The organism is Vibrio harveyi (assembly GCF_030060435.1).
GTDB classification, from domain to species: domain Bacteria; phylum Pseudomonadota; class Gammaproteobacteria; order Enterobacterales; family Vibrionaceae; genus Vibrio; species Vibrio harveyi.
The window spans coordinates 3,402,616-3,460,286 of the sequence record NZ_CP125875.1; the positions used below are offsets into that span (position 1 = coordinate 3,402,616).

The 57,671-nt window shown below is 46.0% G+C and carries 55 protein-coding genes (1 of these 55 running past the window's edge); 41 read left to right on the forward strand and 14 right to left on the reverse strand.

What is annotated here, in order from left to right:
* Nucleotides 1-40: 40 nt before the first annotated feature.
* The gene (locus QMY49_RS16105; protein ID WP_017190933.1) at nucleotides 41-520 is read right to left on the reverse strand and encodes a TIGR02444 family protein; all 480 of its coding nucleotides are present in this window, start codon (nucleotides 518-520) and stop codon (nucleotides 41-43) included.
* The gene (locus QMY49_RS16110) at nucleotides 517-2,436 is read right to left on the reverse strand and encodes an ABC transporter ATP-binding protein (RefSeq protein WP_009702946.1); all 1,920 of its coding nucleotides are present in this window, start codon (nucleotides 2,434-2,436) and stop codon (nucleotides 517-519) included. The genes QMY49_RS16105 and QMY49_RS16110 overlap by 4 nt, the downstream gene beginning before the upstream one ends.
* A 177-nt stretch (nucleotides 2,437-2,613) precedes the next feature.
* Here QMY49_RS16110 and kefG point away from each other — a divergent pair, with 177 nt between their 5' ends.
* From kefG to QMY49_RS16135, 5 genes are all read left to right on the forward strand, one after another.
* A complete protein-coding gene (gene kefG, locus QMY49_RS16115) occupies nucleotides 2,614-3,201 on the forward strand; it encodes a glutathione-regulated potassium-efflux system ancillary protein KefG (RefSeq protein WP_005451460.1) in 588 nt (195 codons plus the stop codon).
* Nucleotides 3,185-4,981 (forward strand): glutathione-regulated potassium-efflux system protein KefB, encoded by a 1,797-nt coding sequence (gene kefB, locus QMY49_RS16120; protein WP_005451461.1) that lies wholly within the window; start codon nucleotides 3,185-3,187, stop codon nucleotides 4,979-4,981. Before kefG ends, kefB begins: the two co-directional genes overlap by 17 nt.
* Before the next feature lie 35 nt (nucleotides 4,982-5,016).
* Nucleotides 5,017-5,217 carry a YheV family putative zinc ribbon protein gene (locus tag QMY49_RS16125; RefSeq protein ID WP_005432753.1) on the forward strand — a complete coding sequence of 67 codons (201 nt, stop codon included), beginning with the start codon at nucleotides 5,017-5,019 and terminating at the stop codon, nucleotides 5,215-5,217.
* Nucleotides 5,218-5,305: 88 nt separating this feature from the next.
* A complete protein-coding gene (gene slyD / locus QMY49_RS16130; protein WP_005432768.1) occupies nucleotides 5,306-5,881 on the forward strand; it encodes a peptidylprolyl isomerase in 576 nt (191 codons plus the stop codon).
* Between the two features lie 130 nt (nucleotides 5,882-6,011).
* On the forward strand, nucleotides 6,012-6,953 hold the full coding sequence (locus tag QMY49_RS16135; protein ID WP_283312341.1) for an isoaspartyl peptidase/L-asparaginase family protein: 942 nt from the start codon (nucleotides 6,012-6,014) through the stop codon (nucleotides 6,951-6,953).
* A 94-nt stretch (nucleotides 6,954-7,047) separates the two neighbouring features.
* On the opposite strand, the gene QMY49_RS16140 is transcribed toward QMY49_RS16135, so the two are convergent.
* Nucleotides 7,048-7,275 carry a SlyX family protein gene (locus QMY49_RS16140; RefSeq protein WP_005451463.1) on the reverse strand — a complete coding sequence of 76 codons (228 nt, stop codon included), beginning with the start codon at nucleotides 7,273-7,275 and terminating at the stop codon, nucleotides 7,048-7,050.
* Nucleotides 7,272-8,258 (reverse strand): WD40 repeat domain-containing protein, encoded by a 987-nt coding sequence (locus QMY49_RS16145; protein ID WP_005451464.1) that lies wholly within the window; start codon nucleotides 8,256-8,258, stop codon nucleotides 7,272-7,274. Before QMY49_RS16145 ends, QMY49_RS16140 begins: the two co-directional genes overlap by 4 nt.
* A 128-nt stretch (nucleotides 8,259-8,386) precedes the next feature.
* Here QMY49_RS16145 and fkpA point away from each other — a divergent pair, with 128 nt between their 5' ends.
* The 12 genes from fkpA to QMY49_RS16205 all read left to right on the forward strand — a co-directional run bounded on the left by fkpA (nucleotide 8,387) and on the right by QMY49_RS16205 (nucleotide 18,329).
* Nucleotides 8,387-9,169, forward strand: a complete 783-nt coding sequence (gene fkpA / locus QMY49_RS16150) for an FKBP-type peptidyl-prolyl cis-trans isomerase (RefSeq protein ID WP_005451465.1) — start codon at nucleotides 8,387-8,389, stop codon at nucleotides 9,167-9,169.
* A gap of 144 nt (nucleotides 9,170-9,313) precedes the next feature.
* The gene (locus tag QMY49_RS16155; RefSeq protein WP_005438378.1) at nucleotides 9,314-10,030 is read left to right on the forward strand and encodes a helix-turn-helix transcriptional regulator; all 717 of its coding nucleotides are present in this window, start codon (nucleotides 9,314-9,316) and stop codon (nucleotides 10,028-10,030) included.
* A 2-nt stretch (nucleotides 10,031-10,032) separates the two neighbouring features.
* Nucleotides 10,033-10,428 carry a sulfurtransferase complex subunit TusD gene (tusD, locus tag QMY49_RS16160; RefSeq protein ID WP_005438379.1) on the forward strand — a complete coding sequence of 132 codons (396 nt, stop codon included), beginning with the start codon at nucleotides 10,033-10,035 and terminating at the stop codon, nucleotides 10,426-10,428.
* The gene (gene tusC, locus QMY49_RS16165; protein ID WP_005451467.1) at nucleotides 10,425-10,781 is read left to right on the forward strand and encodes a sulfurtransferase complex subunit TusC; all 357 of its coding nucleotides are present in this window, start codon (nucleotides 10,425-10,427) and stop codon (nucleotides 10,779-10,781) included. Before tusD ends, tusC begins: the two co-directional genes overlap by 4 nt.
* Nucleotides 10,782-10,788: 7 nt before the next feature.
* A complete protein-coding gene (tusB, locus tag QMY49_RS16170) occupies nucleotides 10,789-11,064 on the forward strand; it encodes a sulfurtransferase complex subunit TusB (protein ID WP_005438388.1) in 276 nt (91 codons plus the stop codon).
* Between the two features lie 178 nt (nucleotides 11,065-11,242).
* Complete coding sequence (gene rpsL, locus QMY49_RS16175) at nucleotides 11,243-11,617, forward strand: 30S ribosomal protein S12 (protein ID WP_004399892.1); 375 nt, start codon at nucleotides 11,243-11,245, stop codon at nucleotides 11,615-11,617.
* Nucleotides 11,618-11,717: 100 nt separating this feature from the next.
* A complete protein-coding gene (gene rpsG / locus QMY49_RS16180; RefSeq protein ID WP_005438390.1) occupies nucleotides 11,718-12,188 on the forward strand; it encodes a 30S ribosomal protein S7 in 471 nt (156 codons plus the stop codon).
* Nucleotides 12,189-12,326: 138 nt separating this feature from the next.
* Nucleotides 12,327-14,426, forward strand: a complete 2,100-nt coding sequence (gene fusA / locus QMY49_RS16185; RefSeq protein ID WP_005451470.1) for an elongation factor G — start codon at nucleotides 12,327-12,329, stop codon at nucleotides 14,424-14,426.
* A 155-nt stretch (nucleotides 14,427-14,581) separates the two neighbouring features.
* Complete coding sequence (gene tuf, locus QMY49_RS16190) at nucleotides 14,582-15,766, forward strand: elongation factor Tu (protein WP_005438393.1); 1,185 nt, start codon at nucleotides 14,582-14,584, stop codon at nucleotides 15,764-15,766.
* A 336-nt stretch (nucleotides 15,767-16,102) separates the two neighbouring features.
* Complete coding sequence (locus QMY49_RS16195) at nucleotides 16,103-16,291, forward strand: (2Fe-2S)-binding protein (RefSeq protein WP_005451472.1); 189 nt, start codon at nucleotides 16,103-16,105, stop codon at nucleotides 16,289-16,291.
* A gap of 74 nt (nucleotides 16,292-16,365) precedes the next feature.
* Nucleotides 16,366-16,842 (forward strand): bacterioferritin, encoded by a 477-nt coding sequence (gene bfr / locus QMY49_RS16200; protein WP_005381359.1) that lies wholly within the window; start codon nucleotides 16,366-16,368, stop codon nucleotides 16,840-16,842.
* A gap of 209 nt (nucleotides 16,843-17,051) precedes the next feature.
* The gene (locus QMY49_RS16205) at nucleotides 17,052-18,329 is read left to right on the forward strand and encodes a malic enzyme-like NAD(P)-binding protein (RefSeq protein ID WP_005451474.1); all 1,278 of its coding nucleotides are present in this window, start codon (nucleotides 17,052-17,054) and stop codon (nucleotides 18,327-18,329) included.
* Between the two features lie 110 nt (nucleotides 18,330-18,439).
* Here QMY49_RS16205 and metJ read toward each other — a convergent pair whose 3' ends face one another.
* Complete coding sequence (metJ, locus tag QMY49_RS16210; RefSeq protein ID WP_005432736.1) at nucleotides 18,440-18,760, reverse strand: met regulon transcriptional regulator MetJ; 321 nt, start codon at nucleotides 18,758-18,760, stop codon at nucleotides 18,440-18,442.
* A 229-nt stretch (nucleotides 18,761-18,989) separates the two neighbouring features.
* Here metJ and QMY49_RS16215 point away from each other — a divergent pair, with 229 nt between their 5' ends.
* From QMY49_RS16215 to metF, 3 genes are all read left to right on the forward strand, one after another.
* Complete coding sequence (locus tag QMY49_RS16215; protein WP_050932719.1) at nucleotides 18,990-20,150, forward strand: O-succinylhomoserine (thiol)-lyase; 1,161 nt, start codon at nucleotides 18,990-18,992, stop codon at nucleotides 20,148-20,150.
* Between the two features lie 17 nt (nucleotides 20,151-20,167).
* Nucleotides 20,168-22,576 carry a bifunctional aspartate kinase/homoserine dehydrogenase II gene (locus QMY49_RS16220; protein WP_283312344.1) on the forward strand — a complete coding sequence of 803 codons (2,409 nt, stop codon included), beginning with the start codon at nucleotides 20,168-20,170 and terminating at the stop codon, nucleotides 22,574-22,576.
* 272 nt (nucleotides 22,577-22,848) lie between these two features.
* The gene (gene metF / locus QMY49_RS16225; RefSeq protein WP_005432740.1) at nucleotides 22,849-23,751 is read left to right on the forward strand and encodes a methylenetetrahydrofolate reductase; all 903 of its coding nucleotides are present in this window, start codon (nucleotides 22,849-22,851) and stop codon (nucleotides 23,749-23,751) included.
* Nucleotides 23,752-23,821: 70 nt separating this feature from the next.
* Here metF and QMY49_RS16230 read toward each other — a convergent pair whose 3' ends face one another.
* The 3 genes from QMY49_RS16230 to argE form a co-directional block, all read right to left on the reverse strand.
* A complete protein-coding gene (locus QMY49_RS16230; protein WP_005451477.1) occupies nucleotides 23,822-24,361 on the reverse strand; it encodes a PadR family transcriptional regulator in 540 nt (179 codons plus the stop codon).
* A 438-nt stretch (nucleotides 24,362-24,799) separates the two neighbouring features.
* The gene (ppc, locus tag QMY49_RS16235) at nucleotides 24,800-27,433 is read right to left on the reverse strand and encodes a phosphoenolpyruvate carboxylase (RefSeq protein WP_005451479.1); all 2,634 of its coding nucleotides are present in this window, start codon (nucleotides 27,431-27,433) and stop codon (nucleotides 24,800-24,802) included.
* A gap of 278 nt (nucleotides 27,434-27,711) precedes the next feature.
* The gene (gene argE, locus QMY49_RS16240) at nucleotides 27,712-28,848 is read right to left on the reverse strand and encodes an acetylornithine deacetylase (RefSeq protein ID WP_009697556.1); all 1,137 of its coding nucleotides are present in this window, start codon (nucleotides 28,846-28,848) and stop codon (nucleotides 27,712-27,714) included.
* A gap of 144 nt (nucleotides 28,849-28,992) precedes the next feature.
* On the opposite strand from argE, the gene argC reads away from it, so the two are divergent.
* The 4 genes from argC to argH all read left to right on the forward strand — a co-directional run bounded on the left by argC (nucleotide 28,993) and on the right by argH (nucleotide 34,240).
* The gene (gene argC / locus QMY49_RS16245; RefSeq protein ID WP_009697557.1) at nucleotides 28,993-29,997 is read left to right on the forward strand and encodes an N-acetyl-gamma-glutamyl-phosphate reductase; all 1,005 of its coding nucleotides are present in this window, start codon (nucleotides 28,993-28,995) and stop codon (nucleotides 29,995-29,997) included.
* A gap of 21 nt (nucleotides 29,998-30,018) precedes the next feature.
* Nucleotides 30,019-30,810: an acetylglutamate kinase gene (argB, locus tag QMY49_RS16250; RefSeq protein ID WP_039842514.1), complete on the forward strand. Its 792-nt coding sequence runs from the start codon at nucleotides 30,019-30,021 to the stop codon at nucleotides 30,808-30,810.
* Nucleotides 30,811-30,900: 90 nt separating this feature from the next.
* Nucleotides 30,901-32,115: an argininosuccinate synthase gene (locus QMY49_RS16255; protein WP_061065413.1), complete on the forward strand. Its 1,215-nt coding sequence runs from the start codon at nucleotides 30,901-30,903 to the stop codon at nucleotides 32,113-32,115.
* A 250-nt stretch (nucleotides 32,116-32,365) separates the two neighbouring features.
* Entirely contained in the window at nucleotides 32,366-34,240 is a 1,875-nt protein-coding gene (gene argH / locus QMY49_RS16260; RefSeq protein ID WP_005432701.1) for an argininosuccinate lyase, read from the forward strand.
* A gap of 154 nt (nucleotides 34,241-34,394) precedes the next feature.
* Here argH and QMY49_RS16265 read toward each other — a convergent pair whose 3' ends face one another.
* The 3 genes from QMY49_RS16265 to QMY49_RS16275 form a co-directional block, all read right to left on the reverse strand.
* Complete coding sequence (locus tag QMY49_RS16265; RefSeq protein ID WP_026000384.1) at nucleotides 34,395-34,676, reverse strand: DUF3624 domain-containing protein; 282 nt, start codon at nucleotides 34,674-34,676, stop codon at nucleotides 34,395-34,397.
* A 386-nt stretch (nucleotides 34,677-35,062) separates the two neighbouring features.
* Nucleotides 35,063-36,535 carry a dihydrolipoyl dehydrogenase gene (locus QMY49_RS16270; RefSeq protein ID WP_050902269.1) on the reverse strand — a complete coding sequence of 491 codons (1,473 nt, stop codon included), beginning with the start codon at nucleotides 36,533-36,535 and terminating at the stop codon, nucleotides 35,063-35,065.
* Between the two features lie 217 nt (nucleotides 36,536-36,752).
* On the reverse strand, nucleotides 36,753-37,481 hold the full coding sequence (locus QMY49_RS16275; protein WP_005451494.1) for a redoxin family protein: 729 nt from the start codon (nucleotides 37,479-37,481) through the stop codon (nucleotides 36,753-36,755).
* 174 nt (nucleotides 37,482-37,655) lie between these two features.
* Here QMY49_RS16275 and oxyR point away from each other — a divergent pair, with 174 nt between their 5' ends.
* Complete coding sequence (oxyR, locus tag QMY49_RS16280; protein ID WP_005451495.1) at nucleotides 37,656-38,564, forward strand: DNA-binding transcriptional regulator OxyR; 909 nt, start codon at nucleotides 37,656-37,658, stop codon at nucleotides 38,562-38,564.
* A 66-nt stretch (nucleotides 38,565-38,630) separates the two neighbouring features.
* Here the strand turns inward: oxyR and QMY49_RS16285 are convergent, their stop codons facing one another.
* Nucleotides 38,631-41,201, reverse strand: a complete 2,571-nt coding sequence (locus tag QMY49_RS16285) for a penicillin-binding protein 1A (RefSeq protein WP_283312350.1) — start codon at nucleotides 41,199-41,201, stop codon at nucleotides 38,631-38,633.
* Nucleotides 41,202-41,379: 178 nt separating this feature from the next.
* On the opposite strand from QMY49_RS16285, the gene pilM reads away from it, so the two are divergent.
* The 13 genes from pilM (at nucleotide 41,380) to rplI (ending at nucleotide 52,547) form a co-directional block, all read left to right on the forward strand.
* Nucleotides 41,380-42,396, forward strand: coding sequence for a type IV pilus assembly protein PilM (gene pilM / locus QMY49_RS16290; RefSeq protein WP_026138410.1), 1,017 nt, complete (start codon nucleotides 41,380-41,382; stop codon nucleotides 42,394-42,396).
* The gene (locus QMY49_RS16295) at nucleotides 42,380-42,955 is read left to right on the forward strand and encodes a PilN domain-containing protein (RefSeq protein WP_005451499.1); all 576 of its coding nucleotides are present in this window, start codon (nucleotides 42,380-42,382) and stop codon (nucleotides 42,953-42,955) included. Before pilM ends, QMY49_RS16295 begins: the two co-directional genes overlap by 17 nt.
* Nucleotides 42,948-43,541 (forward strand): type IV pilus inner membrane component PilO, encoded by a 594-nt coding sequence (locus tag QMY49_RS16300; RefSeq protein ID WP_005451500.1) that lies wholly within the window; start codon nucleotides 42,948-42,950, stop codon nucleotides 43,539-43,541. The genes QMY49_RS16295 and QMY49_RS16300 overlap by 8 nt, the downstream gene beginning before the upstream one ends.
* Nucleotides 43,531-44,046 carry a pilus assembly protein PilP gene (locus QMY49_RS16305; RefSeq protein ID WP_005451501.1) on the forward strand — a complete coding sequence of 172 codons (516 nt, stop codon included), beginning with the start codon at nucleotides 43,531-43,533 and terminating at the stop codon, nucleotides 44,044-44,046. The genes QMY49_RS16300 and QMY49_RS16305 overlap by 11 nt, the downstream gene beginning before the upstream one ends.
* Before the next feature lie 34 nt (nucleotides 44,047-44,080).
* On the forward strand, nucleotides 44,081-45,832 hold the full coding sequence (locus QMY49_RS16310) for a type IV pilus secretin PilQ (RefSeq protein ID WP_005451505.1): 1,752 nt from the start codon (nucleotides 44,081-44,083) through the stop codon (nucleotides 45,830-45,832).
* 189 nt (nucleotides 45,833-46,021) lie between these two features.
* Nucleotides 46,022-46,540 carry a shikimate kinase AroK gene (gene aroK, locus QMY49_RS16315; protein ID WP_005451507.1) on the forward strand — a complete coding sequence of 173 codons (519 nt, stop codon included), beginning with the start codon at nucleotides 46,022-46,024 and terminating at the stop codon, nucleotides 46,538-46,540.
* A gap of 31 nt (nucleotides 46,541-46,571) precedes the next feature.
* Entirely contained in the window at nucleotides 46,572-47,672 is a 1,101-nt protein-coding gene (aroB, locus tag QMY49_RS16320) for a 3-dehydroquinate synthase (protein WP_009697563.1), read from the forward strand.
* Between the two features lie 53 nt (nucleotides 47,673-47,725).
* The gene (locus QMY49_RS16325; protein ID WP_283312354.1) at nucleotides 47,726-49,228 is read left to right on the forward strand and encodes an AAA family ATPase; all 1,503 of its coding nucleotides are present in this window, start codon (nucleotides 47,726-47,728) and stop codon (nucleotides 49,226-49,228) included.
* A gap of 69 nt (nucleotides 49,229-49,297) precedes the next feature.
* Nucleotides 49,298-50,137, forward strand: coding sequence for a Dam family site-specific DNA-(adenine-N6)-methyltransferase (locus QMY49_RS16330; protein ID WP_005451513.1), 840 nt, complete (start codon nucleotides 49,298-49,300; stop codon nucleotides 50,135-50,137).
* Nucleotides 50,138-50,236: 99 nt separating this feature from the next.
* Nucleotides 50,237-50,908 carry a ribulose-phosphate 3-epimerase gene (gene rpe / locus QMY49_RS16335; protein ID WP_005451514.1) on the forward strand — a complete coding sequence of 224 codons (672 nt, stop codon included), beginning with the start codon at nucleotides 50,237-50,239 and terminating at the stop codon, nucleotides 50,906-50,908.
* A 257-nt stretch (nucleotides 50,909-51,165) separates the two neighbouring features.
* Nucleotides 51,166-51,546, forward strand: coding sequence for a 30S ribosomal protein S6 (gene rpsF / locus QMY49_RS16340; protein ID WP_283312357.1), 381 nt, complete (start codon nucleotides 51,166-51,168; stop codon nucleotides 51,544-51,546).
* Between the two features lie 288 nt (nucleotides 51,547-51,834).
* Complete coding sequence (gene rpsR, locus QMY49_RS16345) at nucleotides 51,835-52,062, forward strand: 30S ribosomal protein S18 (RefSeq protein ID WP_000090472.1); 228 nt, start codon at nucleotides 51,835-51,837, stop codon at nucleotides 52,060-52,062.
* A 32-nt stretch (nucleotides 52,063-52,094) separates the two neighbouring features.
* Nucleotides 52,095-52,547, forward strand: coding sequence for a 50S ribosomal protein L9 (rplI, locus tag QMY49_RS16350; protein WP_005451518.1), 453 nt, complete (start codon nucleotides 52,095-52,097; stop codon nucleotides 52,545-52,547).
* A 78-nt stretch (nucleotides 52,548-52,625) separates the two neighbouring features.
* Here the strand turns inward: rplI and QMY49_RS16355 are convergent, their stop codons facing one another.
* Entirely contained in the window at nucleotides 52,626-53,390 is a 765-nt protein-coding gene (locus tag QMY49_RS16355) for a DUF481 domain-containing protein (RefSeq protein WP_009697565.1), read from the reverse strand.
* Between the two features lie 320 nt (nucleotides 53,391-53,710).
* Between QMY49_RS16355 and QMY49_RS16360 the strand changes: the two genes are divergently transcribed.
* Genes QMY49_RS16360 through QMY49_RS16370 form a run of 3 tightly spaced genes read left to right on the forward strand, consistent with a single transcriptional unit; the run spans nucleotide 53,711 to nucleotide 57,401 of the window.
* A complete protein-coding gene (locus QMY49_RS16360) occupies nucleotides 53,711-55,111 on the forward strand; it encodes a replicative DNA helicase (protein WP_005451521.1) in 1,401 nt (466 codons plus the stop codon).
* Nucleotides 55,112-55,124: 13 nt separating this feature from the next.
* Nucleotides 55,125-56,201, forward strand: a complete 1,077-nt coding sequence (gene alr / locus QMY49_RS16365; RefSeq protein WP_005451522.1) for an alanine racemase — start codon at nucleotides 55,125-55,127, stop codon at nucleotides 56,199-56,201.
* Nucleotides 56,202-56,204: 3 nt separating this feature from the next.
* A complete protein-coding gene (locus QMY49_RS16370) occupies nucleotides 56,205-57,401 on the forward strand; it encodes a BamA/TamA family outer membrane protein (protein ID WP_005451523.1) in 1,197 nt (398 codons plus the stop codon).
* A 51-nt stretch (nucleotides 57,402-57,452) separates the two neighbouring features.
* Here the strand turns inward: QMY49_RS16370 and QMY49_RS16375 are convergent, their stop codons facing one another.
* A protein-coding gene (locus QMY49_RS16375; protein ID WP_283312359.1) for a secondary thiamine-phosphate synthase enzyme YjbQ crosses the window boundary here: on the reverse strand, nucleotides 57,453-57,671 show its 3' portion. Its footprint extends 201 nt past the window's final position; only the last 219 of its 420 coding nucleotides appear in the window; the start codon falls outside the window, past its right edge — the gene reads right to left on this strand; the stop codon is at nucleotides 57,453-57,455.

Here is a 57,671-nt window from a genome sequence, read left to right on the forward strand (position 1 = left end):
TATAGCTTTAGTATAGATATTTTACTGGTTTATGACTGATTTATGGATATTGAATGTTTGGAACTGGAATGGAGAATGCCTGTTGCAGATGCTCTCCACCTAACTGGCGACAGTATCTCAGCGTCAGTGGTTCGCCATCATTCTTGACTAATCTGAGTGAGTTGACGCAGTCGACGAGGTCGGACTGTTGCTGTTTTTCGAGCTGCAATTCGAACTGTAATGCTTCGCGATAAAGCGCGTCATTAACTTGTGATTTGAGGTGGCGACGAAGTTCACGGTAAGAGTGGAGCAGAGTTTCGCTTCGACCAAGACAGCCTTGAACTAAATGCCAATCTTGTTCTTGGAAAATCACCTGCTGCTCATCGAGCCATCTGAGCAGCAGTAATAGGTTCACGTTGCCGTGGTAGTTGTTTTGCAATGATAAGCACGCTTCCTTCACTTCTCGCACACCATAAAATTGCAGACTGAACTGCCAAAGGTGTTCTAGGGTAAGAGTGTATTCTGCGTGCTCGTTTGTCATTGATTAAACTCTAGTTCCATCTGCTCGAGTGTTTCTTGGGCAGACATCCATTCCATTTCTACTTCTTCAAGATCTGCTTTGCTAGAAGCTTGAAGCGCCAACACTTCGTTAAGTTTAGCCTTGTTTTCGGCTTCATACAGCGAGTTATCCGCTAATTGCTCTTCTGCTTTCGCTAGAGCTTCACCTAACTTATCCATTTTGTTTTCTAACTGTGTCAGCGTTTTGCGAATTGGTGCGGTCTGCTTACGAAATTCTGCTTCGCGTCGCTTTTGCTCTTTTTTCGCCGCTGCACTGTTGGCGTTATCTTTAACTGGCTGAGCCGCTTGTGCTTCTTTACGCTCGGCTTTTTGTTGCTCGGTCAACCACTTGTAGTAATCGTTCAAGTCACCGTCGAATGGTGCGACTTGGCGATCGTGCACAAGGTACAAATCATCTGTGGTTGCACGCAATAGGTAGCGATCGTGCGAAACAATCACCATCGCACCTTCGAATGTTTGCAGTGCCATGGTCAGTGCTTGGCGCATGTCCAAGTCCAAGTGGTTGGTCGGTTCATCGAGTAGCAATAGGTTCGGTTTCTGCCACACAATTAATGCCAATACCAAACGTGCTTTCTCACCACCTGAAAACGGTGCGACTTTCTCAAGCGCTTTATCACCTTGGAAACCAAAGCTACCTAGATAATCACGTAGCTGCTGCTCGGTTTGATCTGGTGCGATTTGCATCATGTGCTGCAGCGGTGTTTCTTCTGGGTGCAGTGTTTCTAGTTGGTGCTGAGCGAAGTAACCGATCTTCACGCCTTGTGAATAAGTGAGATCGCCGCCTTGCGCTTTGAGCTCACCAGACAGCAATTTGATCAAGGTTGATTTACCCGCGCCGTTACGACCAAGTAGACCAATACGGCTGCCCGGCACTAAGTTAAGGCGGATCTTCTCTAAGATCAGGTTGTCACCGTAGCCTGCCGATACTTCATCCATCATCATGATTGGGTTTGGTAGGGCTGCAGGATCGCGGAACTGGAAACTAAATGGGTTATCGAACTGCGCTGGCAGTACCTTCTCCATACGCTCCAGCGCTTTAATACGGCTTTGTGCTTGGCGCGCTTTGGATGCTTTGTAACGGAAGCGGTCAATGTAGCTTTGCATGTGCGACATCTGTTTCTGTTGCTTCTCGAACATCGCCTGTTGCAGCACCATCTTTTGTGCGCGTTGGTTTTCGAATGACGAGTAGTTACCTGTGTATTCGTTCAACTGCTGGTTCTCGATGTGAATGATGCGACCAACGATCGGGTCCAAGAAGTCACGGTCGTGCGAGATCAGAATCAGCGTACCAGGGTAGTTTTGTAGCCAGCGCTCTAGCCACATTACCGCGTCCAAATCCAAGTGGTTGGTTGGTTCGTCGAGTAACAGTAGATCAGAACGACACAATAGCGCTTGAGCCAAGTTAAGGCGCATACGCCAACCACCCGAGAACTGAGTCAGGTTCCAACTCATTTGCTCTTGGCTAAAGCCCAGACCATCAAGCAGTTCGGCAGCACGTGCGCGAATGCTGTAACCGCCAATGGTTTCAATTTTGCCGTGGATCTCCGCAACTAGGGTGCCGTTGTCTTTCTCTTCGGCGATCGCCAGTTGAGCTTCAAGATCGCGGAACTCACGATCACCATCAATCACGTATTCCAGTGCACTACGGTCGAGTGCTGGCGTTTCCTGTGCAACCCAAGCCAATTCCCAATGTTGAGGTTGGCTAAATGAGCCTGCATCAATCGACAGTTCATCTTTTAGTAGGGCAAACAGAGTTGATTTACCACAGCCATTTTTACCAACCAGACCCACTTTGTCGCCTGGGTGAATGGTTGCAGATGCTTGGTCTAAAAGAGGTTTACCGCCACGCAGTAACTGAATATCAGAGAAGGTAATCATAGAGTTTTAATTCACTTTGCGCAGTGCGCGTTTCTTGGTCGTTGATCTCGCGGTGAATAGTAGGGGTATTGGCGGGAAAAGTCGATCTCTGCGCTTTAATTGCATTATGCTATACAAAAAAGTATAACAAACTGATAACGATAATTTTCCCTGAGAAATCAACACAAGGACGACCATTTGGCTGTTGCTACGCCCATTCCTCCGAGGGTTCTGGTTATTTATGCTCACCCAGAACCGCAAAACTCCATTGCCAACCAAGTGATGATTAAAAAAATCGAATCACTGGGTCATGTCACCGTGCACGATCTTTATGGCGCGTACCCTGATTTCTTTATTGATGTGAACTACGAACACGATCTACTGATGTCGCATGATGTGATCGTTTTTCATCATCCTCTCTATATGTATTCCTGTCCTGCACTGTTGAAAGAATGGATGGATCGTGTGTTGGGCAAAGGCTTTGCGTTCGGTGATGGTAGCGCATTAGCGGGTAAGTACTGGCGCAGTGTGATCACTACTGGCGGTAAAGAGGATGCGTTCAGCCCGATGGGTTACAACAAATACCCACTTGAGCAAATTCTACAACCGTTTGAACTGACTGCCGCTTTATGTCAGATGCATTGGATTGAGCCTTTAGTGCTGTACTGGTCGCGCAATGTATCGGACATCGAACGTTATCAGCATGCTGAACAATATCGTCAATGGCTGAACAACCCTCTGAGAGAGTGGGATGAGCAAGGAGGTTACCATGGCGATAACCAGTGAGTTTCTTCAAAGTAGTGTGGTATTCCTTTCTGCTGCCGTTATTGCAGTGCCGATTGCCCAGCGACTTGGTCTGGGCTCTGTACTTGGCTACCTGATTGCAGGCGTTCTAATTGGTCCTTGGGGGCTGGGGTTAATCAGTGATGTGGACGCGATTCTCCACTTCGCCGAACTCGGGGTGGTGTTGCTGCTGTTCTTAATTGGTTTGGAACTCAACCCTAAAAAGTTATGGCAGATGCGCGGACCAATCCTCGGTCTGGGTGGCGCTCAAGTTATTGTTACCACGGCGGTGATAGGCAGCATCGTCAGCCTGTTTGGATTGAGCATGCAAGTGAGCTTAGTGATCGGTATGGGCTTGGCACTCTCGTCCACCGCGATTGCACTAAAAGTGATCGAAGAACAGGGGCAAGCCGGCACGGAAACCGGACAATCTGGTTTTGCTGTGTTGCTGTTCCAAGATATTGCCGTCATCCCGATGCTCGCCATGCTGCCATTACTCGCCGGTGGTCAAAGCGGTGGTGATTGGTTAGATGCTATTTGGGTATTAGGCAGTGTGGCTGCGTTATTAGTTGGCGGTCATTTCCTCTTACGTCCTTTGTTCCGTTTTGTGGTGATGAGTGGTGTGCGAGAACTCTTCACCGTTGCCGCCCTCCTAGTCGTACTTGGCATTTCTGTTGCGATGCAAAAGCTGGGGCTGTCGATGGCACTCGGTACTTTCTTAGCGGGTGTGTTACTGGCAGAAAGTGAATACCGTCATGAACTAGAAATCGCGATTGAACCGTTTAAAGGTCTGCTGCTTGGCTTGTTCTTTATTGCTGTGGGTATGGCAGTGAATCTTGGTTTATTAGCCTTGCAACCGTTCGCAATTATTGGTGCCGTGATTGCTCTTGTGGTGGTCAAAGGTTTGGTTCTGTATGTCTTGGCTCGCACTGCTCGAGTCCGTGCGAAATCGCGCAGTCGTATGGCGGCGATTTTGAGCCAAGGTGGTGAGTTTGCGTTTGTGATTTTTACCGCTGCAAGTCAAGAAGGAATCTTAACCAAAGAGCAAGTTGCCTTCCTGTTGGTGGTGGTGAGCTTGTCGATGGTGACCACGCCGCTGTTGCTCATGGGACAGAAGAAGTGGTTTGCGCACACGCTTAACCAAGAAGAAGAGAGCGTGACGACCAATGTGGTGGATCGTCGACCACGAGTGATCATCGCAGGCTTTGGTCGTTTTGGTCAGATTGTTGGACGCCTGATGTACGCCAACAAGATCAAAGTAACGGTACTAGAAAGTGATGCGAGCCAAATCCACTTGCTGCGTAAATACGGTTATAAGGTGTTTTATGGTGATGCGACTCAGATTGATTTGTTACGCGCCGCGGGAGCGGATAAAGCAGAAGCCTTAGTGATCTGTACCGACTCACCAGATGAGGTGATGGCGATTGTCGACATTTGCCGTGCGCACTTTCCGAAGTTGAAGATCCTTGCCCGTGCTCGCAGCCGCGTAGAAGCCTACCAGTTAATGAACCATGGCGTGCAAAATTACTCGCGAGAAACCTTTTTGGGTGCTTTAGATCTAGGTCGCCAAGCGCTCGTAGAGTTAGGTATGCATCCGTATCAAGCAAAGCGGGCAGAAGCACATTTTCGCAAGCTAGATAATGCTATGCTCAAAGACTTGTTACCTCAGCACAATGAGGACAAAGAACTCGCTCAACGCTCGAAAGAAGCACGTAAAGAACTAGAAGAAATCTTCGGTCGTGAAATGGAAAGCGACCAACAGTCGCCAAATCATTGGAAGTAGTACCCGCACAGCATCAAGCGGGAAAAGGAACAAAAGTGAAAGCCAAGAAACGTTTTATCGCGGGTGCAAGCTGCCCGCAATGCAGTCAGCAAGATACTCTGCGCTGGTGGATTGATAACAACATTGAGCTGGTTGAGTGTGTCGACTGCGATTATACCGAGCAGCGTAAACCGCAATCTGTAGAAAAAAATAAACACTCAGAACAAGAAATGATCGGGATTTTTAAGCCTGAGTAATTGAACTTCGTTAATTGATCCCCATAATACTATCATCTCGGTACTTAACCCCATTCTGGTTAGGTCAATTAATCTCCCTGGAGTTAGTATGAAAATTGAAAAGAACGTTGTTGCAAGCCTTGCATACAAAGTAATGTTGGAAGACGGTGTTGTTGTTGATCAATCAACTTCTGAAGCACCTCTTGATTACCTTCACGGTCACAACAACCTAATCACTGGTCTTGAGAAAGAACTAGAAGGTAAAGTGGCTGGCGACAAGTTCTCAGTAACAGTAGCTCCTGAAGATGCGTACGGCGACCACAACGATGCACTAGTGCAACGTGTTCCTGCAGACGTATTCCAAGGCGTTGACCAAATCGAAGTTGGCATGCGTTTTCTAGCAGATACTGACCAAGGTCCAATCCCTGTAGAAGTAACTGAAGTAGACGGCGACGAAGTTGTTGTAGACGGCAACCACATGCTAGCTGGTCAAACACTAACTTTCGAAGTAGAAGTTATGGCTACTCGTGAAGCGACAGCTGAAGAGATCGAACACGGTCACATCCACCAAGGTGGCGGCTGCTGTGGCGGTCACGACCACGATCACGAAGGCGGCTGCTGTGGTGGCGAAGAAAAAGCTGACGACCACGAATGTTGTGGCGGCGGCGGTTGCGGTTCTCACTAATCGCACGCTCTTCACTAGATAACGCTATCTAGTAAAGCTTTAAAAAGCGCAAGTTGAGGTTTCAACTTGCGCTTTTTGTTTATCTGGGGTGTAGTGCCAATCATACAAGGAATAACAGTTGGACAAAGCGATGACGAAACCTTTCTCGATTGCCATTCATGGCGGTGCAGGCACTATCTTGCGTGAACAGATGAGTGACGAACTGCAACAATCCATCTTGGCGGATTTAGAAGCTGCGGTAAAAGCGGGGCATCAAATCCTAGCAACAGGTGGTGAAGCCATAGATGCGGTCGTGGCGGCAGTGAAAGTGCTGGAAGACTCTCCTAATTTTAATGCGGGTAAAGGCTCAGTACTGACCCATAACGAGATGGTCGAAATGGATGCCTCTGTGATGGATGGTCGACATCAAGACGCAGGGGCAGTCGCTGGGGTGCGTCATATCAGAAACCCCATTGAACTCGCTCGTGACGTGATGCGAAACAGCAACCATGTATTGTTGGTGGGCGAGGGCGCAGAGAAGTTTGCTTTTGAACAAGGTCATGAGTACACCGAGCAGGATTACTTCTTTACCGATCGCCGCTATGAGCAGTTGCAGTCTATGCGTGAGAAAGGACTGTTTGCTCTGTCGGAATCTCGTTACCCAGATGATCGTAAGCACGGTACGGTTGGTGCGGTGGCATTGGACCGACAAGGCAACTTAGCCGCTGCGACCAGTACTGGTGGCGTGACCAACAAGAAATACGGACGAGTGGGAGATTCTGCTCTGATTGGTTGCGGCACGGTGGCAGAGAATGGCGTTGTGGCGGTTTCCACTACGGGTGTCGGTGAGTTCTTTATTCGTAAACGTGTTGCGGAAGACGTTGCAGCACGCATGCGTTATTTGCAAGAAGACGTTCATACGGCGTGCGAACACATTATTCAGGGTGATTTAAAAGCAATGGGCGGCGAAGGTGGTTTGATTGCAATTGATGCTAAAGGTGAGCTGCACTTTGCGATGAACAGTTCTGGCATGTACCGAGCTGGCATCAATACGCAAGACGAGCTGACCGTTAAAATCTACGCAGACGAATAATTTCGTCCCGCTCATTCCTAAGCAACATTTTTAAGTTGCGAATACAACAAAGCCCAGAACACGTTCTGGGCTTTATGCTATTTGAACCTGCATTTTAATAATGCGGTGGTGGGGTTTCTTCTGACGGATCGGCTAAATTCGACGAGTCCATATTTTTCACTTTACCTACCACATATTTCATCTGATCGAGCATCTTGGTAATTTGCAGTTGTTGCTGCGACAAGGCGCCGTTCAGATCTTCAATAGTCTGTTCTTGGAACGCAAGCTGACATTCTAAGTCATTGATGCGTGCTTCCAATTGCTGAATGATTTTATCTGTCATGATCCGTTCTCTAGCTGCCAAGCTTGGGCAATGCCCGCAGAAGTGGCAGTAATTACACGTTGCTTGGAATCAAAGGCTGCATCATACACGACCGCGCGGGGAGGGCGAGTATCTTTTTTCGGCTCAACTTCAAATCCATCGACGCGTTTGCCGGTCTGGGTATCCCACACCATCACACGACCTGAAGGTGTGCCAGTTACTAACAAGCTGCCATCATCGGAGAAGCGCGCCGTCGAAAAGATTAACTGACGAGACCAACTGCTCAGTTGCGTGACTTCTTCACCCGTCTCTAAATTCCAGATGATGGCTTGGTTGCCACCGTCTGAGGTCATGGCCAGTTTGCCATCTCTCTGTAAAGCGACTCTGACTACGCGTTGGTCGTGCTCAAAGGTACGCAATACCAGCCCTGTTTCGGTATCCCACAGATACGCTTTGTAGTCGTTGCCACCTGTGAGAGCGAAGCGACCGTTGGGCGAGATAGCGACAGAATTGACTTTTTCTTGGTGCGCAAGGAACTCTAGCCGACGACCAGTGACTAAGTTGACGTAAATCGCTTTACCGTTGGACAGTCCAAGTAATACCTGTTCACCGTTACTGGTGATATCAACGTCTCGAATCAGCGCGTCATCGATAGACCACAGCCCTTCAGCTTGAGTCCATCCGAGATCCCACACAGCGAAGTTCATTTGGCTTGCTGTGACTGCATAACGACCATTGTCTGAAATGCGAATATGGGAGACCACGTTGGCGGCTTGATCGAGTTCACCCAGCTTTGCGAGTTGTTTGTTTTGCTCCAAATCCCAAAGAACCAATTGGTGCTCTTTGGAGTACAGCAGCGCAAATCGACCATCTCGGCTGAGCGCAAAGCTGGTGGAACCTTGTGGTTCGAGTGACCAACGTTGAACATCACGATCGGTAAAAAAGCATCCATTTAACGTGGTGATGACAATTAAATATAGGAATAAATGAGAAATTCTTTGCATCACATCTAATAATCCGGTTTGTGTCTTAAGACATATAGCTAGTATATTGGTATAACGATTGTCTTCACTAGTCTCATAGAAGATTTGTGCACAACAACCAGTGGCTAAGCCATTATTGGGAGAATTTAATGAAATCAGTTTTAAAAGTGTCGCTACTTGCTGCAACAGTAATGCTAGCGGTAGGTTGTCAAAAAGAAGAAACAAAACCAGAAGCAGCACCTCAAGCAGAACAAGTTCAAGCAGAGACTGGTAAAGCAGTTCACTTTAAAACAGACGATGACAAAGCGGCTTACGCGATCGGTGTTTCATTTGCTAACTACCTAAGCACTAGCATTGAAAAACCAAGCGAAATTGGCATCAACCTAAACAAAGACCTAGTTCTTAAAGGTATCGAAGACGTATTTAAAGATAAAGCAGCGCTAAACGAAGAAGAAACTCGTGCCGCTCTAGAATCTCTAGACAAGCGTGTTGCAGAAACTATGCAAAAGCAAGCGGCTGAGAAAGCAGCTGAAGCGAAGAAAGCTGGTGATGACTTCCGTGCGGAATTCGAGAAGCAAGAAGGCGTAGTGAAGACAGAATCTGGTCTTCTATACAAAGTTGAAACACCGGCTGAAGGCGAGAAGCCAAAAGACACCGACACAGTTCAAGTACACTACAAAGGTACTCTGATCGACGGTACTCAATTCGACAGCTCTTACGATCGTGGCGAACCAGCAACGTTCCCACTAAACCGCGTAATCCCAGGTTGGACTGAAGGTGTTCAGCTAATGCCTGTAGGTTCTAAGTTCAAATTCGTTATCCCGCCAGAGCTAGCATACGGTGACCAAGACACACCGAGCATTCCTGCTAACTCAACGCTAGTATTCGAAGTTGAGCTACTAAAAATTGAGAACGACAACGCTGCTCAATAATTATCCTTAGCGATAACTCGATGAAAAAAGGTCCGTTTTACGGGCCTTTTTTGTTCTAGGTCACTAGTTGGTGAGTTTGCTAGGTTGCCTTTCAAATTTTCTGATAAACTTACACCAATTTGTTGATTTTTCGCTCGAAGGCTTATGACAACTACAGAAACAATAAATGCGGAAATGTTGCTCGAAATGGAATCTGTCAACGTGATGCCATTTACCGAGCACGATAAAATCATCTTGAGATCTTACGAAGCGGTCGTTGACGGCATTGCCAGTCTTATTGGTCCGTTCTGTGAGATCGTTCTTCACTCACTGGAAGACCTCAATACCTCTGCAATCAAAATCGCTAACGGTGAGAACACCGGTCGTCAGGTAGGTTCTCCTATCACTGACTTAGCACTTAAGATGCTGAAAGACATCGAAGGTTCTGAGCGTAACTTCTCACGTTCGTACTTCACCCGCGCTAAAGGCGGCGTATTAATGAAGTCGATCACCGTTGCTATTCGTAACGGCGAAAACCGTGTGATTGGTTTGCTTTGTATCAACGTCAACCTTGATGCGCCTTTCTCTCAAGTGCTGCAATCTTTCATGCCAACGCAAGAAGCGAAAGAAGCGGCGTCATCCGTTAACTTCGCAAGTGATGTTGAAGAACTCGTAGACCAAACGGTTGAGCGTACGATTGAAGAGATCAACGCCGACAAATCCGTCTCGAACAACACCAAAAACCGTCAGATAGTGATGGAACTGTACGACAAAGGTATTTTCGATATCAAAGACGCTATCAACCGTGTCGCAGATCGCCTGAATATCTCTAAACACACCGTTTACCTATACATTCGTCAGCGTAAGACTGAGGACGAATAAGCGTGAGTGGATTAACTTACACGCTGGTAGTGAACGGGCCGGTTTACGGCAGTCAATCGGCGCGCAGCGCATATCAATTCGCACAAGCGGTAATTGAACAAGGACATACTCTGGTGAGTGTGTTCTTTTACCAAGATGGCGTCACTAATGGTACGGCTTTGAGCGTGCCTGCCAACGACGAGTTTGACCTAACCAAAGCATGGCAATCACTCGCACAGCAACACGATGTTCGTCTGGAAACCTGCGTAGCAGCCGCTTTGCGTCGCGGCATCATCAGCGAAGATGAGGCGAATCAACATGGTCTTGAGCAGAACAACCTAGCGACAGGGTTCGAGCAAGCCGGTTTGGGGAGCTTAGCCGAAGCCATGTTAACGCAAGATAGAGTGGTGCAGTTTTGAGTCAGTTAACTTACCTATTTCGTAGCGCGCCTCATGGTAACAATGCAGGGCGTGAAGGTGTGGATGCGCTGTTAGCAGCGTCTGCGTACTGTGAAGACATCACCGTTCTATTTGTTGGGGATGGTGTGTATCAGTTACTGCTTGGACAAGAGCCTAAAGGCATCTTAAGCAAAGACTACGCTCCAATGTTGAAGTTGTTCGACTTGTACGACATTGAGCAAGTGTTTGTTTGTGCCGATTCGCTTGCCGAGCGTGGCTTGGCTCAAGCCGATTTAGTCATTGATGCAGAGGCGCTAAATACAGAGCAACTAAAAGCTCAACTGCAACAAGCGGGCAAACTGCTGTCATTCTGAGGAAGCCATGTTACATATCATCAAATCCGTAGCTGCATTAGACGATGCAATGGCACTGTACAGTGAGCAAGATGATGTCTTGTTGATTGAAGATGCCGTGTACGCTGCGAACCCTCAGCATAAGGCGTTCAGCAAGGTAAAAGGTCCATCAGTGTTTGCGCTACAAAGCGATATTGAAGCCCGCGGCATGAGCAATCGTATCAGCCCATCTATTGAGGTGATTGGCTATGCTGGCTTTGTTGAACTAACAGCAAAACAAGCCAAATCTCTGACTTGGGATTAACCCTTCTTTCCTGTCGATTGAGCTTTACGGATTAATTGCCCTAATTGAACAAAAAAGATCCGTATATTTCTTGACACACCTCTCACTGCTGCATAGAATTTTGCGTCCCTAACTGCCAACCGCTGTTAGGGATAGATTTTTCACAAAGCTTACTTTCAAGTAAATCAGGAGCTAGTTAATGGCAACTATTAACCAGTTGGTACGTAAGCCACGTGCAAAGCAAGTTGTTAAAAGCAACGTGCCTGCACTAGAAGCGTGCCCACAAAAACGTGGTGTATGTACTCGTGTTTACACTACTACACCTAAAAAACCTAACTCAGCACTTCGTAAAGTTTGTCGTGTACGTCTGACAAACGGCTTCGAAGTTACATCGTACATCGGCGGTGAAGGTCACAACCTTCAAGAGCACAGTGTTGTACTAATCCGTGGCGGTCGTGTAAAAGACCTTCCGGGTGTACGTTACCACACTGTTCGCGGTGCACTTGACTGTGCTGGCGTTAACGACCGTAAACAAGGTCGTTCTAAGTACGGTGTGAAGCGTCCTAAGTCTTAATGGATTCCGTTAAGTAAGGCCAAACACTAAATTATTTTTAATTTTTTGAAAAAACTGAAAAGTTTTGGATAAAACCTGAAGAAGACAACGGAGAAAATCCATGCCACGTCGTCGCGTCATTGGTCAGCGTAAGATCCTTCCAGATCCAAAGTTCAAATCTGAACTGCTGGCAAAATTCGTTAACATCCTAATGGTTGACGGTAAAAAATCTACTGCAGAAAAAATCGTTTACACTGCACTAGATTCTATGGCTGAAAAGTCTGGTAAAGACCACTTAGCTATTTTTGAAGAAGCTCTTGAAAATGTTCGCCCAGCGGTAGAAGTTAAATCTCGCCGTGTAGGTGGTTCAACTTACCAAGTACCTGTAGAAGTACGTCCGGTTCGCCGTAACGCACTTGCTATGCGTTGGTTGGTTGAAGCTGCGCGTAAGCGTGGTGAAAAATCTATGGCTCAACGCCTAGCTGCTGAAATGCTAGACGCGTCTGAGAACAAAGGTACTGCGGTTAAGAAACGTGAAGACGTTCACCGCATGGCTGACGCAAACAAAGCGTTCGCTCATTACCGTTGGTAATACCTTTTCAGTGCTGCAAGGTTCCTTGCAGCACTTCTTTAGTTCCTATGCCTATGCTAGGAACTATTGCTATATCTAGGGGATAGCATTTTTTAGTTATAGCAATAGTCCCTATCTCTAAGTTAAGAGGATTCAATCGTGGCTCGCAAAACTCCTATTGAGCGCTACCGTAACATCGGTATCTGTGCTCACGTAGATGCAGGTAAAACAACCACTACTGAACGTATTCTGTTCTACACTGGTCTGTCTCATAAAATCGGTGAAGTTCACGATGGCGCAGCAACCATGGACTGGATGGAGCAGGAGCAAGAACGTGGTATCACAATCACGTCTGCGGCGACTACTACCTTCTGGCGTGGTATGGAAGCACAATTCCAAGAGCACCGCGTTAACATCATCGACACCCCTGGACACGTTGACTTTACTATCGAAGTAGAGCGTTCTCTACGCGTACTTGATGGTGCAGTTGTTGTGTTCTGTGGTTCATCTGGTGTTGAACCTCAGTCTGAAACTGTATGGCGTCAAGCTGACAAGTACCACGTTCCACGTATGGTATTTGTAAACAAGATGGACCGTGCAGGCGCTGACTTCCTACGCGTTGTGGACCAAATTAAAAACCGTCTTGGTGCGAATCCTGTTCCAATCCAACTAAACGTTGGTGCAGAGGATGATTTCCGTGGTGTTATCGACCTTATCAAGATGAAGATGATCAACTGGAATGAAGCCGACCAAGGTATGTCGTTCACATACGACGAAATTCCAGCTGACATGCAAGAGCTTGCAGAAGAATGGCGCAACAACCTAGTTGAAGCGGCAGCAGAAGCAACTGAAGAGCTAATGGACAAGTACCTTGAAGAAGGTGAACTGTCTGAAGCAGAGATCAAACAAGCTCTACGTACTCGTACACTAAACAACGAAATCGTACTGGCTACTTGTGGTAGTGCGTTCAAAAACAAAGGTGTTCAAGCAGTACTAGACGCAGTGATCGAGTTCTTGCCATCGCCAATCGACGTACCTGCAATTAAAGGTATCGACGAAAGAGAGAACGAAGTTGAGCGTCACGCAGACGACAACGAACCGTTCTCAGCACTAGCATTCAAGATCGCGACTGACCCATTCGTGGGCACGCTAACTTTCATGCGCGTTTACTCAGGTGTTGTGAACTCAGGTGATGCTGTTTACAACTCAGTAAAAGACAAGAAAGAGCGTTTCGGTCGTATCGTTCAGATGCATGCGAACAAGCGTGAAGAAGTAAAAGAAGTTCGCGCTGGTGATATCGCAGCTGCTATCGGTCTGAAAGACGTTACAACAGGTGACACACTATGTGACCAGAACCACAAAGTGATTCTAGAACGCATGGAATTCCCTGAACCTGTAATTCAGATCGCTGTAGAACCTCGTTCTAAAGCAGACCAAGAGAAAATGGGTATCGCGCTAGGTAAACTGGCAGCGGAAGACCCATCATTCCGCGTGGAAACGGATGACGAAACAGGTCAAACTCTGATCTCTGGTATGGGTGAGCTTCACCTAGATATCATCGTTGACCGTATGAAGCGTGAATTCAGCGTTGACTGTAACGTTGGTAAACCTCAGGTTGCTTACCGTGAAACCATTCGTGGTAAAGCGGAAGTAGAAGGCAAGTTCGTTCGTCAATCTGGCGGTCGCGGTCAATACGGTCACGTATGGATCAAACTTGAACCTTCAGAGCCTGGTGAAGGTTTCGTATTCGTAGACGAGATTGTGGGTGGTGTGGTTCCTAAGGAATACATCAGCTCGGTATCGAAAGGTATCGAAGAACAAATGAATAGTGGTGTTCTAGCGGGTTACCCTGTTCTAGATATTAAAGCAACACTATTTGACGGTTCTTACCACGATGTTGACTCAAGCGAGATGGCGTTCAAGATCGCTGGCTCGATGGCATTCAAGAAAGGTGCACTAGAAGCACAACCTGTGATTCTAGAACCAATGATGAATGTTGAAGTAACTACGCCGGAAGATTGGATGGGTGACGTTGTTGGTGACCTAAACCGCCGCCGCGGTATGATCGAAGGTATGGATGAAGGTGTGGCTGGTCTTAAGATCATTCGTGCTCAAGTTCCACTATCTGAGATGTTTGGTTACGCAACTGACCTACGTTCTGCAACTCAAGGCCGTGCGTCTTACTCTATGGAGTTTAACGAGTACGCTGAAGTACCGAAAAACTTCGCAGATAAAATCATTGCAGACCGTGGTTACTAATTAAAACGCTTTGAGCTGAAAAAAAGTCCAGCTTTTTTTAAAGATCAATGCGTCCAAATATTGCGCTAACAGGCGTTGGCGCATAAAATAACAATTTCTGGCGCGTCGAGATCAATAATGATCACGGCGAATCATAACTAGGAAGGAACACGATTGTGTCTAAAGAAAAATTTGAACGTGTAAAACCGCACGTAAACGTTGGTACTATCGGCCACGTTGACCACGGTAAAACTACTCTAACTGCAGCTATCTGTACAACACTTGCTAAAGTATACGGCGGTGCTGCTCGTGACTTCGCATCTATCGATAACGCTCCAGAAGAGCGTGAGCGCGGTATCACAATCGCTACTTCTCACGTAGAGTACGACACTCCAACTCGTCACTACGCACACGTAGACTGTCCAGGACACGCGGATTATGTTAAAAACATGATCACTGGTGCTGCACAGATGGACGGTGGTATCCTAGTTGTTGCTGCGACAGATGGTCCAATGCCACAAACTCGTGAGCACATCCTACTAGGCCGTCAGGTTGGTATCCCATACATCATCGTATTCATGAACAAATGTGACATGGTTGACGATGAAGAGCTACTAGAACTAGTAGAAATGGAAGTTCGTGAACTTCTATCTGAGTACGACTTCCCAGGTGATGACCTACCAGTTATCCAAGGTTCTGCTCTAGGCGCACTAAACGGCGAAGAGCAATGGGAAGCTAAGATTGTTGAACTAGCAGAAGCGCTAGATTCATACATCCCTGAGCCAGAGCGTGCAGTAGATATGCCATTCCTAATGCCTATCGAAGACGTATTCTCAATCCAAGGTCGTGGTACAGTAGTAACTGGTCGTATCGAACGTGGTATCCTAAACGTAGGTGACGAAGTTGCTATCGTTGGTATCAAAGACACTACTACTACTACATGTACTGGTGTTGAAATGTTCCGTAAGCTTCTTGACGAAGGTCGTGCTGGTGAGAACGTTGGTGCACTTCTACGTGGTACTAAGCGTGATGAAGTTGAACGTGGTCAAGTACTAGCTAAGCCTGGTTCAATCACTCCACACACTAAGTTCGAGTCAGAAGTATACGTACTTTCTAAAGATGAAGGTGGTCGTCACACTCCATTCTTCAAAGGCTACCGTCCACAGTTCTACTTCCGTACAACTGACGTAACTGGTGACATCTCTCTACCAGAAGGCGTAGAAATGGTAATGCCAGGCGACAACATCCAAATGCAAGTTGAGCTAATCGCTCCAATCGCTATGGACGAAGGTCTACGTTTCGCTATCCGTGAAGGTGGCCGTACTGTAGGTGCTGGTGTTGTTGCTAAGATCTTCGACTAATTCTTACTGAATTAATCGTAATCTTGCACTCTTCTTCTTTTTGAAGAAAGCGCTAGAAAAAGGGAAGCTGAGGCTTCCCTTTTTTATATCTACAATTCTTCTTTTCAATATGGTTATAAGCCCATCACTCTTAGTCATGCTTTTTGTTTTTTAAAAACATGATCTTAGCTCTGCTCGATTTTCTCTTCTTTTTAGCTATCCGCTAAGTCACTGAAAAATGCCAAAGCGGTCCAGACCGTTATAACAAAACGTTCTGTAATTCATCTTAATACAACTGGTAACAAGAACGATTCTTGTTTATATTTCATTCCAAAGTGAAATTTAAAGGTTTTGAATATGTACGTTTGTCTTTGCCATGGTGTCTCTGACAAGAAAATTAGGAAGTTGGCGATAGATGAAGGCGTAACAGACATAAAAGGAATTAAACGATGTACTGCTTTGGGCAGCCAATGTGGTAAGTGCATTAAACAAGCCAAAGAGATTTTAGCGGAAACAGAATACCTAACACTGAAACAAGCTAGCTAATTATTAGCTAAGCCTTTTTGACACCTTCTCATTTGCTTCTACATTTAAATGAAGCCAAAGAGGAGGGCTTTGTCATGAAAGGCGATCCAATCATAATCCAACATCTCAATAAAGTGCTCGGCAACGAGCTCGTCGCTATCAATCAATATTTTCTGCATGCTCGTATGTACAAGGACTGGGGCTTAAAACACCTCGCCGACAAGGAGTACCACGAGTCGATCGATGAAATGAAGCACGCTGATCATCTAATCGAACGTATCCTGTTTCTAGAAGGCTTACCTAATTTGCAAGATCTCGGTAAATTGATGATCGGGGAAGATACCAAAGAAATGCTTGAGTGCGATTTGAAGCTCGAAATGGCAGCAATCCCAGATCTAAAAGATGCGATCGCTTATGCGGAGGATATCCGTGATTATGTATCACGCGACCTCTTCCAAGATATTCTTGAAGACGAAGAAGAGCACGTCGATTGGCTTGAAACGCAACTGGGCTTGATCGAAATGTCTGGTATCGAAAACTACCTACAAGCGCAATACGTTGATGAAGAGTGAGATTATATTTCGCTGTTTTCTCGCTGAAAGAAAGTGATTAAAAGTGCACCTGATCTGTCTATCAGGTGCCAATCATAGATATCTGGTCTAATCTCTTACATTATTACCTTTTTTAAGGATATCGCTCGCAATCTTGCCTATGAAGATTGACTTCTATCCTTTAGAATTTATTCCCCCTTACCGAAAAAATAACAAAAGAGAAACGATCCATGTCTGAAGACAATCGCCAAGAAGTCACCCCAGAAGAAGAACGCCGCCAACAAGCATTGGACTACCATGCGTACCCAACCCCAGGAAAAATCGCAGTAGAGCTGACTAAGCCAGCTGAAACTGCTAACGATCTTGCTCTGGCATACAGCCCTGGTGTTGCAGAGCCTGTACGCGAAATCGCACAAAATGCTGACAATGTGTACAAATACACGGCGAAAGGCAACATGGTTGCGGTTATCTCTAACGGCACGGCTATTCTTGGTCTTGGTAACCTTGGTCCGCTAGCTTCTAAACCAGTAATGGAAGGTAAAGCGCTGTTGTTCAAACGCTTTGCTGGTCTAGATTCAATTGATATCGAAGTGAAACACCGCACGATCGACGAATTTGTCGACACAGTAGCAAACATTGCAGATACTTTCGGTGGTATTAACCTAGAAGATATCAAAGCGCCTGATTGTTTTGAGATTGAAAAGCGCCTTATCGAACGCTGTGATGTACCTGTATTCCACGATGACCAACACGGCACTGCAATCGTAACGGCTGCGGGTATGCTGAACGCAATTGAGCTGCAAGGTAAGAAGCTAGAAGAATCAACCATCGTTTGTCTTGGTGCTGGTGCTGCGGCAGTGGCATGTATGGAGCTGTTGATCAAATGTGGCGCAATGCGTGAGAAGATCTACATGCTGGATCGTAAAGGGGTGATCCATACACGTCGTGACGACCTAAACGAATACAAACAGTTATTCGCAAACAACACAGATAAGCGTACGCTGGAAGACGTGATTGAAGGTGCGGATCTGTTCTTGGGTGTATCAGGTCCAAATTTACTACCTGCAGAAGCATTGAAGCTGATGGCAGATAAGCCTGTTGTGTTCGCATGTTCAAACCCAGATCCAGAAATCAAACCAGAATTGGCTCATGAAGTGCGTGATGACTTGATCATGGGCACTGGTCGTAGCGACTACCCGAACCAAGTAAACAACGTTCTGTGTTTCCCATTCATCTTCCGTGGTGCATTGGATGTTCGTGCGAGTGAAATTAATGATGAAATGAAGCTTGCGGCAGTCGATGCGATTCGTGAATTGGCAAAAGAGCCAGTACCAGAAGCTGTATTGAAGGCAGCTGGCGTAGACAAGCTAGAGTTTGGCTCTGATTACATCATTCCAAAACCAATGGATCCACGTCTACTACCACGCGTAGCAAAAGCGGTTGCTCAAGCTGCGGTTGATTCAGGTGTAGCGCGTATTGAGATGCCAGAAAACTACATGGCGGAGTAAGCCAAAGTCATTTCTGACAGCAAAGAAAAGGGACGCGATGGCGTCCCTTTTTAGTTTGGTCTGAAACTGTCCCCGGTGCAGCCTCATCGTGTTGACGAATTTGTAAGCAATTATTCTTCGTCAAACGCTTCGAATTCGATGCCCATTGCCGTCATCAGCGCTTTTGCTTCTGTAGGAATATCATCTGGGCGGTCTTTACGAAGGTCTTCATCAGTTGGCAGTGGTTGCCCTGTGTAAGCATGTAGGAATGCTTCACATAGTAGCTCACTGTTAGTCGCATGGCGTAAGTTATTGATCTGGCGGCGAGTTCGCTCATCAGTCAGCACTTTTAAAACTTTTAGCGGGATAGAGACGGTAATCTTTTTTACTTGTTCGCTTTTTTTACCGTGCTCAGCATACGGGCTAATGTATTCGCCATTCCAGTCAGCCATTGCGCACCTTCATTAATGTAATAAGTTAGAAAAATAAATATAGGTGCTGATTTTAGCTGCATTTACCGCCATAAGCAAAGACATATGGACGTCTAGAAGTGTTGACGTCTTATTTTTAGACAAGTAAAGTGAGGTTAATAGTTAGGGAAGAGTGTTAATCAATTGAGCAATACAAGCTAGATATAGCGCATTCCCATTTAGATGTCACCACCCGTGAAAGGATACACCCATGAGCACCCGTAAGCCTGCGACCATTGCTGTACGCACTGGTATCGAGTCAGACAGTCAATATCACGCTGTTGTACCACCAATCTACCTTTCTACTAACTACGGCTTCCCCGCGTTTGGTGAAGTTCCACAATACGACTACACACGTTCTGGTAACCCAAACCGAGGCTTGTTAGAAAAAGCATTGTACGAACTTGAGTCAGGTAAAGGAGCGGTTGTCACTAACTGCGGCACATCGGCACTAAACCTTTGGGTATCGGCGTTTCTTGGACCTGATGACTTAATTGTTGCACCGCATGATTGCTACGGCGGTACGTATCGTCTGTTCAATACTCGCGCCAACAAAGGCGACTTTAAAGTGCAGTTTGTTGACCAGTCGGATCAGCAAGCGTTGGCTGCGGCGATTGCGAAAAAGCCAAAGCTTATCTTGTTAGAAACTCCGTCAAACCCACTCGTACGCGTTGTTGATATTGCGGCTGTGTGTGAGAAGGCAAAACAAGTTGGCGCTTTAGTCGCAGTGGACAATACCTTTTTGACACCTGTGTACCAAAAGCCTTTGGAGCTTGGTGCGGATTTTGTTATCCACTCAACAACGAAATACATTAATGGTCACTCTGACGTGATTGGTGGTGTGGTGATCACTAAGAGCGAAGAGCATGCTGAAGAGTTAGCATGGTGGGGTAACTGCATTGGTGCAACGGGTACGCCATTCGACAGTTACATGACGCTTCGAGGAATTCGTACGCTGGGTGCGCGAATGCGAGTTCATGAAGAAAGCTCTCAGCAAGTGTTGGCGTATTTGCAAACGCAATCTTTGGTAGCGAAGATTTATCATCCAAGTTTGCCAGAGCATCCAGGCCATGACATCGCGAAGAAGCAACAATCGGGTTTTGGTTCTATGCTGAGCTTTGAGTTTGCTGGCTCATTTGAGCAGCTAAAAGTGTTTGTTAAAGAACTTGAACTCTTCTCTCTTGCTGAGTCGCTAGGTGGTGTAGAAAGCTTGATTTGTCACCCTGCGTCAATGACGCATCGTGCGATGGGTGAAGAAGCTCTGGCTGAAGCTGGTGTTTCTCAACAGTTACTGCGCTTATCTGTTGGCTTAGAAGATGCCCAAGATCTGATTGCTGATCTTGAGCAAGCATTTGCGAAAGCTACACAGTAATTGGGAGAGGTAAGGTCATGACTGTACAACGTCAGCTGCATAAATTTGGTGGTAGCAGCTTAGCGAACCCAGAATGTTACCAACGTGTGGTGGGTATTCTTAAAGAGTATTCAGCAGAAAATGATTTGGTGGTGGTATCGGCTGCAGGGAAAACCACTAACCGCTTGATCGAGTTTTTAGAAGGGCTGGATAAAGACGGTCGCATCGCACATGAAGCGCTACAAAACTTGCGACTGTTCCAGACAGAGTTAATTGAAGCTTTATTAGAAGGAGAAGCGCAAACGCAAGTGCTTGCTTCTCTTCAAGATGAATTCAGTACCTTAGCTGAGTTAACTGCGCCACTTACGGAAGCGCAAAAAGCAGCAGTGCTTGGGCATGGTGAAGTATGGTCGTCACGCTTACTGGCTGCACTGTTATCACAACAGGATCTTCCAGCGGTAGCGCAAGATTCTCGCGCCTTTTTACGCGCAGAAGCTGGAACGCAGCCAGAAGTCGACCGAGCTCGCTCTTATGCACTTATCAAAGAGGCGTTAACTCAACATAGCCACAAGCGTGTCATCATTACAGGCTTTATGGCGCAAAATGAAGTGGGTGAAACAGTACTGTTGGGGCGTAACGGCTCAGACTATTCAGCAACGGTGATTGGTGCATTGGCTGAGGTAAACACCGTGACCATCTGGAGTGATGTTGCTGGCGTTTACAGTGCAGACCCACGTTTAGTGTCGGATGCTTGCTTGTTGCCGTTGCTGCGTTTAGATGAGGCGAGTGAACTTGCGCGTTTGGCTGCGCCAGTGCTGCACAGTCGTACGCTACAGCCAGTTGCTCAAAGCACGATGGATTTGAGCCTCAAATGCAGCTATCAACCTGAATCAGGCTCAACGCGTATTGAGCGCGTATTGGTTTCAGGTCGCGGTGCTAAAATCATTACGTCTCTTGATGAAGTGTTGTTGGTTCAACTGTCTTTTATCCATGGTCATGATTTTGAGCGAGCGCAGAAAGAAGTTCTGCAAGCTTTAAAGCGTGCTCAATTGGAACCATTAGCATTTGAAGCACAACAAGATCAGCAAACTTTGCGTTTGGCGTATACCGCAGAGATTGCTGGCGGTGCATTAACTTATCTACAAGAGTTAGCCGTTGAAGCAGAAATCAAGCTTAAAGAGGGTTACTCACTTTTAGCGGCTGTTGGTGCCGGAGTGACGAAAAATGCAAATCACTGTTTTGGCTTCTATCAACAACTTAAGCATGCGCCTGTTGAGTTTATTTCAGAGACGGAATCAGGTTTGAGCTTGGTAGCAGTACTACGCCGTGCAGAAGTCGAAGAGTTGGTACAACGCATTCATAGTCAGTTGTTTCAAGCGCAAAAGCGTGTAGCGGTTGCGTTGTGTGGTAAAGGTAACATTGGCTCAAGTTGGTTATCGCTGTTTGCAGAGCAAAAAGAAGAGCTCGAAAAACGCCATGGTATGAGCTTTGATTTAGTAGCGGTTGTTGATAGTCAAACGTATTGGTTTGATGAAAACGGGATTGATGCAGCAACAGTTGCTCAGCGCTTTGATGATGAAAGCATCGAGAATGATGGCAACTGGTTGACGAAGCTCGGCGCGATACAAAACTTCGATGAAGCAGTCGTACTTGATGTCACGGCGAGTAAAGAGTTGGCGACACGTTATGTGGAAATTGCGCAGCAAGGTATTCACTTGATTTCAGCGAACAAAGTGGCAGGCTCGGCGGACAGTCAATATTACCACCAAGTACAAGACGCCTTTGCTAAAATTGGTCGTCATTGGCTTTATAACGCTACGGTTGGTGCAGGGTTACCGATCAACCATACTGTTCGAGACTTGCGTGAAAGCGGTGATGATGTCGTCGCACTATCGGGTATTTTCTCCGGTACGCTATCTTGGTTATTCCAGCAGTTTGATGGCTCAGTGCCGTTTGCTGAACTGGTCGATTTGGCATGGCAACAAGGTTTGACAGAGCCTGACCCTCGCTCTGATTTAGATGGCTCTGACGTGATGCGTAAGTTGGTTATCTTGGCTCGTGAATCTGGTTTGAGTATTGAACCAGAGAGTGTGAAAGTGGAATCACTTGTACCAGAAGAGTTGCGAGAACTGAGTCTAGACGCATTCTTTGACCAAGGTGATATTCTAAGTGAGATTCTACAAGAGCGTCTAACCAAGGCTCAGAAAAATGACCAAGTATTGCGTTATGTAGCGCGTTTAGAGCGTAATGGCAAAGCAACGGTGGGTGTTGAAGCATTATCACGTGAACATGCACTGGCAAACTTACTACCGTGTGACAATATCTTTGCTATTGAGAGTAAGTGGTACAAAGACAATCCATTGGTTATTCGAGGTCCAGGTGCTGGTCGTGAAGTCACGGCTGGTGCGATTCAATCTGACCTTAATCGCCTAGCTGGTTTGTTTTAAATTTCACCGAAACAATTTTTGCGAACGACAACAAAACCTCGGACTATCTCCGGGGTTTTTTATTATTTAGATAATGCCATACTGAATTGGGAAGTTCGGCTAGGGATTGGTCATAAAGGAACTTGAACTATCCTCATTATGAACTTGAGAAAAATTCATAATCACAAGGTTGACATTAAATCGCATTCAATACATTCTGTAGACATATAGACGTCTAAACGTCGATTTGAGGAATTTTGATTTCGTGGTGGAGTTGCCACAGGGAGAGTAAGATGGGATACACGCATGCAGGGCACATCGATGCCTTAAACCAGAATATCGCTGAACTATCAGACAACATCAACGTCTCATTTGAGTTTTTTCCACCAAGCAGTGAGAAGATGGAAGAAACACTGTGGAACTCAGTGCATCGTCTTAAAACTCTTCAACCAAAATTCGTTTCTGTCACATACGGCGCAAACTCAGGCGAGCGTGACAGAACCCATTCGATCATTAAAGAAATCAAAGCGGCAACAGGTCTTGTGGCTGCACCTCACCTAACGTGTATCGACGCAACTCGTGATGAATTGATCGACATTGCTGACGATTACTGGAATAACGGTATCAAAAACATCGTAGCGCTACGTGGTGATATTCCACCGGGTGGTGGTGCGCCAGATATGTACGCATCGGATTTGGTAGAACTGCTTAAAGCGCGTCACGATTTCGATATCTCAGTAGCGGCATTCCCAGAAGTTCACCCTGAAGCAAAAAGTGCTCAATCGGATCTGCTGAATCTAAAGCGTAAAGTTGACGCAGGTGCAAACCGCGCGATTACTCAGTTCTTCTTTGATGTGGAGTCTTACCTGCGCTTCCGTGACCGTTGTGTAGCGGCTGGTATTGATGTCGAAATTGTGCCGGGTATCTTGCCAGTATCGAACTTCAAACAAGCATCTCGCTTTGCGGCGCAGAATAATGTGAAAGTACCAGGTTGGATGAGCAAGCAGTTTGAAGGTTTGGATGATGATCCCGTGACGCGTCAGCTGGTTGGTGCAAGCCAAGCAATTGATATGGTTCGTGTATTAAGCCGTGAAGGTGTAAAAGATTTTCACTTCTACACATTGAACCGTGCAGAGATGACTTATGCACTTTGCCACACTCTAGGTGTTCGTCCACAAGTTGCAGTAGGGGCTTAATGCGCCTTCCCCAGATAAACAAAAGGCTTGCCCATCGGCAAGCCTTTTTCGTTTCATTTAAAGTGACGAATTAGCCGATCACTTCAAGTTCTGTTAGTACTTCTTCTGCCCAGTTAATCCAAGCTTCACGTAGCATTAGGTTACGACGAAGTGTTAGACGCTCAAGACGTGCTTGCTTGTCTAGTGTTGATGGCGTTGCGTAGTACGCTGCTTCGATTTCTTTGTAGTGAGAAACGAGCTTACGAGACTCTTCTACAAGTTCAGAAAGCTGGTCACGGTACGGTGCTGCTGGCTGCACGGCACAAGCCATTAGCTTAGCAGAGAATTCGTCACGTACAGTTGGGTGTGCAGTTGGTTGATCGAACCACTCGCCCAATGCGCTACGACCTGCGTCAGTGATTGAGTAAACCTTACGATCTGGTTTGCCTTCTTGAGGTTCTAGTACGCAAGTAACCAGCTCTTTCTCAGCCATCTTGTTAAGTTCACGATAAACTTGTTGATGGCTTGCTTTCCAGAAGTAACCGATGCTAGCTGAGAATTCTTTAGTGATGTCGTAACCGGTAGCGTCGCGAGTGCTAAGTACAGTTAGAATTACGTGTGGTAATGACATGTCTTCAATCCAAATGGTCAATAAACTTGTAAACAAGCTAGCTACACTTTCATTTGCGTTCTTAATGACGCTTGAGTTTTTTATGTGTAGATAGCACCAACAATGTTGGTCCTGTCACCTTAAAGCCGTTTATCACCTAGAGTGATGGTGTTTCCACCGAGCTGGAGCCTATTTGATTGGACTTGTGAGCTTCCAGCAGGCAAGTAGTATATAAATAATAAGCATGAAGTGGAATAGTAGGACAAAATTACCCAAAAAAACTAATAAAATACTCAATAGTGTTTTTTGGTAGTGAAATATCTTGTTGTGTAGAGACTTTTTGTTTTCTATTTGGATTAATAATCTAGGTCGGTATTGTTCGAATAGTGGAAGTGATTAGTAAATAACAATAAAGGCTGAGATTTCGCTCAGCCTTTTAGTCAACTTTATGTAATCAGATTAACCTGTATTACGCATGCCTGCTGCAATACCTGCAATCGTCACCATCAATGCTTCTTCTAAATTGGCAGAAGCTTCTTCAGTTTGACGAGTTCGGTATAGCAACTCGGCTTGAAGCATGTTCAATGGCTCAACGTAGATGTTACGTAGGCGAATAGATTCTAGACCCCAAGGGTCGCTTTGCATTAGGTTCTCGTTGTTCTCTACGTTTAGTACCGACTTGATATCACGCTGGAGTTGCTCACGTAGTCGATCACCTAATGGTAGAAGTTGATTCTCCACTAGGCGTTGATCATAGTAGCGAGAGATTTCCATGTTGCACTTGGTGTACACCATCTCAAGCATGCCTAGACGAGTAGAGAAGAACGGCCATTCACGACACATCTCTTCCAGTAGCGCCTGATGACCTTTGTCTACAGAGTACTGAATAGCCTCACCTGCGCCTAACCATGCTGGCAGAACCAAGCGGTTTTGGCTCCAAGAGAAGATCCATGGAATCGCACGCAAGCTTTCTACGCCACCGTTTGGATTACGTTTCGCTGGTCGTGAACCAAGTGGCAGTTTACCTAGCTCAAGCTCCGGTGTTGCTTGGCGGAAGTAAGGCACGAAATCTGGCTCGCCACGAACTACACTACGGTATGCTTCGCAGCTTACTTCTGACAAGACGTCCATTAGGTCACGCCACTCTTGCTTAGGCTCTGGTGGCGGCAGTAGGTTTGCTTCAAGGATTGCACTCGCGTACAGGTTGAAGCTATTAACTGCTACATCAGGTAGACCCAACTTAAAGCGGATCATCTCACCTTGCTCTGTTACACGCAGACCACCTTTTAGACTCTTAGGTGGTTGAGACAGTAGTGCTGCATGAGCAGGTGCACCACCACGACCAATCGTACCGCCACGACCGTGGAATAGTGTGAGTTCTACGCCTTCTTCTTCTGCAACCTTAACCAGTGAATCCATCGCGTGGTATTGCGCCCAGCCTGCTGACATTACGCCTGCGTCTTTTGCAGAGTCAGAGTAGCCGATCATCACCATTTGGTGGTTTTGGATAAAGCCGCGGTATAGGTCGATACCCATCAGCTGCTTGATTACCGCTTCTGCGTTGTTCAAATCGTCTAGCGTTTCGAACAGAGGACACACGTCCATGCGGTAAGGGCAACCTGCTTCTTGAAGTAGTAGGTGTACGGCAAGTACGTCAGAAGCGGTACGCGCCATTGAGATAACGTAAGCACCGAATGCTTCGCGAGGTTGTGCTGCAACAATCTTACAGGTATCCAAAACCTCTTTAACTGGTTCCGATGGTTCCCAGTCACGAGGCAGAAGAGGGCGCTTAGATGCGAGTTCGTTAGTTAGGAAAGCTACCTTATCTTGCTCGCTCCACTGTTCGTAGTCACCGATACCTAGGTAGCGAGTCAGTTCAGATAGAACGTCGGCATGACGCGTACTTTCTTGACGGATATCGAGACGAACTAGGTGGATACCGAATGCTTTAACACGGCGTAGTGTATCCAGCAGTGAGCCGTTAGCAATCACGCCCATGCCACATTCGTTTAGTGATTGGTAACACGCGTAAAGTGGTTCCCAAAGCTGCTCTACTTTTTGTAGCGGCGCTTTGACTGCCAGTTTCTGACCGTGAACTTTTGCGTCGAGAATGTCTTTTGTTTCGTTCAGTAGCGAACGTAGCTGTTTAAGGATCGCACGGTATGGTTCGTGTTGATCTTCACCCGCAAGCTCTCGAACTTTGTCGTTACACACTGTCATTGACAGTTCGCTGATCAGTTCGTTGATGTCGTTGAGGTATAGGTCTGCCGCTTTCCAACGAGACAGAAGCAGTACTTCACGAGTTACGCTGTGAGTTACAAATGGGTTACCGTCGCGGTCACCACCCATCCAAGATGAGAAGTGCACAGGGCGAGCATCAATCGGTAGACCTTCGCCAAGGTATGATTTTAGACGGTCGTTCATTTCACGTAAGAAGTCAGGTACGGCTTCCCATAGTGAGTTTTCTACTACAGCAAAGCCCCATTTGGCTTCATCAAGCGGTGTCGGGCGCTGTTGACGAATAACGTCAGAGTGCCAGCTTTGAACGATAAGTTGCTCAAGACGGCGTTCAGTTTTCTTACGCTCTTTGAAAGAGAGGTCGCTCAGCTCTAGCTTAGATAGACACTCGTTGATCTTTACAAGCTTGTTGATCATAGTGCGACGAGTGATTTCAGTTGGGTGTGCAGTCAGAACTAATTCAATGTTCAGATCGCGAACCGCTTGTGCCGTGTCTAGCTTACTCACATCATTTTGCACTAGTTTTGAGAACAGCGAATTAATTGCGTCAGGTTCGCAGATATGCTCTTCACAATGGCGTGAAATGGTGTGGTATTGCTCAGCAATATTGGTCAGGTTTAGAAATTGGTTGAACGCGCGGGTCACTGGCGTCAATTGCTCATCTGGTAAGCTTTTAATTTCTTCTATTAAGCTTTCTCTGTCAGCGTTATTTCCAGCTTGAGCCGATTTGGATAATTTACGAATGGTTTCCACTTTCTCGAAGATTTCTTCGCCATGAGCATCACGAATCGTGTTACCCAGAAGGTGGCCCAACATGCGCACATTGCTTTTAAGTGCGGCGTATTTCTCGTTCATTGTCATCCTGCCTCGTAAAAAAACTACATCCATTGTCCTTGTTAAGACTCCAATCTAGCGAAAATAACCAGTTCTAGTCAAATAAAGCAGAGTAAGTTTGCAATTATTCCGCTGCTGACCTGATTTAGAGCAAAATTAGGTCAGCTTATGCCACTCGAAGTGAAAATTAATTACAAAATTGCCGCTTAAAGAAGGATATAGCGTGCTAGAAGAATAGTGGCGAAGATAACAAAATGCAGCTCAATCGAGCTGCATTGTGAGGAAAGTACAGAATGCGACTAACAACAATATTTCACCATCGCACGTGATAACACGTCGATGGTTGGGTCGATAAAGTCGAAAGAGAGGAACTCATCTGGTTGATGAGCTTGATCAATTGAACCGGGACCTAGAACTAAGGTTGGACACAGTTGCTGCAGAAATGGCGCTTCAGTACAGTAGTTGACGGTTTCTGAGCTGGTTTGACAGATCTCTTCAACACCACCAATAAATGGGTGATCGTGTTGACATTCGTAGCCCGGAATTGGCTCGTGCAAGGGAATAATTTCTAATCGCCCTGGCCATTTCGCCTCGACTTCTTTCAATGCTCCGCGCAGCATGTTCTCTAAACCATCAAGGCTAATACCAGGAAGAGGACGAACGTCATAATGCAGTTCACAGCAACCGCAAATACGGTTTGCGCTGTCACCACCATGGATATGACCAAGGTTTAGGGTAGGGCTTGGAATAGCAAAACCCGGATGGTGATACTCTTTAACCAATTTGTCGCGCAGTTGCATCATGGCAAACATGACTTCATGCATTATTTCAATTGCGTTGACGCCGAGCGCAGGATCAGACGAATGACCGGACTTGCCTGTTACGCGAATGGCATTTGCCACATGCCCTTTATGACCTCGAATTGGTACGAGGCTGGTGGGTTCGCCAATGATGCAGTAATCCGGCTTAAAAGGCGCATTCTCAGTGAAATGACGGGCACCTAGCATGGTGGTTTCTTCATCACAGGTCGCCAATACATAAAGCGGCTTGGTTTGCTTACTCCAGTCGATTTTCTTTACCGCTTCATAAATGAAGGCAAAGAAGCCTTTCATATCAGCAGTACCCAAACCGTAAAAGCGGTTGTCTTTTTCGGTCAGCTTATGTGGGTCAAAACTCCAACGTCCTTCATCAAATGGCACTGTGTCGCTGTGACCTGCGAGAAGTAAGCCGCCTTCACCGTCACCCATACGTGCGATCATATTGTGTTTGCCTGGTTCCACTTCGATCACTTCAACACTAAAGCCAAGATCTTTAAACCAAGATGCCAGCTTCTCGATCACTTTGGCATTGCCTTGATCCCAACTTGGATCGGTTGAGCTTATCGAAGAGGTACTGATCAGTCCTTCATAGACCTCTAGAAAACTTGGTAATTGCATGGATTCTTCAATTCTCCTGTTGACAGACAGAGCACAAAAATGTAAAACACATATTAAATCATATTTATTGAATAAAAAATCAAAATAAAGCAAAAATTAAATATGAATAATCACTTTGAGCCTTAAGTATATGGATGTCATGTAATGCTAAAAACCACGATTATCGGAGCCAGCGGCTACACCGGCGCAGAGTTGGCTTTAATGGTCAACAAACACCCTGAACTCAAGCTATCAGGTTTATACGTTTCCGCCAATAGCGTAGATGCAGGAAAGAATATTGCTCAATTGCACGGCAAGTTAGCGGGTGTGATTGATATGCCAGTTTCGCCGCTGACTGACCCTGAGCAGGTTGCTCAAGCGTCAGATGTGGTCTTTCTGGCTACAGCACATGAAGTGAGCCACGACTTAGCTCCTATCTTCTTAGAGGCGGGATGTCAGGTATTCGATTTATCTGGTGCATTTCGTGTGAAAAGCGAAGGCTTCTACGACACCTTTTATGGCTTCGAACATCAATATAACAACTGGCTAGATAAAGCAGCATACGGCTTAGCAGAGTGGAACCAAGAATCAATAAAAACCACTCCTTTGATTGCAGTGGCAGGTTGCTACCCAACCGCTTCACAGCTTGCAATCAAACCTTTATTAGAACACGCATTACTGGATACCAACCAATGGCCTGTGATTAATGCAACCAGTGGTGTATCAGGTGCAGGGCGTAAAGCTTCCATGGTTAACAGCTTCTGCGAAGTGAGCTTGCAACCTTACGGTGTCTTTAACCATCGTCACCAACCCGAGATTGCTCAGCATTTGGGTTGCGATGTGATTTTCACGCCACACCTAGGCAACTTTAAGCGCGGCATTCTTGCCACTATCACGATGAAATTGGCGCAAGGCGTGACGGAAGCACAGGTGGCACAAGCGTTTGAACAAGCTTACCAAGGCAAGCCAGCGGTTCGCCTTAAAGGTGATGGTATTCCACGTATTCAGGATGTCGAAAATACCCCTTTCTGTGATATCGGATGGAAGGTACAAGGCGAACACATCATTGTGATTTCGGCGATCGACAACCTACTTAAAGGTGCATCGAGTCAAGCGATGCAATGTCTCAATATTCATTACGGTTACCCAGAACTGACAGCGTTGCTGTAGTCGTTGAAAGAGGGAAATGCGATGACGCAAACCAATCAAGCTCCTTTAGTCATTAAGCTCGGTGGTGCAGCTCTATCTTGCACTCAAACCTTAAGCCAACTGTTTGGCGCCATTGCGGCTTACCAAAAGTCGGCACAGCGACAAATCGCCATCGTTCATGGCGGTGGCTACCTAGTTGATGAGTTGATGGCAAAGCTTCAGCTTGAAACCGTAAAGAAAAACGGTCTTCGCGTGACGCCTTATGAGCAAATTCCTGTGATTGCAGGCGCGCTTGCAGGCACAGCAAACAAATTGCTTCAAGGTCAAGCGATTGCGGATGGTCTGAATGCAGTGGGTCTTAGTCTCGCTGATGGTGGGTTATGTCATGTTGAAGAACTTGACCCAGAGCTAGGCGCTGTAGGCAAAGCATCACCGGGTGATTCAACCCTATTACAAGCGGTGCTAAACGCAGGTGCACTGCCGATCATCAGCTCAATTGGTCTGACTGAAAAAGGTCAGATGATGAATGTGAATGCTGACCAAGCTGCGGTTGCTGTGGCCGGAGCATTGGATGCGGAGTTAGTGCTTCTGTCTGATGTGAGCGGTGTACTCGATGGCAAAGGGCATTTGATCAAAACGCTATCTGAGCAAGAAGCCGATGCATTGATCAAAGGGCAAGTGATCACCGACGGCATGATCGTCAAAGTTAAAGCCGCTTTGGAGGCCGCCAATGATCTTGGTCGTCCTATCGAAGTCGCGACATGGCGTTACCCAGAGAAACTGACCCAGCTATTCGCGGGTGAAAGTATTGGAACGCAGTTTCTGCCGCAATAAAGCAGAAGCAAAACAGTTAAAGAATTCAACATTAGGAAGTGGTTGGCACTGACCGCCGAGAGCAGCGCCAGTTAAGTTTGGAGAAAAAACATGAGCAAAGTGAACGTAAATAAAGTGGTAGTCGCATACTCAGGCGGTCTAGATACTTCAGTAATCATCCCGTGGCTAAAAGAGAACTACGACTGTGAAGTGGTGGCTTTCGTTGCCGATGTTGGTCAAGGTGCAGAAGAGCTAGAAGGCATTGAAGCAAAAGCAAAAGCTTCTGGTGCTTCTGAGTGTTACATCGCTGACCTGAAAGAAGAAATGGTCGCGGACTACATTTTCCCGACACTAAAAACCGGTGCTTACTATGAAGGTAAATACCTACTAGGTACATCAATGGCGCGTCCAATTATTGCTAAAGCGCAGGTTGAAGTCGCACGTAAAGTGGGCGCAGACGCGCTGTGTCATGGCTGTACAGGTAAGGGTAACGACCAAGTACGTTTTGAAGGTGCATTTGCAGCACTAGCACCAGATCTGCATGTTATTGCGCCTTGGCGTGAATGGGATCTAGTGAGCCGTGAAGAGTGCTTAGATTACCTAGCAGAGCGTAACATTCCTTGTTCAGCATCTCTTACTAAGATTTACTCGCGTGATGCGAACGCATGGCACATTTCTACTGAAGGTGGCGTTCTAGAAGATACATGGAACGCGCCAAATGAAGATTGCTGGGCTTGGACTGTAGACCCAGAGCAAGCACCGAATGAAGCAGAAACCGTGACGCTAAAAGTAGCGAAAGGTGAAGTTGTTGAGGTAGATGGTGAAGCGATGACACCATATAACGCGTTGGTTTACCTAAACGAAAAAGGTGCGAAGCACGGTGTTGGTCGTATCGATATTGTCGAAAACCGTCTAGTGGGAATGAAGTCTCGTGGTTGTTACGAAACTCCGGGGGGCACCATCATGATGGAAGCACTGCGTGCGGTAGAGCAACTGGTGCTGGATAAAGCGTCATTTGAATTCCGCGAGGAGCTTGGTCTGAAAGCATCACACCTTGTTTATGATGGTCGTTGGTTCACGCCGCTATGCAAGTCTATTCTTGCGGCTTCTGAAGAGCTCGCGCAAGACGTGAATGGCGAAGTGGTTGTGAAGCTTTACAAAGGTCACGCAACGGTAACGCAAAAACGTTCGGATAACAGTTTGTACTCTGAAGAGTTTGCTACTTTTGGTGAAGATGAAGTTTATGACCAAAGCCATGCTGAAGGCTTTATCCGTCTTTACTCACTATCAAGCCGTATCCGTGCGCTGAACAGCCAGAAAAAATAAGCCAATTTAACGTCTTATAAGATAAGAGACCTGCCACTATTGGCAGGTCTTTTTGGTTTTTGCTGACCTTATTGGCATAAAGATAAAATAGTCATGAATAAATATGTAAAAATATTGAATTTCTACTTTATTTTTATCTACGATTATCGTAACGTTGAGGCATAAGAAAAAGTGAGCAAATGACCACCGATTTGGTCAACACTTAATGAATAACACGTTAGCGTAAGCAATAGTCATCAGGAGAGACGCAATGGCATTATGGGGCGGAAGATTTACCCAAGCGGCAGATACCAGATTTAAAGACTTCAACGATTCGTTGCGTTTCGATTACCGATTGGCCGAGCAAGATATCGTAGGCTCAATTGCGTGGTCTAAAGCATTGCTGTCTGTTGACGTGTTATCTGCAGATGAACAACAAAAGCTTGAGCTAGCACTAAATGAACTCAAGCTTGAAGTGATGGAAGACCCACATCAAATCTTACGTTCAGACGCTGAAGATATCCACTCTTGGGTCGAGCAGCAACTGATCAATAAAGTTGGTGACCTAGGTAAAAAGCTACACACGGGACGTTCTCGTAACGACCAAGTTGCAACCGATCTCAAGCTTTGGTGTCGTCAGCAAGGTCAACAACTGTTGATTGCACTTGATCGCCTACAGACTCAAATGGTTGGCGTTGCTAAGCAGCATCAAGGTACTGTTCTTCCTGGTTATACGCACTTACAACGTGCTCAGCCTGTGACGTTTGCTCACTGGTGCTTGGCTTATGTTGAAATGTTTGAGCGTGATTACTCACGTCTGAACGATGCGCTAAAGCGTTTGGATACGTGTCCACTCGGCTCGGGTGCGCTTGCGGGGACCGCTTACCCTATCGACCGTGAAGAGCTGGCTCACAACCTTGGTTTCCACCGTGCGACACGTAACTCGCTAGACTCGGTTTCTGACCGTGACCATGTGATGGAGCTGATGTCTGTGGCATCTATTTCGATGTTGCACCTATCTCGCTTGGCAGAAGACATGATCTTCTACAACTCGGGTGAGTCTAACTTTATTGAACTAGCCGATACCGTGACGTCAGGCTCTTCGTTGATGCCACAAAAGAAAAACCCAGATGCATTAGAGCTTATTCGTGGCAAGACAGGTCGTGTATACGGCGCGCTTGCTGGCATGATGATGACGGTGAAAGCGCTGCCACTGGCTTACAACAAAGACATGCAAGAAGACAAAGAAGGTCTGTTCGATGCGCTTGATACATGGAATGACTGTATGGAAATGGCAGCATTGTGTTTCGATGGCATTAAGGTTAATGGCGAGCGTACGTTAGAAGCGGCGAAGCAAGGTTACGCAAACTCAACTGAGCTGGCGGATTACCTAGTGGCGAAAGGCATCCCATTCCGTGAAGCGCACCATATCGTCGGTGTTGCTGTGGTTGGTGCAATTGCCAAAGGCTGTGCGTTAGAAGAGTTGTCGATTGAAGAATTGAAATCTTTCTCTGAAGTGATTGAGGCGGATGTGTATGACATCTTGACCATCGATTCATGCCTTGAGAAACGTTGTGCGCTTGGTGGCGTGTCGCCGCAGCAAGTGGCTTATGCTGTCGACCAAGCAGACAAGCGTCTATCTCAACGTGACACTTCAGCAGTCAAAGTACGTCCAGCACGTCTGACGGATATTGAGACACTGGAAGGCATGGTGGCGTACTGGGCAAATATGGGTGAGAATCTACCACGCTCACGTAATGAGTTGGTACGTGACATTGGTTCTTTCGCGGTTGCCGAGCACCACGGAGAAGTCACTGGTTGTGCGTCTTTGTATGTCTATGACTCAGGCTTAGCAGAGATTCGCTCTTTAGGTATTGAAGCGGGTTGGCAAGGTCAAGGGCAGGGCAGTGCGATTGTGAACTATCTGGTTGAGAAGGCGCGCCAAATGGCTATTAAGAAAGTCTTTGTGCTGACACGTACGCCAGAGTTCTTTATGAAGCAAAGCTTCTTGCCAACGTCGAAGTCATTGCTGCCAGAGAAAGTACTGAAAGATTGCGATCAGTGCCCACGTCAGCATGCATGTGATGAAGTTGCACTGGAGATCAACTTGTTCGAACAATTGATCCAGAAAAGTAACGTAGCCTAGGTTAATGATTCTATTAGTATTTAAGAAAATACTAAAAAAATCAGAAAAAAATTTGGAACCTTTGAGAGGAAGCCCGGTCTATTAAAGTACCACTGCTTTTTCTTAGAAGAATCTAAGAGAGCCCCAAGACCGGTATTGGTTTTGGGGCTTTTTTCTATCTGTCATCTGGATGATGATCATCTTTATTTTGTTTTCTATGGCGGCGCTGCCACGGCAGAATAACGAAGCGCATCCAGAGGTGTAAAAACAGCAGACCATTAAACGCAAAGCCCGCAAAGATCAGTGCGATCGACTCGATGCTTTGTGGATCATCTTTAAATGCAAACCACCATACGATCCAACATAAGACAGAGAGCACGGTAAGTTGATCCATGCATCGCTGGCAACGCCCGATTTTTTTCCAAAACCAATGCTCTTGGCAACTTCGACAAGTCATTGTTCTACCCAAACTATCTATTTGCTTCTGATTATAACCTCAACTCCTGCTTGGTAGTGTTTTTGCTTGGTTTCTTAGTCTCGCTTATCAAACCAAAAATGAAAAATTAGCTTGGTCAAAATTGTGTAGCACGTAATTGATGTATGGTGCGCTGTCAGCCTGACAATAGGAAAAATAATAATGTCGACAGAACTTAAAGTAGCACTTGGTTTAGCGGGTAGCTTTTTCACGATTGGATTAACAGCCATTGTGTTGGTGAGTCGCTATGCAATGATGACTGCATAACCACAGCTCTATTGATTCTTGAATTGATAAAGCTGAAAGAAGAAAGCCTCGTCTATGACGAGGCTTTTTGTTTATCGATGTTAAGGAAAATGAGGGCAGGATTAGCAACCAGGACCACAGTCTAGGCAGTGCTTGATTGTCTCTGGACCTAAGTGAAGTTTTGCATTCAAATCTCGCAGTGCGGTGCGAACGCCTTCTTCAATTACTGGGTGGTAAAACGGCATATCCAACATTGCTGAAACTGTCATTTTATTTTGATGTGCCCAAGCGAGCAGGTGGGCTAAGTGCTCGGCGTTTGGTCCCATCATTTCTGCGCCCAAGAAGCGTCCGGTGCCTTGTTCTCCGTACACATGCAATATGCCTTTATTGCGTAGCATCACTCGTGAGCGACCTTGGCTTTCAAACGAGACCTCTCCGGTTGCGAAACAGCCGCAGGTGCCTAAACGTGCTTCCAATTGCTTAAAGGTTTCACCAACCATGGCAATTTGTGGATCAGAGAATACAGCAGAAATAGGCGAGCGGCGCAAACCTGCACGAATATCAGGAAAGCGGCCAGCGTTATCACCAGCAATACGACCTTGGTCTGCCGCTTCATGAAGCAGTGGAATTTGGTTACTTGCATCACCTGCGATGAAGATGCTCTCTACCGAAGTTTGCAATGTATAGTGATCCGCCGTTGGTACGCCGCGCTCATCTAATGCCACACTGGTGTTTTCAATCGCGAGCTTATCCACATTCGGGCGACGACCTGTTGCTGCCAATACGTAATCGACAATAAAGGTTTCTAGTTCACCATCGTGGTTGATGAACTGAATTTCGACCTTATCTTCACCGTTATTTTTTGGCGAAGCAATACGTTTCATGCTTTCGATTTTTACATCGGCATCAAGGTAAAACTCTTCTTTGAATGCTTTATCGGCGTACGCCATCACTTCAGGGTCCGTCAATGGTCCTACTTGACCACCAAGACCAAATAGCTTCACATTCACTCCTAAACGATGCAGCGCTTGACCCAATTCAAGACCAATGACACCTGGACCAAATACTGCAACGGATTCTGGCAAGTCATCCCAATCGAATACATCATCGTTAATGACTAGGCGATCGCCGAGCTCATTCCATACCGCTGGGTATGCTGGACGTGAGCCTGTTGCGATCACAATGCGTTTTGCGGTGATCTGGGTGTGGTCATTAACGACTAGCGTATTGTCATCAATAAACTTGGCATAGCCTGAAACTTTATCTTCAGCAGGGATCTCATCGACGCCTTCCAACACAAAGCCAACAAAGCGGTCACGTTCACGCTTTACTCGATCCATTACTTCACGACCGTTAATGTAAATCTCGCCTTGTGGGTGCACGCCGAAACCTGGTGCTTTCTCGATTTGATGTACGCTTTCTGCAGCAGCGATCAAAAGTTTTGAGGGCATACAACCTACACGAGCACATGTTGTGCCGTAAGGACCACCTTCGATCATCATAACACTGTCTGTGTGTGCTTTTGCTGCGCGGTATGCACCAAGACCTGCTGTACCACCACCAATGATTGCTACGTCAACATTTAACTGTTTCATAATGGATTCTCGTTTTGTCCAAACTGAGTTGAGATGACTAAGTTTAGAAGAGTGAATTTGAGTTCATTAATCTTGATAGTCCGAAGAAGAGCAGTGATCAAGACTAAGCATAGGAAGTGATTGAGGGGGGTAGTCTCCCGGGCGAGGGATGTTCCGGGAGACTAAGGGCTGAGTTCTGGACAGCTAAATTGCCAACCCAAGCCCATTAGGCAAATTATTAACCTAGGTAAGCTTCTAGTTCTTCGCTACCACCGATGTGTTTACCACCGATGAACACTTGAGGAACCGTCGTACGACCCGAAATTGCACGTAGACTGACTGTTGTTGCGTCTTTACCCAAAATCACTTCTTCATATTGAAGACCGTGGTCAATCAGATTTTGTTTCGCTTTCATGCAGAAAGGGCAACCTGGTTTAGTGAACACAGTGATCGATTCTTGAGTTTTGTACTCAGGTGCTACGTAGTTCATCATTGTGTCTGCATCAGAAACTTTGAACGGGTCGCCTGGTTCGTTTGGTTCAATAAACATTTTCTCAACCACACCGTTTTTCACTAGCATGCTGTAACGCCATGAACGCTTGCCGAAGCCGATGTCGTTTTTGTCTACTAGCATACCCATGCCATCTGTGAACTCACCGTTACCATCTGGGATGAAAGTGATGTTTTCAGCTTCTTGGTCAGCTTTCCATGCATTCATTACAAACGTGTCGTTTACTGATACACATAGAATCTCATCCACACCATGCTCTTTAAATACTGAGAATAACTCGTTGTAACGAGGTAGGTGGCTTGACGAACAGGTTGGAGTAAACGCACCCGGCAAGCTGAATACGATAACCGTTCTGTCTTTAAACAGTTCATCCGTGGTTACGTTCACCCATGCGTCACCTTTACGAACAGGAAAAGTAACTTGTGGTACAGCTTGACCTTCTTTTGATGCAAACATGATGATTTCCTTTTTAAATTTATGAAATAATTCGTTTTCGAGCTTAGCGTTATTTGTCGCTCAGTTTCGTTTTGTTGAGCTCATTATTGAAAAAAAACTTTGATAGCTCTAATCGTTTAATGCTATGGTTTTGATAGATTATTTCTATCGCCAAACAAGAAGCGAATCGTACGTATGAATATCCGAGATTTTGAGTACTTGGTGGCGCTTGCGGAGCACAAGCATTTTCGAAAAGCAGCAGAAGCCTGTTTTGTTAGCCAACCAACTTTAAGTGGCCAGATTCGAAAACTGGAAGACGAACTTGGTACAGCCTTACTAGAAAGGAGCAGCCGTCGAGTGCTGTTTACTGATTCTGGTTTGCAATTGGTGGAGCAAGCAAAACGCATCTTAAGTGAAGTGAAAACTTTCAAAGATATGGCGAGCGGTCAAAGCGGTGCGATGACCGGTCCAATGCACATTGGCTTTATTCCAACCGTTGGTCCTTACCTATTGCCAAAAATAGTCCCTCGACTGAAAGAAGAGTTTCCTGAGTTAGAACTGTTTTTACATGAGGCTCAAACCCACCAACTGGTACGTCAGTTGGAAGAAGGTAAGCTTGATTGCCTTGTACTAGCGTCAGTTGATGAAACAGCTCCGTTTAAAGAGATTGAGGTCTATAACGAGCCGTTGAGTGTTGCTGTACCTTGCGATCACGAATGGGCTGGTTTAGACCATATAGACATGTTGGATCTTAATGGTCGAACCGTTTTGGCGCTAGGAGATGGTCACTGCCTACGCGACCAAGCACTTGGTTTTTGCTTTGCTGCAGGAGCAAAAGATGACGAGCGCTTTAAAGCCACCAGTCTAGAAACATTACGTAATATGGTTGCGGCGGGCGCAGGTATCACGTTATTACCACAGTTATCTGTACCGCATGAGAAGAAGAAGGATGGTGTCTGTTATGTCCCTGCGATTAATCCAACGCCTTCTCGCAGCATTGTTTTAGTTTATCGTCCGGGCTCTCCACTGCGTGCTCGTTTCGAAACCTTGGCTGCAACGATTAAAGGGGTACTAGAGGCTCAGGAAGACTCTATTGCCGCTTAAGCACAAGTTAATATAGGAAAAGGGAGCCCAATGGCTCCCTTTTTTGTTTTATCTGATGAGTGGTTGTTAGAACAACTCTTCTGAGCCGCTACCACCACCTGAATAGATACTGTCTTCTAAACTGTTACCGACGTACTCAGTTGGCTCAGTTCCTTTCTCAAAATATTCGAACATGGATGAACCATCGACTTTATGAGTCAGAAGACCGCTATCACGATCAATACGAACACGGACGATATCTTCTGGGATGTTTTTCGCTTTTTGAGGCGTACCTTCAAGTGCGACGCGCATGAAATCAATCCAAGCTGGCTCAGCTGTCTTCGCCCCCGATTCCGCACCAGAAATCTGTCCTTTACCAAGGTTGCTGTTCACAGTCGTTCGACCTAGAGTGCGAGAGTGATCGTCAAAGCCAACCCATGCAATAGCGACAATGCCCGGACCGTAACCGTTATACCATGTATCTTTTGAATCGTTGGTTGTACCGGTTTTACCGCCAATATCGCGGCGTTCGAGTTTCTGAGCGCGCCAACCTGTGCCGTTCCAACCGGTACCATCACGCCAGCTACCGCCGCCCCAAATGTTGCTGTACATCATCTCACGCATTAAGAATGCGTTTTGTGCTGAGATAACTTGCTTCGCATATTGTGGTGTATTGTCTTCTAATGCGTTGTCTGATGTTGGCTCATCCATTGCGATATCTTGCTCGCCAAACTCTGCGGCAAACTTATCTTCAACCGGCGCTTCTTGCTCCATTTGAGGGCAATCATGCTGACAGATAACTTTTGGATTGGCTTTAAATAGCACTTCACCGAAAGAGTCTTCAACGTGGTCAATGTAGAATGGTTCAACATAGTAACCACCGTTGGCAAAGACCGAGTAACCTTGTGCTACTTTCATCGGTGTTAAGCTACCCGCACCAAGCGCAATAGTCTCTGAACGCGGCACTTCGTTGATATCAAAACCAAAGCGAGTCAGGTATTCGCGAGTCGCATCTAAGCCTACTTCACGCAAAGTGCGCACCGCCATTACGTTTTTCGATTGTGCTAAACCGATACGTAGGCGAGTAGGACCAATGTATGTCGGTGGTGAGTTCTTCGGACGCCATGCCGAGCCAGAACCTGCATCCCATTTGTTGATTGGAGCATCGTTAACTAATGATGCCAGCGTTAGACCTTTATTGATCGCAGCAGAGTAGATGAAAGGCTTAATACTTGAACCTACCTGACGGACCGACATGGTCGCACGGTTAAATTTGCTATGGACGAAGTTAAAACCACCAACGAGAGAAAGTACCGCACCATTTTCTGGGTTCATTGCGACAAACGCGGTGTTTGCATTTGGCACTTGGCTCAACTTCCAATTGTTGATGGTGTCGCCATCTTTGTCAGTTGTGCTGACTTCGCGAACCCAAACTTGCTGGCCGACTTCTAGGATCTCTTGCGCTGATTTTGGTGCTGCGCCTTGGCGTTCATCAGTCAGGAACTTACGAGCCCAGCTCATGCCTGTCCAAGCGAGAGTTTGTTCGTCGTTGTTTTTCACCCAAACTTGTGCCGTTTTACCGTCTACTTTGGTCACAACCGCTGGATAAAGTTGACCATATGTTGGCTGCTTCTTCAGATGCTTCTCAATCTGCTCTGTATCCCAAGCAGGTTCGCCTTGTTTCCACAGTACTTTCTCTGCTCCGCGATAGCCGTGACGTTCATCGTAAGCAAGGATATTGTTGATGGATGCTTTGTTTGCTGCGTCTTGAAGCTTGGAATCTACCGTCATGTAAATGTTCAAACCAGACGTATACGCTTTGTCTGCACCGTATTCTTTTACTGCCCAAGAACGTGCTAGTTCTGCGACGTATGGGGCAGACAGTTCGATTTCAGCGCTATGGTAGCGTGCCACAATTGGCTCTGCGCGTGCTTCATCGTATTGCGCTTGAGTGATGTATTTCTCATCCAGCATACGCATCAACACCACATTACGACGCTTTGTCGCTCGCTCTAGTGAGTAAAGTGGGTTCATGGTTGATGGCGCTTTTGGCATACCTGCTAACGTAGCAATCTCGCTGAGAGTCAGTTCATTCAAACTCTTACCGAAATAAACCTGAGCGGCTGCACCAAAACCGTAAGAGCGGTAGCCAAGGAAAATCTTGTTAACGTATAGCTCCATGATCTCTTGTTTTGTCAACAACTGCTCAATGTGAATCGCAATGAAGATCTCTTTCACTTTACGCATGATTTTCTTCTCATTAGATAAGAAGAAGTTACGCGCTAGCTGCTGAGTGATGGTACTCGCACCTTGTTTTGCAGAACCAGATAATGCCACCACAACAGCAGCACGAGTAATACCGATTGGATCGATACCAGGGTGCTCATAAAAGCGGCTATCTTCGGTCGCAATCAGCGCGTGAATCAAATCTTGCGGAATTTCGTCGTAGGTAACAGGAATTCGGCGCTTCTCGCCAAACTGTGCGATCAGTTTCCCATCTTGACTAAAAACCTGCATAGGTGTTTGTAATTCAACATCTTTTAGGGTTGCAACATCTGGCAATTCAGGCTTCACGTACTGATAGAAGCCAAAAATTGTGGTGACTCCAAGAATTATGCAAATCAATGTTAAAAATAATAAACGCTTTATGAACTTCACCGGAGAATCCCTGATTGGTTGAGGCTGTGTAACGGCAAACCCTTGTACTCTTAGGTCAAAAATTTAGCACATAAGAGGTATTAACTCCTATTTGGGTGCTAATAACAACCTTTGCACGAAGAAAATTCTCTGTGCGCTAACTACATAAGCACGCAGGAATTTCGGAGCGAGAGTAGAGATGGATAAGCTATTAGTTACGGGCATAGATATTGGCCATAACAGCCTCAAAGCCGTGGTACTTAAACCCAATGGCAACAGTTACGCCTTATTGGGTTACAAAGAAATAATACTTAAGGAAGGTATTGTCGCTGAAAATAACACCATAAATCATCAAGAAATTGTAAAGACCCTTAAAGAGATAAGAAAAGAGCTGCCATTTTGGGCTCGACGGGTCGCAATTTCTGTTCCTGATAATGCCGTGATCAGCAAGAAGCTGCAAATTGAGCAGAACTTGGAGGAGAGTGAGAAAGAGTTTGCCGTGGTGCAAGCTTTCTCGCATCAATCCCCATTTCCTGTTGAAGAGCTCAGTCTTGATTTTGTAAAGCTTGATGCCGATGAGCAGATGCGTGGAACAGACAGTTATCAAGTATTCGCGACTCGCAAAGATGTCGTTGAAACTCGTGTCGATGCTCTGCAAAAGTCAGGCTTGAAAACCGTGCTGGTGGACGTGCATTCACAAAGTTTAGGGCATATATGGAAACTGGCTGTCGAGCGCTTCCCTGAAAAGAGCAAGTATTGCTTGTTGGATATCAGTGCATTGAGCAGCTCTTTCACCATGTTTACAGAGCAGAGTGAATTGTTCCACAAGGAATTTCCTTACGGCACGCGAACTTCAAATGATCTATTTCAGCAAGACCCTCTTGCTGAAGACACGCAAGTTGCTACTGAGCAGTTTAATCGACAAATCGTTGATCGTGTAAAGCGCCAGATTCAGCTCTATACCTCGATTAATGGTAGTCAAGACATCAAAGGCATTTGGTTGTCTGGTGAAGGTGCAGCTACGCCAATGTTAGCAGAAGAACTTTCAAGTCAGTTGGCATTGGAGTGTGAGTTGCTTAATCCGCTCGGTCTATTCGAGATGAAAGTATCGAAACGCAAACGCCGTGCAGCAGATTGGCAGCATTTTACTGCGGCTGCGGGCTTAGCGGTTAGAGGTATTCAATGGCTAGGAGGCAAACATGCTGTATCACATTAACCTCCTTGCATGGCGTGAGAATCAACGTGAAGAACACCGCCGCCGCTTTCTCAGTTTGATCGTCTTGGGGGTGATTGTTGCGTTGGGCGTGCAATGGGGCATTGGTAAGTTCTATCAATATCAGCAGGATCAACAACAGCAGCGCCTTGATTATTTGGCGCACTATATCTCCCAGCTTGATAAACGAATCGAAGCGATGAAGATTGCTGAACAAGAGCACAGCAAGATCTTGGAGAGGTTAAAGATCGTTGAAGGTTTGCAAAATGGGCGTAATAAGACCACGGAGTTCATGAACCTGATGCCGTCGGTGATCCCTGAAGGAGTCTACGTCGATAAGATCAAAATGAATGATTATGAAATTGAAATCTCGGGTATCTCTGATAGTACACCTCGCTTGGCCACCATGCTCGACAACATGGAGCGTTCAGCCAAGCTGCTAGATGTCGACATGCATTCTATCGTTCATGGTAAAGCGCGTTTTGGGAAAGAGTTTCAGACTTTCAAAGTTTCCTTCATGTTCAAAGACGCCTCGGTGAAAGGAGGTAACCAACATGGTTAATTGGCAAGATCTAGAAATGGATGAGATCGCTGAGTGGCCATTGGTGCCTCAGATAGTAGTGATCTTGTTGTTAGTTGTGCTGATTCAAGGCCTTGGTTATTGGTTTTATTTAAAGCCAGAGCAAGAACAGCTGAATAACCTTATTCAAGAAGAACAAACCTTAAAAGTTGCGTTACGGATCAAAGCGAACAAAGTCGCTGCTTTGCCTCAATTGCAATCGCAACTTGATGAGCTTACTACTCGATACGAATTGCTACTGCAACAACTGCCTGCACAGAAAGAGCTGGCAACCATGTTGGCTTCGGTGAATGAACTCGGAATTGATAATAAGTTGACGTTCACCCGAATCGACTGGGGTGATAAGCAATCAGAACACTTCCTTTATCGTTTACCGCTCGACATTGAGTTGACAGGGGATTTTCATGATATCGGTCGTTTCTCCCAAGCGATTGCGACGTTGCCACGCATCATCACTTTTAAAGACGTGACTTGGCAGCGTGTCAGCCAAGAGAGTGAAACTCTGCACTTTCGTGTGAAAGCAAACACTTACCAGTTCAAACCAGAGGTGAAGAAAGATGAGAAGTAAATCTTTGCTGATGGTGTGTATTGCTGGCGTTTTGACTGCCTGCCAAGCCAATGATGAATCACTGACGGAATTTATTCGTGACGTGGAGAACCAAGCTCGCCGTGATGTCACCAAACTGCAGCCTGTTGAAGAGTATGTTGTCGTTAACTACGAACCAGAAATATTGCGTGCACCTTTCGAATTGCCAAAAGAGGCAACGATTGCAACTCAACCTGTTGCAAGAAAAGACTGCTGGCAACCTCCTTCAAGAAAGCGAACTGGCAAATTGGAAAGGTTTCCTCTTGCGCAACTGCGCTTGAAGGGTGTGATGGGTATCGGCAGCAGTGTTTCTGGGTTGGTTCAGGCTCCGAATGGCACTGTTTACAAAGTAAAACCAGGTCAATACCTTGGACGCAACAATGGCAAGGTTACCCATGTATCCCACAACTATTTATTGATTAATGAAACCTTGCCAGACGGTTTGGGCTGTTGGCAAAAACGCAAAGTTAAGTTGGCTTTGAGATAGGCATAGCTGCATTTATTTTTGATATTGAGTAATGATGAAAATGAGACAAGGATTAACACTGACACCAAGGAAGCTAACAGGGCTCTTCTCTTTATGGTTGTTTCTACTTTTAGCCCCTTTAGTCGCAGCGGAAGAAGTAAAGTCTAACTCGCTTAAGAGCATCGACTTCCGTACTAATAAAGATAAAGACGCGGTTATCGTCGTAGAGCTTGCATCGCCAGCTGCTATTGTTGATATCAAGCGTGTGCAAGAAGGTTTAAGTATCGACTTGCTCAATACGTCAGTTAAAGACGATCAGCTTTATCTACTTGATGTAAAAGACTTCTCTACAGTGGTAGAGAGTGTTGAGGTTTTCCGCGATACCTCTACGACGCGTTTGGTCGCTTACATTGATGAAGATTATACCCATGACTATCGCCTCACAGGGCGTTATCTAGAGGTGAAGGTTGGTAAGCTCAAAGCCAACGAAAAAGCACCAGACAAAAGTATTCTGGAAAAAGAAGGCAAGTTGATTTCGATTAACTTCCAAGATATTCCGGTGCGAAATGTGCTGCAGCTTATTGCTGATTACAACCAGTTTAACCTTGTGGTTTCAGACTCAGTTGAAGGGAACCTGACCTTGCGTTTGGACGGTGTACCTTGGCAACAAGTGCTGGATATCATCCTTCAAGTCAAAGGCTTGGATAAGCGTGTAGATGGTAACGTTATTTTGGTTGCTCCGAAGGATGAGCTCGATCTGCGCGAGAAGCAACAACTAGAAAAACAAAAGCTTGAACAAGAAATGGGTGAACTTTCTTCTGAAATTATCAAAGTGAATTTTGCGAAAGCATCGGATATTGCAGAGATGATTAACGGTGAAGGTAACATTAGTATGCTTTCTGATCGTGGCAGCATGACGATTGATGAGCGTACTAACTCATTATTGATCCGTGAGTTGCCGGAGAATATTCAAGTAATTCGTGAAATCATTGAATCATTAGATATTCCAGTAAAACAAGTTCAGATTGAAGCACGTATCGTGACTATCAATGAAGGTAACATGGATGAACTTGGCGTTCGCTGGGGCTTCACATCGATTAATGGTAGTCATACGGTTGGTGGATCGATCGAGAACAACCTTGCAACTATTGGTCTCTACGATGGCGGCGGTGGCGACGGCGATGGTGAAGACGGTGGCGGCAGTGTTGGTATTGATGACTTCCTGAACGTTAACCTTGCTGCAACCAGCCCAAATGCAACCAGTATTGCTTTCCAAGTTGCGAAACTAGGGTCTGACACTTTGTTGGATTTGGAGTTGTCTGCGTTGCAACAAGAATCAAAAGCAGAAATCATTTCTAGTCCGCGTTTAATTACTACCAATAAGAAGCCAGCTTATATTGAACAAGGTACTGAAATTCCTTACCTAGAATCCTCTTCCAGCGGTGCGACATCCGTAACGTTCAAAAAAGCGGTGCTGAGCTTAAAAGTGACACCGCAGATCACGCCTGATAACCGTTTGGTGCTGGATTTGAGTGTTACGCAAGATAGACCGGGTCAAGTGGTAAAAACTGGTACCGGTGAGGCAGTTGCGATTGATACTCAGCGTATTGGCACTCAAGTATTGGTGAATAATGGTGAGACGGTTGTGCTTGGTGGTATTTTCCAACACAGCATTACAAACTCCGTCGATAAGGTACCTTTATTAGGTGATTTACCGCTGTTAGGGGCACTTTTCCGTCGAAGTTACGAAAATGTCGGTAAAAGTGAGTTGCTGATTTTTGTTACGCCTAAAGTGGTGATTCAGTAAGACTCAGCGAGTAAAAAATCGATTAGATCAAAAATAAAGTTGCATTAGTGGCACCATGCTTGGATAATTTCGGGTCTTATCACGAATTATCTGTGAGGAATTGGTGCCACAAGCCTTGTAGAACAGCAGTTTGGCTGTGTGTTTCTTGTGGCGATCTTATTGAATTAACGTTGTAAATTATCGCTAAATATGGCTGAGAAACGTAATATTTTCCTTGTTGGCCCAATGGGTGCCGGCAAAAGTACAATTGGTAGACATCTAGCACAGCAACTGCATATGGAGTTCGTAGACTCTGATACAGTGATCGAAGAACGCACTGGTGCAGACATTGCTTGGGTTTTTGATGTAGAAGGCGAAGAAGGCTTCCGTAAGCGCGAAGAAGCGGTACTTGAAGACCTAACTCAAGAGCAAGGCATCGTGCTAGCAACAGGCGGTGGTTCTGTTAAGAGCAAAGAAAACCGTAACCGTCTTTCAGCACGTGGTGTTGTTGTTTACCTAGAAACAACTATTGAAAAGCAACTTGCGCGTACAAACCGCGACAAGAAGCGTCCTCTACTTCAAACTGAAAACCCTCGTGAAGTGTTGGAAAGTTTGGCAGGCGAACGTAACCCTCTATACGAAGAAGTAGCGGATTACACAGTTCGTACTGACGATCAGAGTGCAAAAGTGGTAGCCAACCAGATCGTAAAAATGCTAGAAGAGAGATAAGCATTTATCTTTTTCAAATTGGAGCACACCGATGGAACGGATTACGGTCAATCTAGCAGAGCGTAGCTACCCAATCTCAATTGGCGCCGGGTTATTTGAAGACCCGGCGTACCTTTCTCAAATTCTTTCAAGCAAAAACGCAAACCAGAAAGTGGTTGTGATCAGTAATGTTACGGTCGCGCCTCTGTATGCGGATAAAATTCTTAGCCAACTAAAACAGCTCGGTTGTGATGCATCCCTGCTTGAATTGCCAGATGGCGAACAATACAAAAGCTTAGACGTATTTAATCAAGTCATGAACTTCCTGCTAGAGGGAAGTTATGCTCGTGATGTGGTGATTATTGCGTTAGGTGGTGGTGTTATTGGCGACTTGGTAGGTTTTGCTTCGGCGTGTTACCAACGTGGTGTTGATTTCATTCAAATCCCAACCACATTATTGTCTCAAGTGGATTCATCAGTAGGTGGTAAAACCGCAGTTAACCATCCGCTGGGCAAAAACATGATTGGTGCCTTCTACCAACCTAAAGCCGTTATCATCGATACCAACTGCCTATCGACACTGCCAGAACGCGAGTTTGCAGCGGGTATTGCAGAAGTGATCAAATACGGCATCATTTACGATCCTGCTTTTTTCGATTGGCTAGAAGAGAATCTAGAACGATTGTATGCACTTGACGAAGAGGCGCTAACTTACGCTATTGCACGTTGTTGTGAAATCAAAGCGGAAGTGGTTGCTCAAGATGAGAAAGAGTCGGGCATTCGAGCGCTGTTGAACCTGGGTCATACCTTTGGTCATGCCATTGAAGCTGAACTTGGCTATGGTAACTGGCTACACGGTGAAGCGGTATCTTCGGGTACGATTATGGCGGCGAAAACATCTCATTTGCGTGGATTAATTTCGCAAGAGCAGCTTGATCGCATCATTTCCATTATGCGCCGAGCAAAACTGCCAGTGCATACGCCAGATAGCATGACTTTTGATGACTTTATGACGCACATGATGCGCGACAAAAAAGTATTGTCTGGTCAATTACGCTTAGTTTTACCTACGGGTATTGGTAGTGCCGAAGTCATTGCTGATACGCCGCAAGACATAATCAAACAAGCTATCGACTTCGGTCGAGACATTTAACCTTGTAATGGCGCCTTGGGGCGTCATTCTTGTAGTTTATTAAGGTTATTTAGATGAGTTTCGCTCACGTTCTTGAATTGGATTCACAAACCGAGTTATTAGACCGATTAGGCTTATTAACTAACTTTGCGTCTAATCTGATCGCTGTTAATGGTCAAGCCGGGTACGGAAAATCTTGGTTGGCACAGCGATACCTTGAGCTCGGTGCCAGTAACAAAAATCAATGTTTGTTACTTTGTCATTCAAATCAAGATGATGTGCAGCATCGCATGCTTATCTTGAGTCAGATCGTCTCGGATGCATTGTTCAATCAGCAAGATACTTTGCTCGATAGCTTGGAGAGAATCTTAGGTGATGACACGTGCGATATTGCCATCGTGGTCGATGATGCGCATTTGTTGAGTGAAAACCTAGTTTCAGAGTTATGGATGCTAGTGCTTGCAGCGCAAGCCAATCCAAATTGGAAAATCAACGTCTTACTGTTCACGCAAACTGGGCGTTTAGAGTCAGTATTGTCGCGTATTAGCTACGGACAAGAGTACAAGCCAGTTGAACTCGATATTGATATGCTGTCAGAAGTTGAAGCTCGTCGCTTTTTTGAGTCGCTAGTGATTCGATATGTCGATGATGACTCTGAAAAACGCGTTCGAGATGCATTCAAGAAAGTTGACCCGGTACCGGGTGACATCATGGCTTTAGGAGAGATGAAAGTGGAAAAAAGGATCATTATCCGCTCAATTGTCGGTTCGCCCCTTAACATTGCACTCGTTGTGCTGGTATTACTTTTGTTGGCGGCTGGTGGATATTGGTGGATGTATAATCAACCAAGCCCTGATGATAAAGCGCAGCAAATCACTGGAGTCATTGAGCAAACTGCCATTCCAACTCTAAACGAGCCAGAGGCTCAAATCAGTCGTGCAGATTCATCGATGGATGATGGCTCAGAGCCTTCGGATGATACTAACCTGACAGACGCTACGGATGATTCAGATGCTCTTCCTCCAGCGGTAACGAGTGAAGTAGCGAGTGTCGGCAGCGAAGATAAGCAGCAACGCGTTGTGATTGAGTCGGATGTCGTTGACGCACTTCTAGAAGGCAAGCCTGAAGCAGCCGATACCACTAACATTGAAACGGTTGTCGAAGAATCTATCCCTCAAGCGAAAAGCGCATCAAATTCCTCATTGATCAATGTGGTTCAAACCGGTCAGCAGCCTGAAGCAGAGAAAGCGACGTCTGGAAAACCGATAGTGAAGTTCTCTTTTGCTCGAGAAGAGCTGAAAGCACTATCGCCTCGTGCTTACACTTTACAGTTGGGGGCAATGACGGCGATGGAGGATGTACAAGCGTTTCTTGATAAGTACGACTTAAATGGTCAGGTGAGAATTTATCCAACCGTTCGTAGCGGAACAGAGTGGTACATTATCACTTACCAAGATTACCCTACGATTCAGCTGGCGCGAGACGCTGTTGAAAGCTTACCAGATGCACTTAAATCGGTGAGTCCATGGGCAAAATCACTGGGTCAAGTACATCGAGAAATTGATCGCGTGAAATAATCCTGAGCTTCGTTGAAAAATATGTTACATTCCGCAGCCTTAATTTTTGGTCGATAGATAGAGCAGTAGATGAAAAAGCAACGAGCCTTTCTTAAGTGGGCAGGAGGCAAATACGGTCTGGTTGAAGACATCCAACGTCATTTACCACCGGCTCGAAAGCTAGTTGAACCTTTTGTTGGTGCTGGCTCGGTTTTTCTAAATACCGACTATGACCACTATCTACTGGCGGATATCAACCCCGACCTGATTAATCTCTATAACTTACTAAAAGAGCGTCCTGAAGAGTACATCTCAGAAGCGAAGCGCTGGTTTGTTGCAGAGAACAATCGCAAAGAAGCGTACTTGAATATTCGCGCCGAGTTTAATAAAACGGATGACGTGATGTACCGCTCGTTGGCGTTCCTATACATGAACCGCTTTGGCTTTAATGGCTTATGTCGTTATAACAAAAAAGGCGGCTTTAATGTCCCGTTTGGTTCTTACAAAAAGCCTTATTTCCCAGAAGCGGAGCTAGAATTCTTTGCTGAAAAAGCAAAGAAAGCGACGTTCGTATGTGAAGGTTACCCAGAAACGTTCAGTCGAGCGCGTAAAGGCAGCGTGGTTTATTGCGATCCACCGTACGCACCGTTGTCGAACACGGCGAACTTTACCTCTTATGCTGGCAACGGCTTTACGCTGGATGATCAAGCTGCATTGGCTGATATTGCAGAGAAAGCCGCAACTGAACGTGGTATCCCTGTTCTGATCTCAAACCATGACACGACATTAACGCGTCGCCTTTATCATGGTGCGGAGCTTAATGTCGTAAAAGTGAAGCGAACCATCAGTCGTAATGGCAGTGGCCGTAATAAAGTTGACGAGTTGCTGGCGCTATTTCGTGCACCTGACGCGGACAAATCTGACTCTTAATTCTCACACTATTGCATTGAAATAGTGGATCTCCCCACTGGCTTCGGTAGAATTGCGCGCAAATTGTTTGCTGTTTGCTCGCCACTACTGAGGTCAGGTATGAAAGATTTTCTAATTGCTCCATCCATTTTATCGGCTGATTTTGCTCGTCTCGGTGAAGACGTAGAGAAAGTTCTCGCAGCGGGTGCGGATGTGGTGCACTTCGACGTTATGGATAACCACTATGTACCAAACCTGACTTTTGGTGCTCCAGTGTGTAAAGCGCTACGTGATTACGGCATCACAGCTCCAATTGATGTACACCTAATGGTGAAGCCAGTCGATCGCATCATTCCTGATTTCGCGAAAGCAGGTGCATCAATGATTACTTTCCACGTTGAGGCATCTGAGCACGTAGACCGTACGCTTCAACTAATCAAAGAGCACGGCTGTAAAGCTGGCGTGGTTCTAAACCCTGCCACCCCACTTGCTCACCTTGAGTTCATTATGGATAAAGTTGACTTGATCCTACTGATGTCAGTTAACCCAGGTTTTGGTGGTCAATCATTCATTCCTCACACATTAGATAAACTGCGCGCAGTGCGTAAGATGATTGATGAGTCTGGTCGTGATATTCGCCTAGAAATCGATGGTGGTGTGAAGGTGGACAACATTCGTGAAATCGCAGAAGCGGGTGCAGATATGTTTGTTGCTGGCTCTGCGATTTTCAGTGAGCCAGATTACAAGCAAGTGATCGATAAAATGCGCGCTGAGCTTGCAGAAGCAAAATAAGCGCGGATAAACACGTTCTTAAACTAGCGCGTTAACGCTATGATTTGAAAGGCTGCCACCGTACCGGCAGCCTTTGTTGTTTCTAGCGCGAACCGAGAAAAAATATCCATCGCGGTGTGCAAATAATCACTTGCCTATTTTGCGTCCTTTCTGTACTATTCGTGCTCCTTAAAACTCAGTCAATTTTCTTTAGTTCCTTGCTTCCTCTGGACGACTGAGCCATTTGTGGAAGCTGAATAATCCGTAAGGAGCAACCAATGCGTCATTACGAAATCGTATTCATGGTGCACCCAGATCAAAGCGAGCAAGTTGCTGGCATGATCGAGCGTTACACTGGTTCAATCACTGAAGCTGGCGGTAAAATCCACCGTCTAGAAGACTGGGGTCGTCGTCAACTGGCTTACCCAATCAACAAGCTTCACAAAGCTCACTACGTTCTAATGAACGTTGAAGCTGACCAAGCTGTAATCGATGAGCTAGAAACTGCTTTCCGTTTCAACGATGCAGTTCTACGTAACATGATCATGCGTACTAAAGCGGCTATCACTGAGCAATCTATCATGCTTAAGCAGAAAGAAGAGCGTGCTCCTCGTCGCGAAGAGCGTGCTGAAGCTAAGCCAGAAGCAACTGCTGAGTAATTTTTCTTTTGACCATCCGGATGGTGCTACTTGGCTTCATTGCCAAATTGCCCATTCGTAATTAAGCCTATTGATAATAAGACACTGTTGGTTTCGGATAGAGTTTTACTCTGCAGATTTAGACAGGTAGTCGTCACTGGGCTTAGGTCACAAGTATTCACTCAGATTTAGTACAAGGCAGTAGCATTAAGATAAGTGAGCTTATCACTTGTCACTCCAATCGAAAGATTTAGGAAGTTAGTGTTATCGCCGACAACATTACTCAAATTTAAGATCAGGAGATAGCCCATGGCTCGTTTCTTCCGTCGTCGTAAATTCTGCCGTTTCACTGCAGAAGGCGTACAAGAGATTGATTACAAAGACGTAGCAACTCTTAAAAACTACATCACTGAAGCTGGTAAAATCGTTCCTAGCCGTATCACTGGTACAAGCGCTAAATACCAACGTCAACTAGCTCGCGCTATCAAGCGTTCACGCTACCTAGCTCTACTACCGTACACTGATAAGCATCAGTAATCGGTCGTTTTATTAAGAAAGAGGATTAAGCAATGCAAGTTATTCTACTTGATAAAATCGGTAACCTAGGTGGTCTTGGCGACACAGTAAACGTTAAATCTGGCTACGCACGTAACTTCCTTATCCCTCAAGGTAAAGCAGTTATGGCGACTAAAGGCAACGTTGAAATGTTCGAAGCTCGTCGCGCTGAACTAGAAGCTAAAGTTGCTGAGCAACTAGCTGCTGCTGAAGCACGTGCTGAGAAAGTTAACGCTCTAGAAGCAGTTGTTCTTGCTTCTAAAGCTGGTGACGAAGGCAAACTATTCGGTTCTATCGGTACTCGTGACATCGCTGAAGCTATCACAGCTGCAGGCGTTGAAGTTGCTAAGAGCGAAGTTCGCCTTCCTGAAGGTGCTCTACGTAACACTGGTGAGTTCGAGATCAGCGTTCAACTTCACTCTGAAGTTTTCGCTACAATCAACCTACAAGTTGTTGCTGCTGAGTAATTCAGTACCAAGCGAAATAGTAAAAAGCACCTCCTCGGAGGTGCTTTTTTTATGTCTGAATATGATGAAAAGCGGGAGTTAGAAGGCAAACAAAAGGTTGACGGAAAATACACTATCCGCCTTGCTCAAGCCCTCTGGCACTTTATCGTGATATTGGCGAGAGTGCGCTAATTTAAGAGCAATGTCTTCGGTAATGTCATTGGTAACACTAAGATCACTGTCGACACGCGTGTTACTTCTACCACTCACTAACGTGATATCTGCAGAAAGGCTCAAGTTATCAAGTGCATGCCACGTGGTATTGATGTTACCACGCAAGATCCCTTCTTGAACGATATCTGGAAAGACGATGTCATCATCATCAATCTCATCTAAATTTGGCTCTTGGTAGCGAAAACCAGGACCAATTTCTGCCTCAAGGGTGAAGTTTTCAGTATAAGCGAACTGGTAACCCAGACCGCCAGAAAGAGTGTAGTCTTTAAAGTAAGCACTGTAGCGTGAATCAACCCCTTTAAAACTGCCATACAAGTATGTCTTTGGACCTAACTTGTAGTCGGTTTGTGCGCTATAGGTCGAAGAGCGTTTGTCTTCTTCGCCATCTTTGTAAAGGTTGTAGTACTTCCATTCGCCATTAGAACGGTGGCGACCAGAAGTGTATTCAGCACTCAGACGAGCATTCAGGGAACGAGAGTCCGTGTTACCTGTGTGAGCTTGATAGCCGAACTCGACCTCAGTTTTTAGAGGATCGGGCACTTCAATTTCTTGCTCTGGCTTTACTGATTCTTCAGCGTACGATGCTCCTGTGCAAAGTAAGCTAAAGCCAAGTAACCAGTATCGGGACACAAAAACCTCGAACGTAAATAAAAAGGAGGGGCATGATACTGATACAGATGTTTTATTGGGTCAATGATAGGTTAATTTTTATTAGACCTAAGTGGTAGAACCTTGTTAGACACCTTTATGAAGGCGTTAAACTTTACAAACAATATGCTTCAGTACGGATTGATGAGATTCTATCGTAATCGAACAAATTCGCACTATAAAAAGCCACTTTTTAGTTCTTCACTTGTGGAATTCTTAACAAGTAATTGTCTCATGAGGGAAGCATCTTAGCTAAGTTTAAGGTTATAATCTTGGGTCATTAGTAGTTATCGAGCAAAGTCATGGCGGAAAACAGAAATCGCAAACCTTCAGACAGTCAGGTCGAAGCACTCAAGGTGCCACCTCACTCGCTAGAAGCTGAGCAATCAGTAATTGGCGGTCTATTACTAGACAATGAACGTTGGGACACCGTAGCCGAACGTGTTGTAAGTAGTGATTTCTATAGTCGTCCCCATCGCCTGATTTTTGAAGGGGTTAAAACCATTCTTGAAGATGGTAAGCCTCTCGACTTGATCACGTTATCTGAACACCTAGAGCGTCACGAACAATTGGAAGACGTGGGTGGTTTTGCCTACCTTGCTGATCTTGCCAAAAACACCCCAAGTGCGGCGAACATTAACGCGTATGCTGATATTGTCGCGGAGCGCGCGATTGTACGCGGTTTGATTGGTGTCGCGAACGAAATCGCTGATGCTGGTTACGATCCTCAAGGTCGAAGCTCAGAAGACTTAATTGATATGGCGGAGAGTAAAGTTTTCGCCATTGCAGAATCACGCACTAGCGAGAATGAAGGTCCACAAAACGTGGATAACATTCTGGAGAAAACACTAGAGCGAATTGAGATTCTGTATAAAACCCCGCAAGACGGTGTGACGGGGGTAACGACCGGCTTTAATGACCTCAACAAGAAAACGGCAGGTCTACAAGGTTCGGATTTGGTTATCGTGGCGGCGCGTCCATCGATGGGTAAAACTACCTTTGCGATGAACTTGTGTGAAAACGCGGCGATGAGCCAAGACAAACCTGTACTTATCTTCTCGTTAGAGATGCCTGCTGAACAGCTGATGATGCGTATGTTGGCGTCCTTATCTCGTGTTGACCAAACGAAGATTCGTACTGGTCAGCTAGATGATGAAGATTGGGCGCGAATTTCTTCTACCATGGGCATTCTTATGGACAAGAAGAACATGTACATTGATGACAGTTCGGGTCTAACGCCAACCGAAGTGCGATCTCGTGCTCGTCGTATCGCTCGTGAGCATGGTGGTTTGTCCATGATCATGGTCGACTACCTTCAGCTAATGCGTGTGCCTGCTCTTTCGGATAACCGTACCTTGGAAATCGCGGAAATCTCGCGCTCACTTAAAGCGTTGGCGAAAGAGTTGAATGTGCCTGTCGTTGCGCTATCTCAGCTAAACCGTTCCCTAGAGCAACGCGCAGATAAACGTCCGGTTAACTCAGACTTGCGTGAATCGGGCTCTATCGAGCAGGATGCCGACTTGATCATGTTCATTTACCGTGACGAGGTTTACCATCCTGACAGCCCATACAAAGGCACGGCAGAAATCATTATTGGTAAGCAACGTAACGGTCCTATCGGTTCGGTTCGCTTAACATTCCAAGGTCAACACTCGCGCTTTGATAACTACGCGGGTCCAGCATTTGATATTGATGATGAGTAATGCAATGAGCTACATGAAAGCCGCGATGGCATGCATTGACTTGTCAGCACTGCAGCACAACTTACAGCGAGTAAAAGAACAAGCACCAGACAGCAAAGTGATGGCCGTGGTGAAGGCGAATGGCTACGGTCATGGTCTTCGTCATGTAGCTAAACACGCTACTCATGCGGATGCTTTTGGTGTTGCTCGTATCGAAGAAGCCCTTCAGTTACGCGCTTGTGGCGTAGTAAAGCCGATTCTTTTACTTGAAGGTTTTTACTCGCCAGGTGATTTGCCTGTATTGGTGACGAATAACATTCAAACGGTCGTCCACTGTGAAGAGCAGTTGACTGCGTTGGAGCAAGCAGAGCTTGAAACGCCAGTTGTCGTTTGGCTCAAAATCGATAGTGGCATGCACCGACTTGGTGTGCGTCCAGAGCAGTACGATGAATTCATCACACGCCTTAAAGAGTGTCCAAACGTGGCGAAACCGCTACGTTACATGAGTCACTTTGGCTGTGCCGATGAGCTAGGTAATAGTATTACGACAGAGCAGATCGACTTATTTATGTCGCTTACCGCAGGCTGTCAAGGAGAGCGCTCTTTAGCGGCGTCAGCAGGCTTACTTGCTTGGCCGCAAAGCCAGTTAGACTGGGTTCGTCCTGGAATCATCATGTACGGCGTGTCTCCATTTGATGATAAAACGGCACAAGACATGGGCTATAAACCCGTCATGACACTGAAATCGCACTTAATCGCGGTACGTGAAGTGAAGAAAGGTGAAAGTGTCGGCTATGGTGGCATGTGGACCAGTGAGCGAGATACTAAAGTCGGTGTCATTGCTGTTGGGTACGGAGATGGTTATCCACGAACAGCACCGAATGGTACGCCAGTTCTTGTTAACGGACGCAAAGTACCAATTGCAGGTCGCGTTTCTATGGATATGCTGACGGTCGATTTAGGTCCAGACGCGACTGATAAAGTAAGCGACGAAGCTATTTTGTGGGGTATGGATTTACCAGTAGAAGAAGTGGCGAGTCACATCGGCACTATCGCTTATGAATTGGTAACTAAACTGACTTCTCGCGTCGAAATGGAATATTCGAAGTAACCCATGAAGAAAAGATTATTCTCAGTGCTGGCATTCTCTGCCAGCCTTTTTTTATCCCCGCAGATAGTCGCGAAAGAGAAAGACTCAGCATTTGTTCCGTTCTATTTCAGTACGGATACCATGGGTAGCACGATCGGTTTAGCTGGTGTGGCAAAAGGTGTTGGTCAACCTCAAGCTGCATTGTTTGGTATGGGGCTGTATTCTGAGAAAGATAGCTATGTCGGTTTTCTTTCTGCCTTCAACTACGCTTTGTCATCAAATCTTTTGTTTAGCACGCAAATGTATCAAGCGCGCTTTAACGACAACCCATATTACCTAGACAATCAAGGTTCAAACAACTCTTCAACGGAAGACAAAACGATAACCAATGGGGATGAAGAGAACTATAAACTCGAGTTCAAGTACTTGCTTCCTTGGGGTAACGTTCGTGAACATGGGTTACTTGGTGCATTCCAACCTATTCGCGATGTAAGTTTTGCTTCTCCGGTCGATTCTGGTGTCAGCTCAATTATCTTCACGCCGTTTTATTCTTCTCGTGAATTAGACATCTACAACGATAAGAAAGAAGAAGCGACAGGGTTTAGCCTGACATTTGACTGGGACAACCGCGACAGTGTGCGTAATACCACGCGAGGCTCCCATACCTCGTTTGATTTAACCACAGGAGCAGACAGCTTACAGTCGGAAGACTTATGGCTAAAGTGGGAGTTCCAAAACAGTCAGTACTATTCCCTAGGTCCGTTAGGTGATTGGTTTGATCAGCAAGTTCTGGCATTCGATTTCTATACTGCAGATACACCGACATGGAATCAGTGCGATGGCGCAGTATGTAGTCGTCCTCCAGAGCAGGAGCAAGTTCGCTTGGGTGGCTTGTATCGCTTGCGTGGTTATACTGCGGGTCGTTACCATGGACGCAGCGCGATTCACTATTCTGCGGAATACCGCGTATTGCCAGACTGGCAGCCGCTTGATGATATTCCTCTGATCAACTATTACGACTTACCTTGGTGGCAATGGGTAGCGTTTGTTGAAGTGGGGCGAGTCGCGGACGATTATGACCTCAAGACATTGCATGAAGACATGAAATGGAACGTCGGTGGCGCAGTACGCTTCCAAGTGGAAGGGATTGTTGTTCGTGCCGAGATGGCAAAAGGTGCCGATGAAGGTACTTTCCGAGTCATGATAAACCAACCGTTCTAACTCGATATAAAACAAAGGCTAACCCTGAGGTTAGCCTTTGTTGTCTCTAAGCTATTCGCCGTTGATGGTGGCGATAATGCGTCGGCTGCCACCGTAGTCTCGATGCTCGCCTAAGTAAATGGCCTGCCATGTTCCCAACGCTAATTGACCGCTTTGAATAGGAATTGTCACACTGCTGCCAAGTAAAGACGCTTTTATATGAGCTGGCATGTCATCATCACCTTCATAAGTGTGTTGGTAGTAAGGGGCGCGCTCAGGCACAAACTTATT

Coding starts and splice junctions, on each gene's coding strand:
- QMY49_RS16105 (WP_017190933.1), bottom strand. CDS start 520: ATGACAAACGAGCACGCAGAATACACTCTTACCCTAGAACACCTTTGG.
- QMY49_RS16110 (WP_009702946.1), bottom strand. CDS start 2,436: ATGATTACCTTCTCTGATATTCAGTTACTGCGTGGCGGTAAACCTCTT.
- kefB (WP_005451461.1), top strand. CDS start 3,185: ATGGCGATAACCAGTGAGTTTCTTCAAAGTAGTGTGGTATTCCTTTCT.
- slyD (WP_005432768.1), top strand. CDS start 5,306: ATGAAAATTGAAAAGAACGTTGTTGCAAGCCTTGCATACAAAGTAATG.
- QMY49_RS16135 (WP_283312341.1), top strand. CDS start 6,012: ATGACGAAACCTTTCTCGATTGCCATTCATGGCGGTGCAGGCACTATC.
- QMY49_RS16140 (WP_005451463.1), bottom strand. CDS start 7,275: ATGACAGATAAAATCATTCAGCAATTGGAAGCACGCATCAATGACTTA.
- QMY49_RS16145 (WP_005451464.1), bottom strand. CDS start 8,258: ATGCAAAGAATTTCTCATTTATTCCTATATTTAATTGTCATCACCACG.
- fkpA (WP_005451465.1), top strand. CDS start 8,387: ATGAAATCAGTTTTAAAAGTGTCGCTACTTGCTGCAACAGTAATGCTA.
- QMY49_RS16155 (WP_005438378.1), top strand. CDS start 9,314: ATGACAACTACAGAAACAATAAATGCGGAAATGTTGCTCGAAATGGAA.
- tusB (WP_005438388.1), top strand. CDS start 10,789: ATGTTACATATCATCAAATCCGTAGCTGCATTAGACGATGCAATGGCA.
- rpsL (WP_004399892.1), top strand. CDS start 11,243: ATGGCAACTATTAACCAGTTGGTACGTAAGCCACGTGCAAAGCAAGTT.
- rpsG (WP_005438390.1), top strand. CDS start 11,718: ATGCCACGTCGTCGCGTCATTGGTCAGCGTAAGATCCTTCCAGATCCA.
- QMY49_RS16195 (WP_005451472.1), top strand. CDS start 16,103: ATGTACGTTTGTCTTTGCCATGGTGTCTCTGACAAGAAAATTAGGAAG.
- bfr (WP_005381359.1), top strand. CDS start 16,366: ATGAAAGGCGATCCAATCATAATCCAACATCTCAATAAAGTGCTCGGC.
- QMY49_RS16205 (WP_005451474.1), top strand. CDS start 17,052: ATGTCTGAAGACAATCGCCAAGAAGTCACCCCAGAAGAAGAACGCCGC.
- metJ (WP_005432736.1), bottom strand. CDS start 18,760: ATGGCTGACTGGAATGGCGAATACATTAGCCCGTATGCTGAGCACGGT.
- QMY49_RS16215 (WP_050932719.1), top strand. CDS start 18,990: ATGAGCACCCGTAAGCCTGCGACCATTGCTGTACGCACTGGTATCGAG.
- QMY49_RS16220 (WP_283312344.1), top strand. CDS start 20,168: ATGACTGTACAACGTCAGCTGCATAAATTTGGTGGTAGCAGCTTAGCG.
- metF (WP_005432740.1), top strand. CDS start 22,849: ATGGGATACACGCATGCAGGGCACATCGATGCCTTAAACCAGAATATC.
- QMY49_RS16230 (WP_005451477.1), bottom strand. CDS start 24,361: ATGTCATTACCACACGTAATTCTAACTGTACTTAGCACTCGCGACGCT.
- ppc (WP_005451479.1), bottom strand. CDS start 27,433: ATGAACGAGAAATACGCCGCACTTAAAAGCAATGTGCGCATGTTGGGC.
- argE (WP_009697556.1), bottom strand. CDS start 28,848: ATGCAATTACCAAGTTTTCTAGAGGTCTATGAAGGACTGATCAGTACC.
- argC (WP_009697557.1), top strand. CDS start 28,993: ATGCTAAAAACCACGATTATCGGAGCCAGCGGCTACACCGGCGCAGAG.
- argB (WP_039842514.1), top strand. CDS start 30,019: ATGACGCAAACCAATCAAGCTCCTTTAGTCATTAAGCTCGGTGGTGCA.
- QMY49_RS16255 (WP_061065413.1), top strand. CDS start 30,901: ATGAGCAAAGTGAACGTAAATAAAGTGGTAGTCGCATACTCAGGCGGT.
- argH (WP_005432701.1), top strand. CDS start 32,366: ATGGCATTATGGGGCGGAAGATTTACCCAAGCGGCAGATACCAGATTT.
- QMY49_RS16265 (WP_026000384.1), bottom strand. CDS start 34,676: ATGACTTGTCGAAGTTGCCAAGAGCATTGGTTTTGGAAAAAAATCGGG.
- QMY49_RS16270 (WP_050902269.1), bottom strand. CDS start 36,535: ATGAAACAGTTAAATGTTGACGTAGCAATCATTGGTGGTGGTACAGCA.
- QMY49_RS16275 (WP_005451494.1), bottom strand. CDS start 37,481: ATGTTTGCATCAAAAGAAGGTCAAGCTGTACCACAAGTTACTTTTCCT.
- oxyR (WP_005451495.1), top strand. CDS start 37,656: ATGAATATCCGAGATTTTGAGTACTTGGTGGCGCTTGCGGAGCACAAG.
- pilM (WP_026138410.1), top strand. CDS start 41,380: ATGGATAAGCTATTAGTTACGGGCATAGATATTGGCCATAACAGCCTC.
- QMY49_RS16295 (WP_005451499.1), top strand. CDS start 42,380: ATGCTGTATCACATTAACCTCCTTGCATGGCGTGAGAATCAACGTGAA.
- QMY49_RS16300 (WP_005451500.1), top strand. CDS start 42,948: ATGGTTAATTGGCAAGATCTAGAAATGGATGAGATCGCTGAGTGGCCA.
- QMY49_RS16305 (WP_005451501.1), top strand. CDS start 43,531: ATGAGAAGTAAATCTTTGCTGATGGTGTGTATTGCTGGCGTTTTGACT.
- QMY49_RS16310 (WP_005451505.1), top strand. CDS start 44,081: ATGAAAATGAGACAAGGATTAACACTGACACCAAGGAAGCTAACAGGG.
- aroK (WP_005451507.1), top strand. CDS start 46,022: ATGGCTGAGAAACGTAATATTTTCCTTGTTGGCCCAATGGGTGCCGGC.
- aroB (WP_009697563.1), top strand. CDS start 46,572: ATGGAACGGATTACGGTCAATCTAGCAGAGCGTAGCTACCCAATCTCA.
- QMY49_RS16325 (WP_283312354.1), top strand. CDS start 47,726: ATGAGTTTCGCTCACGTTCTTGAATTGGATTCACAAACCGAGTTATTA.
- QMY49_RS16330 (WP_005451513.1), top strand. CDS start 49,298: ATGAAAAAGCAACGAGCCTTTCTTAAGTGGGCAGGAGGCAAATACGGT.
- rpe (WP_005451514.1), top strand. CDS start 50,237: ATGAAAGATTTTCTAATTGCTCCATCCATTTTATCGGCTGATTTTGCT.
- rpsF (WP_283312357.1), top strand. CDS start 51,166: ATGCGTCATTACGAAATCGTATTCATGGTGCACCCAGATCAAAGCGAG.
- rpsR (WP_000090472.1), top strand. CDS start 51,835: ATGGCTCGTTTCTTCCGTCGTCGTAAATTCTGCCGTTTCACTGCAGAA.
- rplI (WP_005451518.1), top strand. CDS start 52,095: ATGCAAGTTATTCTACTTGATAAAATCGGTAACCTAGGTGGTCTTGGC.
- QMY49_RS16360 (WP_005451521.1), top strand. CDS start 53,711: ATGGCGGAAAACAGAAATCGCAAACCTTCAGACAGTCAGGTCGAAGCA.
- alr (WP_005451522.1), top strand. CDS start 55,125: ATGAAAGCCGCGATGGCATGCATTGACTTGTCAGCACTGCAGCACAAC.
- QMY49_RS16370 (WP_005451523.1), top strand. CDS start 56,205: ATGAAGAAAAGATTATTCTCAGTGCTGGCATTCTCTGCCAGCCTTTTT.